This window comes from Shewanella sp. Actino-trap-3 (genome assembly GCF_002836275.1).
Taxonomy (GTDB): Bacteria; Pseudomonadota; Gammaproteobacteria; order Enterobacterales; family Shewanellaceae; genus Shewanella; species Shewanella psychromarinicola.
Genome location: NZ_PJCE01000001.1, coordinates 865,073 through 922,743 on the forward strand (window position 1 = coordinate 865,073; position 57,671 = coordinate 922,743).

50 protein-coding genes and 3 tRNA genes (1 of these 53 cut by a window edge) are annotated in these 57,671 nt (G+C 41.1%); 23 read left to right on the forward strand and 30 right to left on the reverse strand.

Going from position 1 to position 57,671, the window contains the following annotated elements:
* The 10 genes from CXF80_RS03680 to CXF80_RS03725 form a co-directional block, all read left to right on the forward strand.
* On the forward strand, nucleotides 1–438 hold the 3' portion of the coding sequence (locus CXF80_RS03680) for an acetyl-CoA C-acyltransferase (protein WP_101031343.1). The gene continues 744 nt to the left of window position 1, outside the view; only the last 438 of its 1,182 coding nucleotides appear in the window; its start codon lies off the left edge, out of view; the stop codon is at nucleotides 436–438.
* 145 nt (nucleotides 439–583) lie between these two features.
* A complete protein-coding gene (locus CXF80_RS03685) occupies nucleotides 584–2,248 on the forward strand; it encodes an AMP-binding protein (protein ID WP_101031345.1) in 1,665 nt (554 codons plus the stop codon).
* Nucleotides 2,249–2,430: 182 nt separating this feature from the next.
* Nucleotides 2,431–3,495 (forward strand): patatin-like phospholipase family protein, encoded by a 1,065-nt coding sequence (locus CXF80_RS03690; protein WP_101031347.1) that lies wholly within the window; start codon nucleotides 2,431–2,433, stop codon nucleotides 3,493–3,495.
* 137 nt (nucleotides 3,496–3,632) lie between these two features.
* A complete protein-coding gene (locus CXF80_RS03695; protein WP_101031349.1) occupies nucleotides 3,633–4,631 on the forward strand; it encodes an NADP-dependent oxidoreductase in 999 nt (332 codons plus the stop codon).
* A gap of 114 nt (nucleotides 4,632–4,745) precedes the next feature.
* Nucleotides 4,746–6,860: a molybdopterin-dependent oxidoreductase gene (locus CXF80_RS03700; protein ID WP_101031351.1), complete on the forward strand. Its 2,115-nt coding sequence runs from the start codon at nucleotides 4,746–4,748 to the stop codon at nucleotides 6,858–6,860.
* Between the two features lie 176 nt (nucleotides 6,861–7,036).
* On the forward strand, nucleotides 7,037–7,870 hold the full coding sequence (locus tag CXF80_RS03705; protein WP_101031353.1) for an AAA family ATPase: 834 nt from the start codon (nucleotides 7,037–7,039) through the stop codon (nucleotides 7,868–7,870).
* Nucleotides 7,871–7,876: 6 nt separating this feature from the next.
* Nucleotides 7,877–9,049 carry a vWA domain-containing protein gene (locus CXF80_RS03710; protein ID WP_101031355.1) on the forward strand — a complete coding sequence of 391 codons (1,173 nt, stop codon included), beginning with the start codon at nucleotides 7,877–7,879 and terminating at the stop codon, nucleotides 9,047–9,049.
* A 125-nt stretch (nucleotides 9,050–9,174) separates the two neighbouring features.
* Nucleotides 9,175–10,083, forward strand: a complete 909-nt coding sequence (locus tag CXF80_RS03715) for a haloalkane dehalogenase (RefSeq protein WP_101031357.1) — start codon at nucleotides 9,175–9,177, stop codon at nucleotides 10,081–10,083.
* A gap of 164 nt (nucleotides 10,084–10,247) precedes the next feature.
* Nucleotides 10,248–11,045, forward strand: a complete 798-nt coding sequence (locus tag CXF80_RS03720) for an SGNH/GDSL hydrolase family protein (protein ID WP_232772033.1) — start codon at nucleotides 10,248–10,250, stop codon at nucleotides 11,043–11,045.
* A 387-nt stretch (nucleotides 11,046–11,432) separates the two neighbouring features.
* Nucleotides 11,433–11,612: a hypothetical protein gene (locus tag CXF80_RS03725; RefSeq protein ID WP_101031361.1), complete on the forward strand. Its 180-nt coding sequence runs from the start codon at nucleotides 11,433–11,435 to the stop codon at nucleotides 11,610–11,612.
* 576 nt (nucleotides 11,613–12,188) lie between these two features.
* Here the strand turns inward: CXF80_RS03725 and CXF80_RS03730 are convergent.
* From CXF80_RS03730 to CXF80_RS03770, 9 genes are all read right to left on the reverse strand, one after another.
* Nucleotides 12,189–13,292 (reverse strand): PQQ-dependent sugar dehydrogenase, encoded by a 1,104-nt coding sequence (locus tag CXF80_RS03730; protein ID WP_101031363.1) that lies wholly within the window; start codon nucleotides 13,290–13,292, stop codon nucleotides 12,189–12,191.
* Nucleotides 13,293–13,720: 428 nt separating this feature from the next.
* The gene (locus CXF80_RS03735; protein WP_101031365.1) at nucleotides 13,721–14,506 is read right to left on the reverse strand and encodes an alpha/beta fold hydrolase; all 786 of its coding nucleotides are present in this window, start codon (nucleotides 14,504–14,506) and stop codon (nucleotides 13,721–13,723) included.
* Nucleotides 14,507–14,609: 103 nt separating this feature from the next.
* Complete coding sequence (locus tag CXF80_RS03740; RefSeq protein WP_101031367.1) at nucleotides 14,610–15,464, reverse strand: crotonase/enoyl-CoA hydratase family protein; 855 nt, start codon at nucleotides 15,462–15,464, stop codon at nucleotides 14,610–14,612.
* A 10-nt stretch (nucleotides 15,465–15,474) separates the two neighbouring features.
* Nucleotides 15,475–16,167 carry a crotonase/enoyl-CoA hydratase family protein gene (locus CXF80_RS03745; protein WP_101031369.1) on the reverse strand — a complete coding sequence of 231 codons (693 nt, stop codon included), beginning with the start codon at nucleotides 16,165–16,167 and terminating at the stop codon, nucleotides 15,475–15,477.
* Between the two features lie 7 nt (nucleotides 16,168–16,174).
* A complete protein-coding gene (locus CXF80_RS03750; protein WP_101031372.1) occupies nucleotides 16,175–17,098 on the reverse strand; it encodes a bile acid:sodium symporter family protein in 924 nt (307 codons plus the stop codon).
* Between the two features lie 118 nt (nucleotides 17,099–17,216).
* Nucleotides 17,217–18,347: a DUF2855 family protein gene (locus tag CXF80_RS03755; RefSeq protein WP_101031374.1), complete on the reverse strand. Its 1,131-nt coding sequence runs from the start codon at nucleotides 18,345–18,347 to the stop codon at nucleotides 17,217–17,219.
* A gap of 99 nt (nucleotides 18,348–18,446) precedes the next feature.
* Nucleotides 18,447–19,412, reverse strand: coding sequence for an alpha/beta fold hydrolase (locus CXF80_RS03760; RefSeq protein ID WP_101031376.1), 966 nt, complete (start codon nucleotides 19,410–19,412; stop codon nucleotides 18,447–18,449).
* A gap of 35 nt (nucleotides 19,413–19,447) precedes the next feature.
* Nucleotides 19,448–20,110, reverse strand: a complete 663-nt coding sequence (locus CXF80_RS03765; protein WP_101031378.1) for a nitroreductase — start codon at nucleotides 20,108–20,110, stop codon at nucleotides 19,448–19,450.
* A gap of 178 nt (nucleotides 20,111–20,288) precedes the next feature.
* Complete coding sequence (locus CXF80_RS03770; RefSeq protein ID WP_101031380.1) at nucleotides 20,289–22,739, reverse strand: TonB-dependent receptor; 2,451 nt, start codon at nucleotides 22,737–22,739, stop codon at nucleotides 20,289–20,291.
* Nucleotides 22,740–23,333: 594 nt separating this feature from the next.
* Between CXF80_RS03770 and CXF80_RS03775 the strand changes: the two genes are divergently transcribed.
* Nucleotides 23,334–25,130, forward strand: coding sequence for an acyl-CoA dehydrogenase C-terminal domain-containing protein (locus CXF80_RS03775; protein WP_101031382.1), 1,797 nt, complete (start codon nucleotides 23,334–23,336; stop codon nucleotides 25,128–25,130).
* A 336-nt stretch (nucleotides 25,131–25,466) separates the two neighbouring features.
* Nucleotides 25,467–27,203, forward strand: a complete 1,737-nt coding sequence (locus CXF80_RS03780; RefSeq protein WP_101031384.1) for a DUF885 domain-containing protein — start codon at nucleotides 25,467–25,469, stop codon at nucleotides 27,201–27,203.
* A gap of 341 nt (nucleotides 27,204–27,544) precedes the next feature.
* Here the strand turns inward: CXF80_RS03780 and CXF80_RS03785 are convergent, their stop codons facing one another.
* The 8 genes from CXF80_RS03785 to CXF80_RS03815 form a co-directional block, all read right to left on the reverse strand.
* Nucleotides 27,545–28,291, reverse strand: a complete 747-nt coding sequence (locus tag CXF80_RS03785; protein ID WP_101031386.1) for a phosphatase — start codon at nucleotides 28,289–28,291, stop codon at nucleotides 27,545–27,547.
* Between the two features lie 375 nt (nucleotides 28,292–28,666).
* Nucleotides 28,667–29,275: a flavin reductase family protein gene (locus CXF80_RS03790; RefSeq protein WP_101031388.1), complete on the reverse strand. Its 609-nt coding sequence runs from the start codon at nucleotides 29,273–29,275 to the stop codon at nucleotides 28,667–28,669.
* Nucleotides 29,276–29,748: 473 nt separating this feature from the next.
* On the reverse strand, nucleotides 29,749–30,510 hold the full coding sequence (locus CXF80_RS03795; RefSeq protein WP_101031390.1) for a DnaJ domain-containing protein: 762 nt from the start codon (nucleotides 30,508–30,510) through the stop codon (nucleotides 29,749–29,751).
* 165 nt (nucleotides 30,511–30,675) lie between these two features.
* The gene (locus tag CXF80_RS03800) at nucleotides 30,676–31,374 is read right to left on the reverse strand and encodes a hypothetical protein (protein WP_101031392.1); all 699 of its coding nucleotides are present in this window, start codon (nucleotides 31,372–31,374) and stop codon (nucleotides 30,676–30,678) included.
* A 675-nt stretch (nucleotides 31,375–32,049) separates the two neighbouring features.
* A tRNA-OTHER gene (locus tag CXF80_RS20025) sits at nucleotides 32,050–32,151 on the reverse strand.
* A 219-nt stretch (nucleotides 32,152–32,370) separates the two neighbouring features.
* Nucleotides 32,371–32,447: transfer RNA gene (locus CXF80_RS03805), tRNA-Val, on the reverse strand.
* A gap of 38 nt (nucleotides 32,448–32,485) precedes the next feature.
* Nucleotides 32,486–32,562, reverse strand: a tRNA-Val gene (locus CXF80_RS03810).
* 185 nt (nucleotides 32,563–32,747) lie between these two features.
* Complete coding sequence (locus tag CXF80_RS03815) at nucleotides 32,748–34,109, reverse strand: MATE family efflux transporter (protein WP_101031394.1); 1,362 nt, start codon at nucleotides 34,107–34,109, stop codon at nucleotides 32,748–32,750.
* Nucleotides 34,110–34,139: 30 nt separating this feature from the next.
* Here CXF80_RS03815 and CXF80_RS03820 point away from each other — a divergent pair, with 30 nt between their 5' ends.
* Entirely contained in the window at nucleotides 34,140–34,754 is a 615-nt protein-coding gene (locus tag CXF80_RS03820; RefSeq protein ID WP_101031396.1) for a riboflavin synthase subunit alpha, read from the forward strand.
* Between the two features lie 67 nt (nucleotides 34,755–34,821).
* On the opposite strand, the gene CXF80_RS03825 is transcribed toward CXF80_RS03820, so the two are convergent.
* On the reverse strand, nucleotides 34,822–35,022 hold the full coding sequence (locus CXF80_RS03825) for a CPXCG motif-containing cysteine-rich protein (protein WP_101031398.1): 201 nt from the start codon (nucleotides 35,020–35,022) through the stop codon (nucleotides 34,822–34,824).
* 507 nt (nucleotides 35,023–35,529) lie between these two features.
* Between CXF80_RS03825 and thrS the strand changes: the two genes are divergently transcribed.
* The 5 genes from thrS (at nucleotide 35,530) to CXF80_RS03850 (ending at nucleotide 40,352) form a co-directional block, all read left to right on the forward strand.
* A complete protein-coding gene (thrS, locus tag CXF80_RS03830) occupies nucleotides 35,530–37,458 on the forward strand; it encodes a threonine--tRNA ligase (RefSeq protein ID WP_101031400.1) in 1,929 nt (642 codons plus the stop codon).
* Between the two features lie 3 nt (nucleotides 37,459–37,461).
* Nucleotides 37,462–38,004: a translation initiation factor IF-3 gene (gene infC, locus CXF80_RS03835; protein WP_101031402.1), complete on the forward strand. Its 543-nt coding sequence runs from the start codon at nucleotides 37,462–37,464 to the stop codon at nucleotides 38,002–38,004.
* A gap of 82 nt (nucleotides 38,005–38,086) precedes the next feature.
* The gene (gene rpmI / locus CXF80_RS03840; RefSeq protein WP_011496149.1) at nucleotides 38,087–38,281 is read left to right on the forward strand and encodes a 50S ribosomal protein L35; all 195 of its coding nucleotides are present in this window, start codon (nucleotides 38,087–38,089) and stop codon (nucleotides 38,279–38,281) included.
* A 16-nt stretch (nucleotides 38,282–38,297) separates the two neighbouring features.
* On the forward strand, nucleotides 38,298–38,654 hold the full coding sequence (rplT, locus tag CXF80_RS03845) for a 50S ribosomal protein L20 (RefSeq protein ID WP_101031404.1): 357 nt from the start codon (nucleotides 38,298–38,300) through the stop codon (nucleotides 38,652–38,654).
* Between the two features lie 504 nt (nucleotides 38,655–39,158).
* Nucleotides 39,159–40,352 carry an amino acid aminotransferase gene (locus tag CXF80_RS03850; protein ID WP_101031406.1) on the forward strand — a complete coding sequence of 398 codons (1,194 nt, stop codon included), beginning with the start codon at nucleotides 39,159–39,161 and terminating at the stop codon, nucleotides 40,350–40,352.
* Nucleotides 40,353–40,555: 203 nt separating this feature from the next.
* Here the strand turns inward: CXF80_RS03850 and yvcK are convergent, their stop codons facing one another.
* Entirely contained in the window at nucleotides 40,556–41,518 is a 963-nt protein-coding gene (yvcK, locus tag CXF80_RS03855; RefSeq protein WP_232772034.1) for a uridine diphosphate-N-acetylglucosamine-binding protein YvcK, read from the reverse strand.
* 268 nt (nucleotides 41,519–41,786) lie between these two features.
* On the opposite strand from yvcK, the gene CXF80_RS03860 reads away from it, so the two are divergent.
* Nucleotides 41,787–42,605 carry a glucosaminidase domain-containing protein gene (locus CXF80_RS03860; RefSeq protein WP_101031408.1) on the forward strand — a complete coding sequence of 273 codons (819 nt, stop codon included), beginning with the start codon at nucleotides 41,787–41,789 and terminating at the stop codon, nucleotides 42,603–42,605.
* Nucleotides 42,598–43,251 carry a DUF2987 domain-containing protein gene (locus tag CXF80_RS03865; protein ID WP_101031410.1) on the forward strand — a complete coding sequence of 218 codons (654 nt, stop codon included), beginning with the start codon at nucleotides 42,598–42,600 and terminating at the stop codon, nucleotides 43,249–43,251. Before CXF80_RS03860 ends, CXF80_RS03865 begins: the two co-directional genes overlap by 8 nt.
* Nucleotides 43,252–43,387: 136 nt before the next feature.
* Here the strand turns inward: CXF80_RS03865 and ttcA are convergent, their stop codons facing one another.
* The 11 genes from ttcA to ccoN form a co-directional block, all read right to left on the reverse strand.
* A complete protein-coding gene (ttcA, locus tag CXF80_RS03870; RefSeq protein ID WP_101031412.1) occupies nucleotides 43,388–44,326 on the reverse strand; it encodes a tRNA 2-thiocytidine(32) synthetase TtcA in 939 nt (312 codons plus the stop codon).
* A gap of 91 nt (nucleotides 44,327–44,417) precedes the next feature.
* Nucleotides 44,418–45,347 (reverse strand): universal stress protein UspE, encoded by a 930-nt coding sequence (gene uspE / locus CXF80_RS03875; RefSeq protein ID WP_101031414.1) that lies wholly within the window; start codon nucleotides 45,345–45,347, stop codon nucleotides 44,418–44,420.
* 97 nt (nucleotides 45,348–45,444) lie between these two features.
* Nucleotides 45,445–46,194, reverse strand: a complete 750-nt coding sequence (etrA, locus tag CXF80_RS03880) for an electron transport transcriptional regulator EtrA (RefSeq protein WP_101031416.1) — start codon at nucleotides 46,192–46,194, stop codon at nucleotides 45,445–45,447.
* A gap of 335 nt (nucleotides 46,195–46,529) precedes the next feature.
* The gene (locus tag CXF80_RS03885) at nucleotides 46,530–47,219 is read right to left on the reverse strand and encodes a sulfite exporter TauE/SafE family protein (RefSeq protein ID WP_101031418.1); all 690 of its coding nucleotides are present in this window, start codon (nucleotides 47,217–47,219) and stop codon (nucleotides 46,530–46,532) included.
* A complete protein-coding gene (ccoS, locus tag CXF80_RS03890; protein WP_101031420.1) occupies nucleotides 47,216–47,470 on the reverse strand; it encodes a cbb3-type cytochrome oxidase assembly protein CcoS in 255 nt (84 codons plus the stop codon). The genes CXF80_RS03885 and ccoS overlap by 4 nt, the downstream gene beginning before the upstream one ends.
* Nucleotides 47,467–49,860, reverse strand: a complete 2,394-nt coding sequence (locus tag CXF80_RS03895) for a heavy metal translocating P-type ATPase (protein ID WP_101031422.1) — start codon at nucleotides 49,858–49,860, stop codon at nucleotides 47,467–47,469. The genes ccoS and CXF80_RS03895 overlap by 4 nt, the downstream gene beginning before the upstream one ends.
* A gap of 57 nt (nucleotides 49,861–49,917) precedes the next feature.
* Complete coding sequence (locus CXF80_RS03900; protein WP_101031424.1) at nucleotides 49,918–50,397, reverse strand: FixH family protein; 480 nt, start codon at nucleotides 50,395–50,397, stop codon at nucleotides 49,918–49,920.
* A 115-nt stretch (nucleotides 50,398–50,512) separates the two neighbouring features.
* On the reverse strand, nucleotides 50,513–51,481 hold the full coding sequence (gene ccoP, locus CXF80_RS03905; RefSeq protein ID WP_101034667.1) for a cytochrome-c oxidase, cbb3-type subunit III: 969 nt from the start codon (nucleotides 51,479–51,481) through the stop codon (nucleotides 50,513–50,515).
* 2 nt (nucleotides 51,482–51,483) lie between these two features.
* The gene (locus CXF80_RS03910; protein ID WP_101031426.1) at nucleotides 51,484–51,663 is read right to left on the reverse strand and encodes a cbb3-type cytochrome oxidase subunit 3; all 180 of its coding nucleotides are present in this window, start codon (nucleotides 51,661–51,663) and stop codon (nucleotides 51,484–51,486) included.
* A gap of 9 nt (nucleotides 51,664–51,672) precedes the next feature.
* Entirely contained in the window at nucleotides 51,673–52,299 is a 627-nt protein-coding gene (ccoO, locus tag CXF80_RS03915; protein ID WP_101031428.1) for a cytochrome-c oxidase, cbb3-type subunit II, read from the reverse strand.
* 12 nt (nucleotides 52,300–52,311) lie between these two features.
* Entirely contained in the window at nucleotides 52,312–53,739 is a 1,428-nt protein-coding gene (gene ccoN, locus CXF80_RS03920; protein WP_101031430.1) for a cytochrome-c oxidase, cbb3-type subunit I, read from the reverse strand.
* A 270-nt stretch (nucleotides 53,740–54,009) separates the two neighbouring features.
* On the opposite strand from ccoN, the gene CXF80_RS03925 reads away from it, so the two are divergent.
* From CXF80_RS03925 to CXF80_RS03935, 3 genes are all read left to right on the forward strand, one after another.
* Entirely contained in the window at nucleotides 54,010–54,459 is a 450-nt protein-coding gene (locus tag CXF80_RS03925) for a hypothetical protein (RefSeq protein ID WP_101031432.1), read from the forward strand.
* Nucleotides 54,460–54,905: 446 nt separating this feature from the next.
* Nucleotides 54,906–55,217: a hypothetical protein gene (locus CXF80_RS20250; protein WP_198554845.1), complete on the forward strand. Its 312-nt coding sequence runs from the start codon at nucleotides 54,906–54,908 to the stop codon at nucleotides 55,215–55,217.
* Nucleotides 55,218–55,283: 66 nt separating this feature from the next.
* Complete coding sequence (locus CXF80_RS03935) at nucleotides 55,284–56,591, forward strand: tyrosine-type recombinase/integrase (RefSeq protein WP_101031434.1); 1,308 nt, start codon at nucleotides 55,284–55,286, stop codon at nucleotides 56,589–56,591.
* The last annotated feature ends 1,080 nt before the right edge of the window (nucleotides 56,592–57,671 follow it).

Genomic DNA, 57,671 nt, shown 5'->3' on the forward strand with positions numbered 1-57,671 from the left:
CAACTCTCTGATGGTGCTGCGGCTGTGGTAGTCATGGAGCGTGAATTAGCAGAGCAACGTGGGTTGAGTCCTTTAGGGGCGTATCGGGGCATGGTAGTTGTGGGCTGTGAACCTGATGAAATGGGCATAGGCCCAATTTATGCGATTCCAAAATTACTTGAGCGCCATGGTCTCACAATTGACGATATTGGTTTATGGGAAATCAATGAAGCGTTTGCTGTTCAAGTGATTTATTGTGCTGAAAAGCTCGGTATTCCAGCCGATCGTTTAAATGTTGATGGCGGCGCAATCTCCATTGGCCATCCTTATGGCATGAGCGGCACTCGCATGGTAATGCATGCGCTAATTGAAGGTAAACGTCGTGGGGTTAAATACGTGGTGATCAGTATGTGTATTGGCGGTGGTCAGGGAGCCGCGGGCTTATTTGAAGTGTTATAAGTCTGGCTCAATGTTAGGTTGATAAAAAGTTAATGAAACGTTAATGTCTGGTTAAGTTAATTTTTGCATCATACAAAATAATAATAAACATAGCTGCTAGAGTATTTGCTAGCCGCTAATAACGTAACATTTGGGGAAAAATATTATGGAAAAGATTTGGCTTGAGAAGAGTTATCCGCCAGGGGTTGAGTTTGAAATAGATCCTGATAAATATAATTCTTTGGCAGATTTATTCTTAATTTATACCAAGTTGTATGCCAATAATACTGCGTTCATTAATATGGATGTCAGCATTACTTATCAGCAACTTGAACAACAAGCGACGGATTTTGCTGCTTACTTACAGCAAGATTTAGGCTTAGTTAAGGGTGATAAATTTGCCATCATGATCCCCAATACACTGCAATATCCCATTGCACTATTTGGCGCACTGATTGCGGGTCTGACGGTGGTTAACGTTAATCCACTGTATACCGCCCGCGAGTTAGAACATCAATTAAAAGACTCTGGCACTAAAGGGATCCTTATTCTTGAAAACTTTGCTCATGTATTACAGTCTGTTATTAATAAAACCGATGTAAAGCATGTGATCCTCACAGGCGTAGGTGACAGGTTAGGTATGATTAAAGGCGCACTCGTCAACGGCGCAATTAAGCATGTAAAAAAACTAGTTCCAGCGTTTGATTTGCCCAATGCCATTAAATTTAATGACGCAATGGCCAAAGGCAGTAAACTTAATTTGACGCCAGTTGAGGTTGTGGGTGCTGATTTGGCCTTTTTACAATATACCGGTGGTACCACAGGCCCATCAAAAGGCGCCATGCTGACTCATCGCAACATGGTGGCCAACATAGAACAGTCCAATGCGGTTACAAAAAATGTCTTCGAAATAAACAAAGAAATTATGATAACCGCTTTGCCGCTTTATCATATCTATGCGTTAACTTCTAATTGTTTGGCCTTTTTACCGTTTGGTGGCACTAATCTATTAATCACCAATCCAAGAGATATGGCAGGTTTTGTTAAAGAGCTGGCTAAATATCGCTTTACTGTTATTACTGGGGTAAATACCTTATTTAATGGGTTACTAAATACTCCTGGATTCGACAAACTTGATTTTAGTGCCTTAAAAATGGGGCTTGGTGGTGGAATGGCTGTGCAACGTCCGGTTGCAGAGCTTTGGGAAAAAGTCACTAACAGTCGACTTTTAGAAGGATATGGATTAACCGAATGTGCGCCCTTAGTGACATTAAGTCCTTATAACCAAAAAAGTTTCAATGGCTCTATTGGTTTGCCTGCATCATCAACGGATATTCGTTTAGTCGGGGCTGATGGTGAAGACGTGGCATTAGGCGAGCCGGGCGAAATGTGGGTTAAAGGTCCACAAGTGATGAAAGGCTATTACAATCGCCAAAAAGCCACCGATGAAGTCTTAATCGATGGTTGGTTAGCGACAGGTGATATCGCCACCATGGATGAAAATGGTTTTTTCAAAATTGTTGATCGAAAGAAAGATATGATCAATGTTTCAGGTTTTAATGTATTTCCAAACGAAATCGAAGAAGTACTGGTGATGCATGAAGGGGTTCTTGAAGCTGCCGCTGTGGGGGTGTCGTGCGATATCACTGGTGAGCGAGTCAAAGTGTACATTGTTCGAAAAGACCCTACGCTTACCGAGCAAGATATACTCGATCATTGTAATAAAATGCTCACCAATTATAAGCGACCTAAAGTAGTTGAATTTATGAATGAATTGCCCAAAAGTAATGTGGGTAAAGTGTTACGCAAAGATCTTCGTAATAAGGCGTAAGCTTCATCGATGGTACTTTTTAGAGACTAATGTTTTAATAACAACTGTCTAATCATTAACCTAGATGCTTTAGTGTCGAAGTTTAGTATTGAAGTTTTAGTCTCGAAACTTTAGTCTCGAAGCTTTAGTCTCGAAACTTAACTGTCGGCATTTATTGCCGACAGTTTAACAATAAGAGTCATATGTTAGAAATATATGCTGGTGAAACGGCCTTAAAAAAGATCCAGCAAGATGGATTTTCCCCTGAGTTATTTAGCGCTTTCCTTGGTGCAAGCGGTGGGCCCAAATGGTTTACCTTACTGGGATTAGATAAATATATCTTTGGGGAGTTTTTCAAAGGCAGACAACAGCCGTTAAATCTCATTGGCTCAAGTGCTGGTGCGTTTCGCGCCGCGTGCTTTGCGCAAAAAGACCCCGTAGCGGCAATAGAGCGTTTAGCTAAACACTACAGTGAAACCGTGTACTCGGATAATACTAAACCCAAAGCGGCAGAAATTACCGCTAAAGCCATTGAATTGCTTGATGAGCTCTTTGGTGACAACGGCGCAGCTGAAATTATTAATAATAACGTCTTTAAAGCCCATTTTATTGTGGCTAAATGCAATGGTTTCGTAGCATCAGAAAACAAGTTCACACTAGGGGCTGGGTTGGTTAACAGCGTAATTAGAAATACCTTGAGTCGCTCGTTACTAAATAGTCAATATGAACGATATATATTTCAGCATAATCAAAGTGATTTAGTTCTCCACGATCCGGATAACATCCCAACTACCGCGGTGGCTTTTAGTCAACACAATATCAAAGCTGCGCTACTGGCGTCAGGTTCTATTCCTATGGTGATGCAAGGCATAAAAGATATTGTTGATTGTCCACCCGGCATGTATCGAGATGGCGGCATTATCGATTATCATTTTGATTTCAATATTCAAAATCAAGGCTTAATCCTTTACCCTCATTTTAGCTCGACATTAAAAGCGGGCTGGTTCGATAAAAAGCTGTCCCGCAACGTCAGGCTAGAACACTATGATAAAACCGTATTGCTTTGTCCTTCTGCTGAATTTGTTGAATCTTTGCCCTATAAAAAAATTCCTGACCGTAGCGATTTTATCGACATGAAACCCGCACAGCGCATCGAGTATTGGCAACAGGTTTTCATTGAAAGCGAAAAGCTTGCACAGCACTTTAAACACTTTTATCACACCCAAAATATCAGCAGCATAAAAAGTATTAAGCAACTGATTAGGTAGTAACAGCAGAATGACACAAGAATCTCACCAGGATGACAATATCCATTAACCACGGTCTCAATAAACCACGGCCTCAATAAACCAAAGTATCGCGCAGTCACATGCAGCATCAATATACCAACAAAGAGAGCAAAAATATGAGCACATATAAAGCCATTAACTTAATCGCCCGTCCTCAAGGTGGCCCCATCGGCCCTGAATTATTTGAAGTGGTTGAAAAGCCAATGCCTAAAGTGGCTGACGGACAATTTTTGGTCAAACAAAACTGCATGTCACTTGATCCTGCGATGTTTGGTTGGATGAGCGCTGATACCGAAAGTTACATTCCGCCAGTTGCGTTAGGTGAGGTGATGCGCAGTTCTGGCATTGGTGAAATTGTAGAGAGTAACCATCCTGGCTTTAAGGTCGGCGACCGAGTGATGGGCATGATGGGTTGGCAACAATATTTTTTAAGTAACGGCGCGGGGTTAAATAAAGTGACCGCGCCATTAACAGATGAAGCTATTTTATCGGTTTTTGCTTTGCCGGGGTTAACGGCGACGCAAGGGCTCTTTAACGTAGGTAAACCACAAAAAGGCGAAACCATCGTAGTTTCTGGCGCAGCAGGATCGGTTGGTTCTATTGTGGGACAGTTGGCTAAAGCGGATGGCCTCAGGGTTATCGGTGTTGTCGGTAGTGATGAAAAAGCCGATTGGATTGTTAACGAATTAGGTTTTGATGGTGCGATTAATTACAAGACCGATGATTTAGCCGCAAAATTGGCCGAATTAACCCCCGACGGCGTTGATGTGTATTTTGAAAATACCGGCGGCCCGATCCAGCACCATGTGTTTGCCAAAATGAATGCCCATGGCCGCATTGTGGTGTGTGGCATGATTGCCGATTACCCGAAAGCCGTGCCAGATTTAGCACCAAGCTGGATCCAAGTGATTAAAAAACGCCTCATTATACAAGGCTTCACTATGCCTGATCATTTTGGTGACGTGCCAGCGCTATTAGAAAAATTGACGCCTTATGTGATGAAAGGACAAATTAAACATCGCGCCCATGTGTTAAATGGTCTTGAGTCGGCAATCACCGGCTTAAACTTGTTTTTTACCGGTGATAATAAAGGCAAGTTAATCGTTAAATTATAATTTTTATAACAATATTGTTTATCAATAATTTATAACGGCCACAACCCAATTAATCAATGTTGTTAATTGGGTTGTGTTTATGACAGGTTTACTATTCCAAGTCAGGCGATAAATATGAGCGAAATTAACACCCATTATCGAAATTGCAATATTTGTGAAGCCATGTGTGGCTTGGAAATTACCTATCAAGATAAGCAAATCTTATCAATTAAAGGCGATCAACTAGACCCCTTTAGTCAAGGTTATAACTGCCCAAAAGCCTTAGCCTTAGAAGATTTTTATACTGACAAAGATCGCTTAAAAACGCCTATTAGGCGAACCGCAACAGGTTGGGAAGATATTAGCTGGGATGAAGCCTTTATCGAAATAACTGAAAAGTTTAAAGGCATTCAACAGCAGCATGGCAAAAATGCGTTGGCGGTTTATTTGGGTAATCCCAATGCCCATAGTCTTGGTAATGCGCTGTTCCTTAGACCATTTATGAAGTCACTTGGCACCATAAACCGTTTCAGCTCTGCCTCTGCCGATCAATTACCTCATCATGTTGCTGCAAACTTTATGTTTGGCGCGGGCATGTTAATTCCGGTGCCCGATATTGATAGAACTGATTTTATGCTGATCATTGGTGGTAATCCTGTGGTATCAAACGGTAGCATGATGACGGCACCTAACGTTATAGGTCGGATGAAAGCCATCCAAAAACGTGGTGGAAAAATTGTCGTTGTTGACCCCCGCAGAACCCGCACAGCCAAAATTGCTGATCAACATCTGTTTATTCGCCCAGAAAAAGATGCGTTATTACTGCTGGCGTTGATCCACTGCGTTTTTGATTCAAATATGGTTAATTTACGTCATTTAGAAACCCAAGTTGATGGGCTAGATGATGTTGAAAGCCTAGCAAAACACTATTCGCCCGAGCTTGTGGCTGAATTTGTCGGCATTAATGCGACGAGTATTCGCACCTTAGCCGCAGACATGCTCGCAGCAGATTCTGCTGTTTGTTATAGCCGCATGGGGGCGTCGACGCAAACATTTGGTGGCTTATGTCTATGGCTAACCAATGTACTCAATATTATTACCGGCAACTTTGACCGTGCCGGTGGCGCTATGTTTCCACAGCCTGCTTTTGATTTATTGCGCAATCATCAACCCGGTCATAAAAGTTCATTTGGGCAACATCAAACGCGAGTACGTAAGCTGCCATTTTTCAATGGTGAATTTCCGGTTGCGACCTTGGCGGAAGAAATACAGACGCCAGGAGAAGGGCAAATAAGAAGCGTGATCACGGTTGCTGGCAATCCGGTACTTTCAGCCCCCAGTGGGCATAAATTAGCCCAAGCTTTTGCAGGCTTAGATTACATGGTCTCGGTTGACATTTATTTAAATGAAACCACCCAATACGCCAACATTATTTTGCCGGGGACTACGGGCGTTGAAAATTCTCATTTCGATATTTTCTTTAATTCATTTTCGGTTAGAAACACAGTTAAATACTCACCGCCATTATTTGATCAACAACCGGATCAACGCAGTGACTGGCAAATACTTAAACAGATTTCTGCCCGGATGCTCAATATTGCGACTGACGACCCGATGCAAAAAATCACTCCAGAAATGCTGTTAGATATGGAACTGAAAAAAGGGCCCTATGGCGAAGAGGGTATGAGCTTACAAAAGCTGATTGATAATCCCCATGGTATTGATATTGGCCCGTTAATGCCGTGTCTTGCTGAGCGGATAAAAACCGCAGACGGCAAGGTCAATTTATTTCCGCAAATCTATAGAGATGATTTACCTCGTTTGGATGCCGTTATGGCACAACCCGCGCGTGATCAAGCTTATCCGTTTGAGTTAATTGGTCGACGATTAGTTAAAAGTCACAATACCTGGACACAAAATTCACAACGACTCATTAAAGGAAAAAATTTATGTACTTTAGAAGTGCATTCACAAGATGCACAAGCGCTTGGGATCAAACAAGGGCAGCTAGTTAATGTCAGTTCAGCGGTAGGTGAAATCGTCATTGAAGTGGCAATTACTGATGATATCCAACAAGGTGTGGTCAGTATGCCTCAAGGCTGGGGACACAATCAAAAAGGTACTAACATGTCGGTTGCAGCAACTCAGCCAGGGGTGAGCATTAATGATTTAACAGATGCCAATCGAGTTGATATGCTGACAGGTAATGCGGCATTTAATGGTACGCCTGTTGCCATCAAAGCAGCCTAAAAGGAAGTTGCCTAAATAAAGTTGTTTAATAATAGTGCTTATGTTGATTAAATGGGGTAGTCCATTTTTAGTTTGAATCTATTCATTTTCAATTACCGACGATTAACACAAACAAATAGCTTTGAGGCTGGTGCTAATTAATAGCGACAAAGCGACATGAATAAAAAGGTAAGACCATGTTTAAAAGTACACAAAATTATATTGCATCAAACGAACTTAGCTTGGCGGTAAATGCGGCGATCTCATTAGAAAAACCGTTATTAATTAAGGGCGAGCCCGGTACCGGTAAAACCCAGTTAGCCGAAGAACTAGCCAGTTCACTCAATTGTAAATTGTATCAATGGCATATTAAATCGACCACTAAAGCGCAACAAGGCCTCTATGAATATGATGCAGTATCTCGGTTACGCGACAGTCAGTTAGGTGATGCACGGGTTCATGATATTGGCAACTATATCGTTAAAGGCAAGTTATGGCAGGCGTTTGAAGAAGAGCAAAGACCCATATTGTTGATTGATGAAATCGATAAAGCAGACATCGAATTTCCGAATGATTTGTTGCAAGAGCTTGATAAGATGGAGTTTTATGTTTATGAAACCCAACAAGTGATTAAAGCAAAACAGCGACCAATTATCATCATCACCTCAAATAATGAAAAAGAATTACCCGATGCTTTCTTAAGGCGCTGTTTTTTCCATTACATCAAGTTTCCGACTAAAGCTGAAATGGAAAAAATTATCGATGTGCATCATCCTGATGTTAAACAAGCATTGTTAAAACAAGCATTAGAGGTGTTTTTTGATTTACGCGAAGTCAGTGGCATCAAGAAAAAACCGTCAACATCAGAGTTAATTGATTGGTTAAAACTATTGATATCCGATGACATATCGCAAGATACATTACTCGATAAAAAGTCAGATATCATTCCTTTGTTTGGCGCACTGTTAAAAAATGAACAAGACGTTTCATTGATTGAAAAATTGGCCTTTATGAGCCGCAGAAACAGGTGATTCACAGTGTTTATTGATTTTTTTCTCACCCTAAAAAAGCATAAAGTCCCTTGTAGCTTACGAGAGCTATTAGATCTTATCGCGGTATTAAAAAAAGGGGTGATTTTTGCCAATGTAGAAGACTTTTATAACCTTGCCAAAATTGTCATGGTTAAAGATGAAATTCACTATGACAAATACGACAACGCATTTGCTGAGTACTTTAAAGGGATAGAAAATATTGATGTGTTCGATCACATTGTGCCGGAAGATTGGCTTAGAAAAGAATTCGAAAAACACCTCTCTCAAGAAGAAAAAGACCAACTAACGTCATTAGGCGGACTTGATCAATTGATGAAAGCGTTAAAAGAGCGTTTAGAAGAACAGAAGAAACGACATGCCGGCGGCAATAAATGGGTCGGTACTGGCGGCACATCACCGTTTGGTGCCTATGGCTATAATCCTGAAGGGATCCGAGTCGGCCAAGACAAAAACCGTAATAACAGTGCGGTGAAAGTGTGGGATAAGCGAGAATTTAAAAATTTCGACCAAGACCGTGAGTTAGGCACTCGCAATATCAAATTAGCCCTTAAAAAACTCAGAAAATTTGCCCGTACCGGTGCCAGTGAACAGCTTGATATTAATACCACTATTAACTCAACCGCCAAGAATGGTGGCATGTTAGATGTGCATATGGAGCCAGAACGTCATAACGCCGTTAAAGTACTGATGTTTTTCGATATTGGCGGCTCAATGGATGATTATATTCATACCTGTGAAGAGTTATTCTCCGCTGCACATAGTGAGTTTAAGCATTTAAAGTTTTTCTATTTTCATAATTGTGTATACGACCAGGTTTGGCAGGATAATAGCAGACGGTTTGATAAAACCATTGCTCTTGAAGAGATCATCAGGACCTTTTCTGCCGATTATAAAGTCATTTTTGTTGGCGATGCGACCATGGGGCCGTACGAAATTATCGCCAAAGGCGGCTGTGTTGAGCATTGGAATGAAAAACCCGGTGTCGAGTATATGAATCAGTTGTTAAGTCATTTTAGTAAGGTTGCTTGGTTAAATCCGCAACCTGAAAACCACTGGCCAATTCATCATTCAATCTCCATTATTCAACAGCTAGTTGACCATAAAATGTACCCATTAACGGTTGATGGTATCGGGCGTGCGATTAAAGATATTAGTTAGCCTCAGCTCGGGATAATAACGAGGTCAAATATTCTAATTTTGGCTTATTGATCTCACCGCTCAACCCGAGTTGGTTAATTAAGTCGATGAGTGGTTATTTATAGACGAACTGGAAGGGAATCAATATGGAATGTTTACGCACCGATGATGGTTGTTTTGCCAATCTACCGGACTACAACTTTGCCGCTCATTACTTAATGGTTGACGATAGTGAAGGCGGCCAATTACGGGTTCATTATCTGGATGAAGGCCCCAGAGATGCAGAACCGATATTATTACTACACGGTGAGCCAACATGGAGCTTTTTGTACCGTAAGATGATCCCCATTCTTGTGCAAGCCGGTCATCGCGTTATTGCGCCCGATCTGGTTGGCTTCGGACGTTCAGATAAACCCAGCAAACGAAGCGACTATACTTATCAACGCCATGTTGATTGGATGACGTCATTGGTGTTACAACTCAAACTAACCAACATAATGCTGGTGTGCCAAGACTGGGGTGGGTTAATTGGTTTACGTTTAGCCGCAGAAGATACCCAGCGTTATAGAGGCATTGTTGCAGCCAATACCATGTTACCAACAGGTGACCATGAGCCAGGTGAAGCTTTTAAACAATGGCAAACGTTCTCACAAGATGTTGAACTTTTTCCAACTGGCAACTTGATTAATAGTGCTTGTGTGTCGACCTTGTCAGCTGATGTCATTGCCGCTTACGATGCACCATTTCCACAAGAAAAATATAAAGAGGGCGCGCGTCAGTTTCCGTTGTTAGTGCCAACCACACCGGATGATCCTGCCGCCGAAAAAAATCGTTCAGCATGGAAGGTCTTGTCGCAATGGCAAAAGCCCTTTTTGACTGCGTTCAGTGATTCAGATCCGATCACTGCAGGCGGAGACAAACTAATGCAAAAACTGATACCAGGCACAAAAGGGCAAAAACACACCACTATTGTCAGTGCCGGTCACTTTTTACAAGAAGACAAAGGCGAAGCGCTAGCTGAAGTCGTGGTTCAATTTATTGCAGATAATCGTTAAGTTTCCGCGGTTTCAGTTGCTCCATACTAAAACTAAAAATATCATTATTAATGGGTATTGGTTTGCTTTATGGCTTTGGTATTAACTTTTTTAGGTTAACTAGGCTATTAGTCGCGGACCCAGAGTCACAGGGAGTTCACATGCTACATCAGGGAATATCTATCATGCTGGCCCCCGTTTTACTGCTGCAAGGGCTAAACGTTCGTCGCACCACCCCAAAACTTGCTGAGCCTGAGGGCGAACGCTTAGGGCAAACAGGCACCAATCCTGAGTTGAGTGTGCTTATATTAGGAGATTCAGCCGCAGCAGGTGTGGGGGTCGCTAATCAGGATCAGGCGTTGCTGGGGCAGGTGGTCCATTATTTACGTCCACATGGTCATCTAAAATACGGTCTTTTTGCCAAAACGGGCGCGACCACTTCGACTACGCTTGAGTCGTTAAATGATCACATCAATTGTTCACATCCCATACTAGGTCAAGGGCATTTTGATATCATCATTACCTCACTTGGGGTCAACGATATCACTTCATCCCTGAGCTGCGATAAGTGGCTGCAGCAACAAGCCCAGTTATTGACACTTATCACTGAGCGATATACCCCGAAACTCATCTTGGTGACTGCCATACCGCCACTCGGGTCATTTCCGGCTTTGCCAAATCCACTGCGCTGGAGCCTAGGCCAACGAGCCAAGCACTTTAATCATAAATTGCAGCAACTGTTGCTTATGCTTGATCAACAAGCACTTGATCAGCAACAAATTGATCAGCAACAAATCGATAAGCAATCCAAAGCACAAACTCGTTTTACATTGATTAATTTACCATTAGAAAACCCACAGCAAGACAGCAGTATGGTCGATTTTATGCGTCAAGTGATGGCCACAGATGGTTTCCACCCAGGCCCACAGATTTATACTGCATGGGCCAAGCTTATTGCTGAGCAAATTCAGTTAAGAAAGTAGTACCGTTAAGCGGGGAAGTTATAAAGCATACAGCAGGATTGATGTGAGGCCCTGTCGTTCTCTATAAATCGTTTCAAACCTCATCGCCATTTACTCATTGACACGCAGTAAACTCGTCCATGAGGGCTCGAGCATCACTCTAATATAAAAGAATTCACTCATTCGGTGGAGGTAAAGACATTCCCCAAATCCCTATGGGGCAGACAACAGCAAGCGGCGATGGAACCAGTGAATTTAACGATAAATATAAAAAATTAACAATGGACGTCGTTATAGCGTTATATAGTCCAATATGCTGTTAGGTTTTTATCCAAACGTTAGTTAAATATATTTAGCCTTTTGTGTTGTAAAGAGTCATTGTAAATAACCACAATATAAGGTGTATGTGTGAAATTAGTTATATCACTAGTCATTGTTATGGGATTAATTTCTCTGTCTGGGTGTAAGCTACTCCAGGTTAGAGGAGAAGTTGGTGGCGTTGAAGTCGATGCGCAAACCAATGAAAATAATAAAGATAATGGAGAAGATTTTTGTCCGCCAGGCCAAGCCAAGAAAGGTAATTGTTAGCTTTCTACTTACCATGTGCAAGTTCGTCCATAAGAAGCATGGCTTGGACTTGCACTGCGCTAAAGCTCATTGTGCTGGCGGCTGCGTACACATCGATATGATTGAATTCATTTTAAGTCTATTTATTGCTCTGTTAAGTATTAATCTTATGTGTACAGTCAGATCTAACAAGAGAGCATTGTTCTTTTTAGATACGATTTTATTGCCGTTTGTGTTCTAAGCTTGACCAAATATCCAATCAATATAGCAATGTCATTATCGACTTCGAACTTTCCCTATCGAAATTGAAACTCATAGTTAAGGTATTGTTTGTTAATTATGAAGGTATAAAAAATACCCTTTGTTGAGGCTTGTTTTAATCATCTCTACTGTCTTCTCCGGTTGTTCTAGCTGTAATGTCTATCCGTTTTTTTTAACCATTAATCAGTATGGCGAGTATAATAAGTTTGCTTTTATACTGAGCGAGATTAGTAGGTAAGAGCCTAAATTAGCATATTAATCGGTCATGTTAGATGAACAATAGGTATCGATAATTCATAGCTATTGTTAATGGAATAGCTATTTTAATAAATAATATTACGGTTTTGTGTAACTGATACGATATATAGCGTTAGCAAAATCGTCAGAGACCAGTATTGAGCCATCGGCTAATGTCATGACATCTACTGGACGTCCCCAGCTTTGTTCGCCATCAAGCCACCCTGTTGCAAAAGGCTTATAGCCGATAACCGTGTTATCTTGAAGTTCAACTTGCATGATACGGTAGCCCACTTTACTGCTTCGATTCCAAGACCCATGCTGAGCAATTAAGATGGAATGGTGAAACGCTGCTGGAAATTGATTCCCTTGATAGAACTCCATCCCTAGTGCAGCAACATGAGCGCCAAGGGTTAATACTGGTGGGGTATTGAGTTTAGCTATTTGTGGATCAGTAAAATCAGGGTCTGCAATCTTGCTATTGTGTATATAAGGAAAACCAAAGTGTTGGCCCGTTTGGCTCACACGATTAAGCTCATCATCAGGTAAGTCATCACCCATCATGTCGCGGCCATTATCGGTAAACCACAATTCACCGGTTTGCGGATGAAAATCAAATCCAACGCTATTACGTACGCCTTTAGCAACTATGGTGGTTTGTTTAGTGTCTAGGTCTAATTTGAGAATGCTGGCAAAAGGCAGTTCACTTTCACAGACATTGCAAGGGGCTCCTACTGGGATATACAGTTTTCCATCAGGCCCAAAGGCGATGAATTTCCAACCATGATGGGCTTTATTGGGAAGCTTGTTGTACACCAATTCTGGTTTGGGGATAGTAGGCAAAGACTTTTCAATATTAGGGTAACGCCAGATTTTATCAACATCAGCGACATATAAACTGCCTTGATGGTATGCCAGTCCTGATGGCATAAATAGATCGGTCGCAACAATGATTTTTTTGTCCGCTTTAAAATCATTATTGCTGTCAATAAGGGCATAAACATTACCCGCTTTACGACTGCCGACAAATACAGTTCCATTGTCACCAAGGGCCATCTGGCGGGCATTCTCAATGTTTTCGGCATATACATCAATAGTAAAACCTTGCGGTAATTCAATTTTATCTAAAGTTAATGCCAATGACGGATAAGAGACACCGAACCCCAAGGTTAGGAGAGATAACAAAGCAATTGGCTTAATCATGAATAGGGCCTCTTTTGATTAGCATTGTTTACGTAGTAGCGTATATATTAGTACTTTTTATCATAGTCTCAACAACCATCGCCATGTATACCCAAACGCTCTTGACATGCAGGATCTCGCATGTCGAGAAGTAGAGTCCAAGAGTCTAACAATCGGGCGCCTATGGACTGCTTCAGAAACGATAACAAGCGAACGCTGGGCTCACGGATAGAGCTGTCTAGTCGCTTCGCTGCTAAAGCTCCTGCTAGGGTCTAGGAACAAGCGCCTGCGGCTGCTGGGACGACCTGCGGTCTTCGAGGACGCTACGCTTCTAGATCCTAGGACTAAAACCTAGATCCTAAAACCTTGCACCAAGAAGGACCGAAGCCCGCCCTCTGGCGAGCTTGCGAGTTCCTAGCATCTAGTCGCGCAGCGTCCTAAATGTTAGCTTACCAATCTTTAATTAGCTCCTTCACCATAGCAGCGGTATTTTCTGGCTGTTCTAGTGGGAACATGTGACCGCCTTTTGGCATCATCATTATGTCGATGTCGTTTAATTTGGCAAAGCGGATAAAATGTTTAATGGGGAAGATGTTAGTATTTTGACCATAAATCAGTTTAGCGGGCACCTTAAGCTTGTTTTTATATTGAGCTAAATTGGTAGGTAAGTGCCTAAAAATATCGGCTTCAACCGTAGGAGAGAAGGTTAACTCGACACGTTGGTTGCGATGAATAAACCCAGAGTGAGCATAATCTTGCAAGCAGCGCGGATCGAAATTTTTGAACAAAGTCTTCTGTGAAAAATAATCAACCAAGTTGGTTTTTTCTGGCCATTGTTGCTGGCGAGCTTTGGCTTTACCCGCGGGTGATAGTTTATCTATGTAGGGTGTGCGTTTAATAAAACTGAGTAGATGTGAGAACGCACCTGTGACCACTGGCGGATCTAGCATCACTAAGCCCCGAAAGAGTTCTGGATGTTGGCAAGCAGCAATAAATGAAATAACCCCCCCAAAAGAATGGCCAACACATATTACTTTATCATCTTGTTTCTTAATGAATTCCACTAACTCAGTGACTAAGTGCTGCCAGTTGCTGTGTATCGGGTACATGTCATTATGACCGAACTGATCAAGTGCGATAGTGTTGTAGTGTGGAGCAAATTCAGCTAAAAATGTCCGATAGCTTCCGGCGGGGAAACCGTTGGCATGGACGAGGTTAATCAAAGGTTTTGTCATAATGTCTCTAAATAGTTTTAGGGCTATTTGTTAACAGAATTCGATTCAAATAAATTCAATCAAATAAGCATTAATAACAAATAACCCTATAAATCCAGAATGATTAGAATATTTTTGTGGTATCTATTTGGGTTAATTCTTCAAATTCTGGTGCACGATTTTGCGCTTTAGCTTTGAATATTTCCATCATATCGTTTTGTGGCTGGAACATGCCGCTTTGCCAGACTGACATATAATTTAAGCTATCAGATACGCTATGATCGCGTGCATAGTTGATCATCTCTTTGCAGCCAGTAACGGCTAATGGTGAGCGCGCAGCAATTTCTGCCGCAATGGCTAATACTGCGGTGATCATAGATGGTTTATCGTCATACACCTGATTAACTAAACCCGCTTGTTTAGCTTCTGCTGCGGGCATTCTTCGGCCTGTGTAGGCTAACTCTTTGACTAACCCCATAGAAATTAATTTTGGTAAACGCTGTAACGTACCCACGTCTGCGGTCATACCGAGTTTAGTTTCTTCAATACTAAAAAAAGCATCGCTAGTGCAATATCGACAATCGGCAGCGCTGACCATATCCACCGCGCCACCAATACAGCCACCTTGAATCGCCATTAATACTGGCATTCGAGCGGTTTCTAGTACGGTAAAGCAGTCTTGTAACTTCAATACTAAGCGACGTAGCTGGTCTTGTTTACGGCCTAACTCAATATTCGTATCAGACTTGTTTTCACTGAACACGGCTAAGTCCATCCCCGAGCAAAAATGTTTACCCCGTGATGAGATAACAATGGCACGCGCAGCCGATTGATTATTAATATCGTGAATTACACTTGGAAACTCATGCCAAAAATCGACATTCATTGAATTCAATGCATCGGGTCGGTTAAAAATAATATGGGCTACTTTATTGGTAATCTCGACGGTAAATGTTTTATAGCTTTTTTGCGATGTCATGGTTATATCCTTATAAATTCAGCGTAATTTGTGTATCACGTTTTATGGCGGCATCGAGTAATGTCAGTATTGAATCGCGCTCTTTTAGCTTGGTGCCATGATGAGCTTTCATATTGAGAGTTTGCATGTGTTCAGCCACGGCTTGTGCTGTACTCATCAGTTGTTCTGGTTCAACGACCTGATCAAGAAAACCGCCAAGGACTGCTGATTCAGGGCTGAATAGTTCGGCATTAATTACTGCCCGTGTTAAGTAATGTTGCGGGATACGATTACGGGCAATCTCAATCCCAGCTTGGTGCATTGTCATGCCAATAGCGACTTCATTTAAGCCGATTTTAAAGTCACCTGCACAACCAATACGATAATCACAACTCAGTAATAAAAACGCGCCTTTTGCAATGGCATGGCCTGTACACGCGCCAATAATGGGCGTTGGGAATGCCAGCATTCTGCGGGCTAATGTTGAGCCTGCGGTAACAAGTGCAATAGCCGCTTCTGAGCTTTTCTTCATGGTTTTTAGATCAAAACCACCAGAGAATATTCCAGCTTGACCGGTTAATATCACCACAGCGCCTTGTTGCTCAGCGAGGTCTAGGGCTGTATTGATTTGCACAATGACCTCAGGCGATATCGCGTTTACCTTGCCATTATTTAAGCTAATAACATGGATGTTATTTTCAATTTCTACCTTGATTAATTGCATTTTTCACCTAAGAATTCGTTATTGTTTCGTTGTTATTATTCGCTTTTGAGCGTCTCGTTTTTACATATTTTGAGTTCAACATAGCAACTAAAATACCTGCGGTAAACAACATGGTTAAGGTGTAAATAGCCGGCGTAAAAGACATCTTATAATTAGCGAGTAGCGTTAATGCCATAAACATCGATAAGGTACTATTTTGCAGCCCTACCTCAATGGTAATTGATGTTCTTTGAGCGAAGTTTAATCCAAACCATTTACTTGAGTAATAGCCAAGTAACATGGTCGAAATATTTAATATTACTGAAACAGGCCCGGCGGCAATAAGGGCTGGAATAACAATATCTTGTTGAATATAAGTCAAAAATATTATTAATAAGGTTAGAAATAATATCCCAAATCGTGACACATGAACTTGGGTGCTTTTCGCTATTTTAGGCGCAAATCGTCTAATTAACATACCAATAGCGATAGGAACTATGGTTAACTTCATTAGGCTTATCATGGTTGGAATTATCGGCAACTGAAATTCACTGCCTTGTCCCATAAAGTGAACCAAGGAGTAATTAAGCACAATCGGTATGCTAAATACTGTGATTAAACTGGCCACAGCGGTCATGGTGACCGAAAGCGCAACATCCGCTTTTGCCAAATGAGAAAACATGTTGGACGTCGTGCCGCCAGGGCACAGTACCAACAACATCACCCCGACAGCATATTCAGGTTCTAATGGCATTATATTGGCCAATACAAACCCAATAATGGGCAATAGCAATAATTGATTGGTTAAGCCAATCGCAACGGCTTTTGGGTATTTTACAATGCGCTTAAAATCATCAACGACTAGCGATAACCCCATGCCCATCATAATTAAAAAGATGCACACCGGGATGACTTGTGTATTTACAAATGTCACTAATTCAATATTATCCATAATAACCTCATGTAGAGAAGACCGTTTATTGGGTCAATAAAGTCCATTTTTAGTCCATTGCGGATCAAGTGGCTGTTTATCTTTTGGAGGAAAATTCATCTCCAAGGGTCAGTAGAGCCTACTTATTCAACGAGATGATTTGGCCCACTGACGCGTCAGCAGTCCCCGCCAATACATCTTGGTAAATCTCTTTAAGGTGGTCAATATCATGGGTATGGGCAATAGTGATGCTTGAACGACAAAACTCGATATAGTGGAGTAATGACACGCTCATTTGCTTCATTGTTTCGCCTGCGCCCCAATCTAGACTGCGTTTTTTCAATTGTGTCGGGGCAAAAAAGAACGTCGGGGTTGCACCGGGTAAGTTGTTGATACTCATGGTGTCATTAACATCAATATCGCCATGTTGCGTCGCGCCAATTCGGCAGGAGTAACACAGTTGCTTGGCAAAATGATGATGAATACTTGATAAGGTTGTTTTACCTCCAGCCATATCAACCAAAATCGAACTAACATTGGGGTCTAGGGTGGTTATTTCCTCGTAACTAATCACCTTGGTATAACAGCCTAAGGACTCGACGAAGTGTCGGTTAGCGGTTGACGTAATACCAATGGCAGGACGCTCACCTCGTTGCTTAATCGTAAAGGCTAGGGCGATACTGGTTTTACTTGAGGCGCTGGTGATCAGGTATTGCTGAGTCCCAAAGTATTGATTATCAAACATGAAGTCGTCAACCAGCCAAGAGGTAGTGAATAACCCCCGCAACAAGATGTCATAGTCTTCATTTTTTTGTTGGTAAAAGGGATTTTCACTAACGCGATCAAATCTGCAATAAACAGGTGATAAACCTTCACGGCAAGGGCTGACATCTGAAAACCCTGCTTTAGAGATGTTACCGGCCGTTATTTTTAGGTGGGTAGCCATAGGCATAAAGCCCCACACTCTTTCTCCTACTTTTATATGCTCGTTATTTGACGATACTACATCGGCATATCCCATAACCGGTAGTCGTCCCCATTGATGTGGATCATTGTCAGAAGGGAAGAATAGCCAATAGCCAAGTGACTCTCCGGTGATGCCATAGCTGATATTATTTGCCGTTAGGGCAAACTTATCGACGCGAAGTAATACTTCATTTTCTGCCAGTGGATGCTCTATGTTGAGTGCCACAACCCGAGTTTTGTGTAAATCATTTTTAGCGACTTCAAATACAAGTGCTTGGTTGAGCGGAGCCTGAGATGTCGTCATAAAGAACCTTTTTAGTTATTGTTTTTGATTGATTACTGATTAATGTTTCTTTATTGGATACAGAACATTGTTTGTTGTTTGTTGTTTGTTGTTTGTTGTTTATTGATTACTGAGCAGTGGTCGATTAATAAATGCGTCGATGGCGCTATTCACTTCATCGGGTCGTTCATGTTGTAGCCAGTGGCTAGTGTTTGGGAAACGGATCAGGCTGCAATTGGGCACGTAATGGGTAATGTTATCGAGGTTCTCATTGACGAACGCTAGGTCTTGTTCGCCCCATAACACCAGTGTGGGGTGAATAATTCGAATGTTGGGTATTTTTATGTCGGAGGTATTCTTTACCTGATTCGATTTGACTAAGTATTTATCATCGAACGCTTGTGGGCTGCCATTGTCTGAATGACTAGACGCTAATTGCGGCATGGCACGATAGTATTGCAACATGCCATTTATGGCACCTTGTTGACGCCACACTTGACGATATTGTGCTCGTCGTTCTTCGGTAAATACATCGGCTTGTGAACTGACCATGATCTTCTCAATCAGGTAGCGATAGTCATTGTTTGATAACAGTGATTCTCCAGAAACACTAATTAACTGATGAATATAAGCACTTTTTTGACGTTGAATAGGGTTATTAATCATCTCCCGTGTAAAGGTACTTGGATGCGCCGCATTGAGAATAATCAGTTTGCTGATTAACTGCGGATGAAAAGCCGCTAATGGCCAAGCGATAGCGCCGCCCCAATCATGGGCAACGAGGATGACGGATTGGCAAGGGCTAATAGCAGCAATAAATTTAGCCATAAACGCAATCAAATTGGGCACAGCATAAAAGCTAAGCTCAGTCGGTTTATCACTTAAGTTATATCCGGGTAAGTCAGGCGCAACAACACGATAATGGGTTGAGAAATAGTCTAATTGCTTATGCCATGCGCCCCAATACTCAGGGAAACCATGTAGGAAAACGATGGTCGATAGTGATTTTTCATCTGATTTATAAGCAGATTCAACATAATGAATTTTGACGTCATCCACTAAGGTATATTTATGCGCTAGTGCCATATTCAATCTTATTATTTTATGTTTCTAGTGATCGATTAATCAAAAAATGCTACGGCATTATCTATCGGTTCACGATCGGTTTTGGTGCTATTTACTGCCTCGTTTTCATCGGCATAACCAAACGACATACCAAATAAAATTCCGCGATCATCTGGCAGGTTTAATATTTGTCTTACTGGATCGGGGAATTGCCCAAGTGCGCCTTGCATGCAATTTGAAAGTCCATGTTCTGCCATGAGTAGTGACAGTGTTTGGGCATAAATGCCTAAATCGACTGCGCCCATAATGTCTAGGTATTTATCCATAGTGAAAAATACCGCATGTGGCGCATCAAAAAATTGCCAGTTACGTATCATCGCCATTTGTCGGGCTTTTTTGTCTTCTCGTGCCACGCCTATTGCGCTGTATAACGCATTAGCTGAGCCAAATTGGCGCTCACGATGAACGCCTTGATATTGAGGTAACCAATTGAAATCTGGATTTGGTGATGCGCCACTCATGAGGGTTTCCATGAACTGTAGTTTCAATTTATCTTTGGTTGCCCCAGACACCACACAAGTTTGCCAAGGTTGTACATTGCAATTTGAAGGGGAGAGTTGTGCACTGGAGAAAATGTGCTTTAAGGTTTCGTTTGGTACGGGTTTATCAAGAAATGCTCGCACTGAAGCACGGTTTTGTAATATTGATTCTATAGTCATATTGGAAACTCTTATTATGTGAATTCGGCTCTGAGATTAAATTTATATCTTCAATCGCAATATAAATCAGTTATTGCTTGTAAACGCTGCTAAAAATAACGTTTGTAGCGACAACCTTTAGCGACAGTCTGTAGTGAAAATAAGGGTTAGTTACCGTCACTACAAACTCTTTAGTTAGTTAAAACTGGTACGAAATGTTTGCACCAAATGTACGCGGTTGGTTCGGATAACCATTGAAACTACCTGCTTGGATCGGTGGTGGGAAAGCCGACAGTAGGTACTCATCATTGGTTAAGTTACGTACCCAAAGCTGTAGATTGACCCCATTATCAAATGCTAATCCTGCACTCGCATTGAAGCTATTCACTTCACGCGTTAATGACTCTGGGGTGTTTTCGGCTAATTTGACATCACTTTCGTAAATATAATCGGTACGAACATAGCCATCGGCACTGGTAAACACTTCAAAGTTATAAACAATACCGGCAGTGATACTCACTTCATGAATACCTGCCGGTTTCTCACCCGATAAATCGACAGGACCATCAAGGCCAGATGCCCCTTCAAATGAATCATAAACAGGATCAAGGAAGGTACCGGCTAAGGTAAACGACCAATCTTGAGTTAAATTGTAGATAGAGTCGAACTCAAGACCTTGGGTACTTTGTTGACCGGCATTGGCCAGTACATAACCGGTGCCAATGAAGATAGATGATTGAAACCCTTCAATAGTTTGATCAAACAAGGTGGCGCTAAATGATCCATTTTCAAATTGGGTTTTAATACCAATTTCATACACCATCGCTTCTTCGGGTGATGCATAGCGTCCACCATAAACCTGATTTGGCAATGCTAAGCCCGCACTTTCTAATGCCTCTTTATCCGAGGCAAAAGGGCTTGAATAACGCGATAAATTCCAAGATGTTGCTTTAAACCCCGTTGCGGCTGTGGCAAATACATTGATATTGTCATTAATTTCATAGGCTAAGCGCAGTGACCAGGTTGTTTTGCTATCATCTGATTCATGGTTCTCTACCGCATTAGGCAACCCCAGCATTGGCGGTAAAAACTGCAAGCTCTTGATAACAGGTACTGCGGGGGCAAGCTGTGGAATGCTACCAATAGGCACGCCAAATAATGTGGGTACCGTGTCTAAATCAAGGGCAGAAAGCACATCGGTATGGTTTTGTGAAATGGTAACGTCTTTCTTATCGTTAGTATAACTGACGCCAAAAATCGCAGTGAAGTCGTCAGTAATATGATAATCAAAGCTAGCAAAAAGCGAGTAAGCATCATTTTGTTGATCAAATTCAGAACTTACTGCTGCATCATTGGAGAAAAAGGTACCTGGTTCAAGACCATAAACACCTTCTACACCCCCTAATAACCCGGGGGCGCCGCCCGCGGCCATAAGTACATCGAAGTAATTTCTAATATCATTTCCATAATACAAAGTATCACCCGTGATGACTTCTTCATTGAAAACATAGGCGCCAAACATCCATTCTAAATCACGTTCACCGGTAGACGTTAAGCGAAACTCTTGGGTTATGGTTTTAATATCTGTATAACCACCTTCATTTAAAATATCTAAAGAGGTGTAATCTACGTCATTGATAAAATCAGAATCATTTTTACGCAGCGCACTGATAGAAGTGAATGAGTATCCATCAAAATCAATGTCTATTTGCAAGGATACGCCGCCATCTTTAACATTATTATCTGGATCAGAGTTGAGTGCCGATTGATAAGAAAATGAATCATTTTCATCAATAACAATCCCACCTAAAGCACGAACCGCGGCAGTTGTAGGCCCGTTTATGGCGTCTTCTACAGAACAACACGCTTCTTGAATTTTGCTATAGTCGGCAATAAAGCGAAATTTAATGTCTTCGGTTGGTTGATACAGTGCTTGGCCTCGAACATTCCAACGGTCACGATCATTGACGTCATTTAATCCAACCACACTTTCGGTATAGCCATCTCGGGTGTTAACTCCGCCAGAAAAACTGAACGCTAAATTATCGGTTATGCCATTGGTGTAATAACCTTTTATCTCTTGTTGATTATAATTTCCAACACCGACTTCAATCTTACCTTCTTGCTCATATGAAGGCTCTCTCGTCGTGACACTGATAACCCCTGCGGAAGCATTTTTACCGAACAAGGTACTTTGTGGACCACTTAATACTTCAATTTGTTGCAGTCTTGGTAAATCACCTATCTGAGATGCCGCGCGGGAGCGATAAACTCCGTCGATAAATACGCCAACGGAAGGTTCAATACCGGTATTGTTGGTGCCATTACCAAAACCACGGATAGCAAAGTTAGTGTTAGTAGAACGTTGTAGCGGTGTCACACGTAAAGTAGGTACAAGAGTTTGTAAATCAGTGATATCCATTACTTTGGCTTGTTCTATCGCTTTACTACTCACCACAGTAATGGCCACAGGAGATTCCTGTAATCCTTTTGCGCGTTTAGACGCGGTTACAACGATTCTTTCAATACTGCCTTCATCTTTTTCGTTAGTTGATTTTTCTTCTTCAGCGTAGGCAGTTGAACCCAGCACGCCCATAACGGCAAATGCGAGTAAAGAATGTTTAAATATTTTTGAGTTATTATTATTCATTTATTTCCCCAGATAAATACTAATTGTTATCAAATAAGCTAGCCAATGCATTGATTTACATGAAATATGTATGATGCTTAAGCATTGTTATTGTTAACCTGTAAATTGACAGTTTTGTAAAATCAGCGTGATTCAATAACAGCAAGGGGGATCATCAGTATTTAATTTTCAATCTTGAAAATCTTTCCTGAAAATAAAAACGACCACTTATAGTGAACAATTAACCGCCAAATCATGCTAGGGGGTGTTTTAAAATTAAACCAATCAATTGTTTTAATAAGCAACTATTCATATAAAGAATAATGCAGTGATAATTACTGTTTTAGCGTCATAACCACATTCTCTTATTTATCTTTTTCGCATTAGGCTTGGCTAATGTAAAAGGTAAGCATCGACATCGGGTTAATAATGCTTTATAAATAACCATTCAAACGAGTGTATGATTCAAACGAATGTATACATATAATTATTATGCATTTGGATAATACTTTCAGTTCACATAACATTGTAGCTAGTAAATATTGTGTGTTTGAACAAATACAACAAATAGACTGTTAACCTTTTTTACTCTTAGAAATTTTTTGGAGAGCCACAATGCCTGATTACAAAGCCCCTATTCGTGATGTTAAATTTGTTATGCAAGAGCTACTAGAATGTGAGACCCACTATCAACATTTGGGTTACCAAGATGCCAGCCTTGATATGGTTGATGCGATAATCGCTGAAGCTGCAAAATTGACAGAACAGGTCGTTGCTCCTTTAAATCAAATCGGCGATCAACAAGGGTGTACGTGGAATGATGGTGTAGTGACGACCCCCGACGGATTTAAAGAAGCGTACGCTAAGTATGTTGAAGGTGGCTGGCCGACGTTATCTCAGTCTGAAGAATTTGGTGGTCAAGGCTTACCTCATTCATTAAATATTAGTATTGCTGAGCTATTTTCCAGTGCCAACCATAGTTTTGCCATGTACCCAGGACTAAGTCATGGCGCATTAGCGACAATTGAAGCTCACGGCACAGAATCGCAAAAACAACAATTTATGCCAAAGCTTGTTGAAGGCAAATGGACTGGAACAATGTGCTTAACTGAACCACATTGTGGTACAGATTTAGGCATGTTACGCACAAAAGCAGAACCCAATGACGATGGCAGCTATTCGTTAACGGGGACTAAAATCTTTATTTCAGCCGGTGAGCATGATCTGTCTGATAATATCGTTCATATCGTAATTGCCCGTGTACCAGGTGCGCCTGAAGGCAATAAAGGCATATCGTTATTTATCGTACCTAAATTCAATGTCAATGATGACGGCACTATTTCAGATAGAAATGGGGTAAGTTGTGGTTCAATTGAACACAAAATGGGTATCAATGGTAATGCCACCTGTGTGATTAATTTTGATGGCGCTAAAGGACATTTGATTGGTGAACCCAATCGTGGCCTTAAATGCATGTTCACCTTTATGAATGCCGCTCGGATCGGTGTTGCCAGTGAAGGCGTTGCCGCTGCTGAAGCATCATTTCAAGGTGCATTAGCTTACGCAAAAGACCGCCTACAGATGCGTTCTATCAGTGGCGTTAAAAACCCTAATGGTCCTGCTGATCCGATTATTGTTCACCCAGATGTGCGCAGAATGTTATTAACTCAGAAGTCTATCGCTGAAGGTGGACGTGCGTTAATTTCATATTTGGCCCAGCTGGTTGATATCGGTCATGCTGAAAAAGATGAAGCAGTAAAAGCCGATGCCGAAACAAAGCTCGCGCTATTAACACCGATTGCAAAAGCTTTTCTTTCAGAATTAGGCTTTGAGTGTACCAGCCACGGAGTGCAGATCCTTGGTGGCCATGGCTTTATCAAAGAGTGGGGCATGGAACAGTTAATGCGCGATACCAAAATTAGCTGTTTATATGAAGGCACAACCGGTATTCAAGCATTAGATTTACTGGCGCGTAAAATTATTGGTACCCAGGGCGAAGTGTTAAAGCCATTCTCTAAAGATGTCACTGTATTCTGCCAACAAAATATGGATAACCCTGCGATGGCAGAGTTTATTCAACCTATTATGGCTTATGCAAAAGAGTGGCATGAACTTACCGTCACCATTGGTGCTAAAGCGATGAAGAACCCTGATGAAATCGGTGGCGCTTCAGTTGATTATTTAATGTATGCGGGCTACGTTACGTTAGCGTTTTTCTGGGCCAAAATGGCAAAGGTTGCTCAAGATAAGCTTGCCGCCGGCACAACAGAAACGGCGTTTTATGAAGCGAAAATAAAAACTGCCCAGTTTTATATCCAACGTATGTTACCAAGAGCAAAAGGCCACGCAGCCTGTATTCAAAACGGTGTCGATTCAATGATGGCATTAAGCAGCGATGATTTTGCTTTTTAAATTAGTGCTAGATTTTAGGATTGAGTTTACATTAGCTTAGCCGTTGATAGCTTGCAAAAGCGACTAAGCCTTTTAAGTCGATGGGCTATAATCAGAGTCTAAAAGCCGTAACCTTATGCGTTGCGGCTTTTTTATTTGTAACGAGACAATAATACGATGCACATTAATGTGACAATTATCGCCGCAAACTACTGTTTAATATTCATTTATATCCTAATTCGAGGTTAGCAAACTGCTTGGTTGAGGGCGTGTCGCTTGGTCGTTAAATTCGGGTATACTGATTACTTCATCGTCATTTTATAGCCATTCTATAAAAATAAAAAAGGGATTAAGCCGATGCCAGGCAAAATATTCACTTCAGTGATTCCACTACTTGTTTTACTTCCGTTCACTTCATCAGCAAGTTCGTGGGTTGATATCAGTAATCAATACACTAATAAACAAATAAAAATTGTCAGTCAGTTTCAACCTGAATTAGCGAGCTCAATTGGAATAACTGCAGTCGATAGTCAATGCAGCAATATTACTAAGGCACAAAACGATAAGTTTATTCGTACCCTTGAAAGCAGCAAAAAAAGCTTGCAACAGGCACTTGAAACTGAAAAATTATTGCCAGTTCGTCAAGACCTTAACATTATTATTGGCAATATCGATCAGACCATAGCGACGGGTAAGTTAGACGACAAATACATGTTACCTTGGGTTGATGTCCCCTTGATTATATTTCGTGGCGTATCGGCATTATTAGATGAGCAAATGCCTGATATTCGAAAACAGGCCGCCATGTCGCGCCTTGCTTGTTATGTCGGTAAAAGCGGACAACCAGCACTCACAGAACAAGCCAAAACGTTATTTGAAACAGCCTTAACCAATAAAAGCTTAATGGGCCCCACTAAAGTGGAGGTTAACCAAGCGCTCGCAAGATTCGATACCTTAATAACAGGTTTACAGCAGTTATTTGATAAAAATAACTTCACCACAGCCAATGACAATATGGTGCTGTTAACACAACAAATTGAAGATTATCGTCAATGGGCTGAACAAACCGTTATTCCACATTCACGGGCCGACTTTCGATTACCCGCTGAAATTTATGCTTTAAAACTCAAAACCGTGGGCATAGACATCGAACCGCAGTTATTAATTGAGCAAGCAAAAACAAGTTACATGATAACCAAAGCCAATATGCAAGCACTTGCACCTTTGGTAGCTAAAAAGTTCGATTTGCCATCAGATGATTATCGCGATGTTATTAAAGCCCTTAAAAACCAGTCTTTGGCCAACGATAAAATTGAAGATTATTATCGTGACATTAATCAAAAACTCGAGCAGATGATCACTGAGCATCATGTGGTTGATTTACCTAAACGCGATATGCTTATGCGACTTGCCACCGAAGCAGAAGCCGCGGGTAGTCCAGCGCCTCATATGGTTCCACCACCATTCATTGGCAATACCGGTGAACAGGGTCAATTTATTCTTACCACGGGTAACCCTGCATTAAGCGGTGATGCGGCTTATGATGATTTTAATTTTAACGCGGTTGCTTATACATTAAGTGCCCATGAAGGCCGACCTGGTCATGAATTACAATTCTCGGTCATGTTAGAACAAGGCGTTTCACTAGCAAGAGTGTATTATGCATTTAACAGCGTTAATGTAGAGGGGTGGGCCCTTTATGCTGAAGCAGAAATGTTGCCGTATCTTCCCATTGAAGCACAGCTGATTGCACTTCAGCACCGATTACTACGTAACGCTCGCGCTATGTTAGATCCAATGCTGAACTTAGGCCTGACGACAAAAGAGCACGCCTATACACTATTGCGTAATGACGTTGTTTTTTCAGAAGCTGCGGTGAAACAAGAAGTTGATCGATACACCATGAGAATGCCTGGTCAGGCTGGTAGCTACTTTTATGGTTTATCAAGACTACTAGAGATTAGGGCCGGAGTAGAAATTGCCTTAGGAGATAAATTTGATCGTTTAGCGTTTAATAATTTCGTATTAAAACAAGGTTTGATCCCACCACAATTAATGGCAGAAGCCGTTAACAAACACTTTTTGGCGCAGTAAAAATTAACACTACAGCCTAACGGATCCCATTTAAATCTTCACAGGTTTGAATGGGATTGTTAATTTACCCTAGCATTCAGATAATATTCACTTTGTACGGTCCTGTATGTCATTGGTGCCTAAGAATAGCTTATGACTCAGGCATATATTTATTGGCCTACAAAATGCTAAAGCATATGAATTTGTAGAGCTTAATCAATTGGTGCCAAGGTTAACTTATTTGGTTTTGGAATAAATCAATTGTGACGATAGGGTCAATCCCCATTTAAACACCGCCAACGATAACGATCCCTATTGTGCTAAATAGCAGGTTGTTACAGCATAGAGAAAACACTTTTAATTCATTCGATTAAAACAGAGTATTCATCAAGTGTTGTATGACCTCTAGCGGACAGAAAGCACAACAAAGCTTCAGGGCTACGATTAAGTAAGCGCTCAATGGGGAAATCTACCGCTTCAATGACCGCTATCGCTTTTTCAAACTCGCCTAAGCTAAAAGCGACATGAGAATCAGATCCCATAACGAGAAGTCCTCCCGCTTTTTTTACAGCATTAGCAATATCAGTGCAGTTGCGTAAACTGCCTTTTCTAGAGGTTAAAAAAGAGGAATTATTTATCTCAAGCGCGACGTTATGTTCGGCTGCAGCAGCGGCGACGCTATTAATGTCGATTGGATAAGCGGGATTGCCTGGATGAGTAATAATATCGACATGACCACTTTCAATACTGTTGATGAGTGCTCTAGTGTGAGCGTCTTTAGTCGATGGGGGGAAAACCGGTTCATGTAAACCTGCCAGCACGATATCAAGCTCCTGCAAATAATGACCAAAAAAGTCAATTTCGCCATGCTCATTCTTTATATTCGCTTCAATGCCACGGAGCATGCCAATACCGTCAACAATTCTCGGTAACACTCGCATATTCACAAAGTGCCAAAAATGGGGTGCATCAGCCATATCTGGACCATGATCGGTAATGGCGAATAATTTGAGACCTTTCGCTTTTGCAACTGAAAAGTAATCATGCACTGAACTATAGGCGTGAGTTGAAGCTATGGTATGAGCGTGAACATCGACAAGGAATTTCATGACCAGTCTCGTTGTCTGAGTTAAAAACAGTAGACATCAAGTCTACTCTGTTAACAGGCCTTACTCTATGATCTCTCGAGTTTTGTTGTAACAAACTTCATGGCGTTAATTCGCTCTCTAGCTTTTCTGTGCGTTTTGTTTACGTTAAATGGTTGAAGCATGATTATCAAAATAAGTTCAAATAAAAGAACTACTTAGATTATGCTAATTTTAAGGCAGGGTAGCGGTGTTTTTCAAACTAGTGTTCAAACTTATCGCTTCATAAAGCATAAGGATGGTTGCCTAGTGTGCGCCAAGAAGTCGATCTTTTTAAAATTCAAAGTCATTTATTGGTAAGTTAACGTGCAAGTAATGCTTTACACGTTAGCTTATATACTACTTTTTAGCGTAAGGTAAACGCATCAGTTTATTGCTAGTGTGGTAACTATCAAGCCCTGTAATGGCAACAGTTTCTATGGCTTGCAAGTCTAAAAAGCCATCACTTTGCAGCGCGGCCTCATCTACATACACATCGATAATTTCACCAATTACCAGCTCTGTGCCATTAATGGCTAAGTGTTGATGTTCAATAAATTTAACCGAATATTTTAAGCGACTTTCTTTTACAAATGGGGCTGTAAAATTATTTAAGTACTCGGGTGTTAACCCTGTTGCATCAAACTCTGATTCGTCTTTATCGTAACGGGCGGATGTTTGATGAGCTTGCTTATAAATTGATTTATTGACTTGATTAATAGTATACATACCGGTTTGTATAATGTTTTCAAAGGTATGGCGAGGGACACTGTGAGGGCGTACGATCATACCGACCAGTGGCGGGTTTGCACCTAAGTGGATAACCGAGCTGACAATAGATAAATTGGTATGGCCTTGTAAGTCTCGTGTACCAATTAAATTAGCGCTTTTAAAACCCGAGAGGGAATTGATTAAATGTGTACGTGTATGTTTTTCAAGTGCGTCTATACGCTCTTTAGTAAAATGCATTAAAACTCCCTCCAACGAAACCGTTTATCCTTGCCAACCTAAATAGGCTATTTCACCTTTTTAGTGTTAAATAATGATAGATGTAAGCTTGCGCTACTGGCACCGAATAAAACCCTTTTGTCATTTTTGACCTTTCAGCGCTTGACGAAATTTGCAATTAAACTTCGCGAGTTTGATATTAGGGAGTCTCTACTTCGCAAATAGGACCTGTCCGCAGTCAGCTAAAAACCGATATGTGTTTTACGAGGAAGGATTGCAAATAGATCTATTAAATATTCAAAAGGTTAAGCGACTTTAGATTGAGCACAAGCAATTCGTTGCCCCCGAATATAACGATAAAATTTAAGCACCATAATCAGCTTCACGAACGGCGTTGCCTTACTAGGGCCTTTATTCGAAGCAGGGACAGCCTTCAGAAAAGGTCCAAATAGGCAATAGATAATAGGGAATAGGAAAACATGAGCGTCCTTGGTTTACTTGCCTTTGCGGCTCACTAGCAAATCCTTCGCCTGATTTATTTTTGCGGCCAGATAGTTGCTGCCACCGCGATCAGGATGGAGTTTTTGCATTAGTTTACGATACGCAGCGATAACGTCTTGCTCTGTTGCCGTTTGATCAAGACCCAGCACGGCATAAGCTTCACTTGCCGTCATCTCAGGGCTATCGCTTGGGCGAGCGTGTTGTTCACTCTCTTCAGAATAATGTCCGGCATTGGCAGCTTCGCGCCAGTCAGAACCATGCTGGCGATCAAGATAGGCAGCCAATACTTCGATCGAATCTGGATATTGTTTATCTGCTAGGCCATACAGAGAAATTAATTCTGACAGACTCAATTCAGACAGGTATTTTCCCTTACCATCAGTCGCCAGTAATTCACCGTCCAAATTGCCACTTTGGTGATCAAGGGTCATTTTGAGCAAGCTGGTTTCAACCGTAGAACGCTGCGATGTATCCGAGCTCTGTGTTGCTTTCACCTTCTGGTAAAGACCTTTCAAAAATGGGAAATAACGTAGCAGTGGAAACAAGCGTTTGGCAAATATCAGTAAACCTGTTCCCAATGCGGCCAAAATATAAAGCTTTCCCGTGACCGTTAGCAAGAGCAGTATCGTAATCAATGCGACCGCAGCCGCTTTCGCCGCGAATATCTTTCTTTGTTGCGGTTTCAGGGCTTGAATATATTGTACTGTGATATAGCCGATGATAATAACCGCTACTAAAACGGCAAGTCTGAACATAAAGTATTCACTTATTTGAGGTATCAGTTAAGTCGTAAAGCCTACACCATTTGTTTTACGGTGTTGCTTTGTCGCCGTGCTTATGTAATCCGAGAGCCTACACGATATTTACGGTGTTTATTTTTTGTTGCAACGGTTGGATTATTTACCGCTCACTATTCACGACTACTTTAATTGCTGTAATAACCGTCTCACGCTGGCATCCTTACTCAACAAATTATTTTTCAAAGCAGATTTTCCGCCCGCAGCATATACCGCAACCGCGGCTAACAACTGACCTAACTGTCTAGCACTACCTTGATCAAACTGGCAATGTGCACCGCCACTCAATGTCGCTAGCTGTGAGAAAATACTGCCAACCTTTGCATTATTTCCTTCTTGAAAAACAAATAAAGGCAGATTGAGTATTCCCAACTGGCCTGCTAAGGCTCCAAGTGAATCTGGGTTTTCTTCAACACTATCACCGACAAATACCAGTGCGTTTACTTTGTTTGCGCGAGTTTCACTCAATGCATGGGATAACACTTTGGCAATCTGGGTTTTCCCGGCCAGGCAGCGAACTGAAAGTAAGGCTTGTTTGATTTCATCGGCGCCGCGTGTCCAGGGAAGTGCTTTAAACTCTCCAAAACCCCGATAATAACAAAGCTGCACACTTAGAGTACTCACCTTATCGGCTTCGGTAAACATAGCCGCATGTTGTTGACTCGCCATATCCCAGCAGTGCTCACGACTTGCTGTGGCATCCATTGCAAATATCAATCTACCCTTGTCTTCGCCAGTGACCCGCGGAGTATTTTTGACTTGGCTAATGAATGCCTGAATATCTTGAGTACGCGACTTTTTATCAGGGAGCTTTGAGACCATGTGTTATTCCAGTTTCTGCTATATCTAAAGTAAATAATAAACACAAAAATAGAGTAACCTAAATAATGTAAAGTAACAAAATCAGCGCCGCTCAAGATTGCCGCTACTATAAGAACATGTGGCAATAGTAGGGCAAAGAGTCCGTCGTCAAGAAGTCCGACCCCTACCGCCGCCGTGATAACGAGAGGGTAGTGTGCTAAGCCGCTGAGTTATAGAGGACTGAAGTACATTATCGACTTTAAATTTTAGACACAAAAAAACCAGCTTTCGCTGGCCGTATTCTCATTTATAACAGAGTTGGTACACCCGAATGGACCGCTATCCACTACAGTGTTTTACTTCAAGAAGTCCGACTCCTACCTCCGCAGTTAACTAAAAGAGGCTAGTGTGTTAACCCGCTGAGTTATAGAGGGCTTAAGTATATTATCGACTTTAAAATTTAGACACAAAAAAACCAGCTTTCGCTGGCCGTATTCTCATTTATAAGAGAATTGGTACACCCGAGTGGACTTCGCTTTACCACATGAATACCGACCCCTATCGCCGCAGTTAACTAAGAGAGGGTAGTGCTCTAAACAGCTGAGCTATGGATTTATTAGCTTGTGAATATTAACTATTAATTTTAGACACAAAAAAACCAGCTTTCGCTGGCCGTATTCTCTTTTAAAAGAGAATTGGTACACCCGAGTGGACTTCGCTTTACCACATGAATACCGACCCCTACCGCCCCAGTTAACTAAGAGAGGGTAGTGCTCTAACCAGCTGAGCTACGGGTGTATAGATTGTTTCAATGTTTAGACTCTTTGAGAAGAGTGGTACACCCGAGTGGACTTCTTTTTACTACAAGAATACCGACCCTTTATCGCCGCAGTTAACTAAAAGAGGCTAGTGTGTTAACCCGCTGAGTTATAAAGGGCTTAAGTACATTTTCAGCTTTAAATTATAGATATAAAAAAACCAGCTTTCGCTGGCCGCATTCTCATTATAAATGAGAATTGGTACACCCGAGTGGACTCGAACCACCGACCCCTACCATGTCAAGGTAGTGCTCTAACCAGCTGAGCTACGGGTGTATATAGATTGTTTCAATGTTTAGACTCTTTGAGAAGAGTGGTACACCCGAGTGGACTCGAACCACCGACCCCTACCATGTCAAGGTAGTGCTCTAACCAGCTGAGCTACGGGTGTATTACTTATTTTTAATAAAATCAAAAACTTTAAAACATCTCGCTTCAAAGTGGATGCTATAGTAAGTGGGATAGCCTATAGCTTGCAAGCAAAAAAACCATTTTTATATCTAAATGGTGATTTGCTGTGCAACTTGCTTCAAGGTTAAGCAATGTTAAATGGTTAACCTTGGTAATTTGCATAAATTAGCCTATCTGGCTAAATACCAAACCTTTCTTCTGAATGTACTTTAATCTTATTGCAAATAAAATTGCCGCAGATGTTAATCCTGCAATTAACCCAATCCAAAATCCATGAGCGCCCATGGCAGGTCGAACAATGTCAGTATATCCCAACACATAACCTATGGTCATGCCAATACACCAATACGAAAACAAGGTAATGTAAAACGCACTTCGAGTGTCTTTATAGCCTCTTAGCGCTCCTGCGGCGACAACTTGGATGGAGTCGGATATTTGATAAAATGCAGCAAGCATCATCAAGCTACCCGCTAAGGTAACCACTTCAGGATTATCATTATAGAGTAATGCGATCTCATGCCTAAAGGTCACCGTCAGTAGGGCGGTAAACACGGCCAAGACTAAAGACAAACCTAATCCAACTTTAGCGACAAGCGCTGATATCTCAGGTTGACCGCGACCAAGGTAATAACCAATACGAATAGACACCGCAATACCAATAGATAATGGCAGCATAAATATGATTGAAGAGAAGTTAAGGGCTATTTGATGACTCGCCACTACATTGGCGCCAAGAGGTGCTAAAAATAACGCGATGACGGCAAATAGGCTGACTTCAAAAAATAATGCCATTGCAATTGGCATCCCCAGCTTTGTCATCGCCCACATGTTAGCTAAGTGCGGACGATAAAACTGTTTAAACGGTTCCAGCTCTTTAAAGGTTTTATCGACTAACATGTAAATGATCATGGCGGCTAACATAGCCCAAAACACAAGCGCTGTAGCTACACCACAACCCGCACCGCCCATTGCTGGAATACCAAAACCACCATAAATAAACACGTAATTGGCGGGTATATTGACGGCTAATCCAATAAAGCCAATCACCATCGTTGGCATAGTATAAGAAATACCCTCACTGCAACCGCGCAGTACTTGATACAACACGAAGGCAGGAGCGCCCCACAAAATAGCATCAATATAACCAACCGTTAACGCATGCAGCTTGGGTTCTAAATTCATTAGTTCGAGTAAATAAGTAGAAGATGTGAGAAAGAACATCACACCAATACCACCAATTATGGCAATATATCCAGCCTGAAACAGTATCGCGGGAATGGCTTGCTGATTATTTGCACCATGATATTGTGCAAATACCGGCGTAAAAGACATGAGTAAACCTTGAACAAATAAGATTGCAGGTAACCAAAGACTGGTGCCCACTGCAACTGCAGCCATGTCTACTGCGCTGACGCGGCCAGCCATAACGGTGTCAATAAAGCCCATCATGGTCTGAGTCACTTGTGCAATCAGTACCGGCAGCGCTAATTTTATCAAGCGTGAAATTTGAAACCCTGTATTATTCATTAAAAAACCTATAACGGAACGAGATAAAATATGTTTACTGGTATAGTTCAAGCCACTTGTGAGGTGGTCTCAATTAACAATGCTACAGGTCTTAAAACCTTTGAAATCGCTATGACGCCAGAGTTAACACAAGGATTAGTAACAGGTGCTAGCGTAGCCAATAATGGTGTTTGCCTTACTGCTACCAAGATACTAAATGATAAGGTTTTTTTCGATGTAATGGAAGAGACATTAGCCGTAACTAACCTAGGTAATACCAATGTCGGTGATAGGATAAACATTGAACGTTCGTTAACGTTTGGGTCCGAAATCGGTGGGCATATTTTATCAGGTCATGTGCATACTCTGGCCACAGTAAAAGCCGTGAGTCACACCGACGAGCACTATAATATAGAACTGCAAGTTGATCCGCAGTGGATGAACTACATTTTTTATAAAGGCTTTGTTGGAATTAACGGCTGTAGCTTAACGGTTGGTAAGCTCACTGACAATGGATTTATGCTGCATTTAATTCCTGAAACGTTAAAGCTGACCAATTTGGACGATTGCACCGTTGGCAGTAGGATTAATATCGAAATTGACAGTCAAACGCAGGTTATCGTTGATACCGTTGAGCGCATTTTGGCTAATAAGCAACTTGCGTAAATAAGCCACTCGTCATAAAGTGCCATAACTTGCTTGCTTCGCAGATTAAGCAGGCAAGTGCTATGGATTAATAAATTTGTTCATCGTCTGAATCGATATGAAGTTCTATTTTTCTACGATTATCATCTAGATGCATCCGAATGTGGATTGGATTACAACAAATACGACAGTCGTCATAATATTCTTGATCTCCTGAACTGGCATCTAAAGTGACATATTGATTATGCCCGCAATGGGGGCAACAAATGGCGCGCGAAAGCAGTCTCATAACTAATACTCCTCACTGACTCGTTATTAATAAGTATAGTGAGCATTTAGCATTTTGGATCATTCCTATGAATGATTCTATCAAATCAAAATATTATTCACTCAAAATAAAAACTAATGACATTTTATTTAATAATATTGTTTATAATTAGATAGTAATGATATCAATATAATTCACTGGTAATTAAATCGGTAATTAAATCGCCACATTGTATAAACAGTGACTGCGGCGCAGCGACTCGATCGAGATTGCACTAGTTAAATAATCGCTAATAACATTAGCCAGCTTCTTTTCATTTAATTTAGCAAAAAACACCATTTATACCTGTTATTCATCCCGTCATGGTTGCGCCATAATCCGCTTATCACATAGAATAGAGACCTGCGTTTTTGGGTAACTAAGACTCCTGTACTGTCTTGATTTCATTAGCGTGTCACTCGTTCAAAAAGAACATACTTAATTACCATGTGGCCCTACGTGTGGGTCACCACTGGACAAGGAATTTTCATGCCTATTATTACATTGCCTGATGGCAGCAAACGTGAGTTTGCCAATCCTGTATCGACTCTTGATGTTGCATTAGACATCGGCCCTGGTTTAGCTAAAGCGTGTATTGCTGGCCGAGTAAATGGTGAGCTAAAAGATGCAACAGACTTAATCACTGCAGATTCAGAGTTAGCTATCATTACTGCTAAAAACGAAGAGGGTGTTGAAATTCTCCGCCATTCTTGTGCCCATTTATTAGGTCACGCGATCAAACAAATGTGGCCTGAAACCAAAATGGCGATTGGCCCTGTGATCGATAACGGATTTTATTACGACATCGATTTAGATCATAAGCTGACGCATGAGGATATCGAAGCCTTAGAAAAGCGCATGCTTGATTTAGCAAAAACTAACTACGATGTGGTTAAAGAAGTTGTGTCTTGGCAACAGGCTCACGATGCATTTAGTGCTCGTGGCGAAGAATATAAAGTTGCCATTCTTGATGAAAACATCAGTAAAGACGCAACACCTGCGCTGTATAACCACGAAGAATACATTGATATGTGTCGTGGACCGCATGTACCTAACATGCGTTTTTGTCAGCATTTTAAATTGATGAGTGTTGCTGGTGCATACTGGCGTGGTAACTCAGATAACAAAATGCTACAACGTATTTATGGTACTGCTTGGGCAGATAAAAAAGCGTTGAAAACCCATTTAGTGCGCTTAGAAGAAGCCGCTAAGCGTGACCATCGTAAAATAGGTAAGCAATTAGATTTGTACCACATGCAAGAAGAAGCACCTGGAATGGTGTTTTGGCATAACGATGGTTGGAGCATATTTTTGGAGCTTGAGAAGTTCATTCGCCAAAAGCTAGGTCAATACACTTATCAAGAAGTGAAAGGCCCACTGATGATGGATCGTGCATTGTGGGAACGTTCTGGCCACTGGGATAAATACGCAGATGCCATGTTCACGACTAACAGCGAAAACCGTGAATACGCTATTAAGCCAATGAACTGCCCAGGACATGTACAGATTTTCAACCAAGGGTTAAAATCTTATCGAGACTTGCCATTACGTATGGCTGAATTTGGTTGTTGTCATCGTAACGAACCATCAGGTTCACTTCACGGTTTAATGCGCGTACGTGGTTTTACCCAAGACGACGCTCATGTTTTTTGTACTGATGATCAAGTTCAACAAGAAGTGAGTGCATGTATCCAAATGGTATATGACACATACGCGACATTTGGTTTCGACAACATCGAGGTTAAACTGTCAACGCGCCCTGAAAAACGTATTGGCGACGATGACATGTGGGACCGCGCTGAAGAGGCATTAAAGCAAGCACTTGCCAATAATAATATTGAATTTGAAATATTACCCGGTGAAGGTGCGTTTTATGGCCCAAAAATCGAATTTACTTTGCATGACTGTTTAGATCGTGCATGGCAATGTGGTACAGTACAACTCGATTATGCATTACCGAATCGTTTAGGCGCGACTTATGTCGCAGAAGACAACAGTCGCCAGACGCCAGTAATGATCCATCGTGCTATTTTAGGTTCTTTAGAACGTTTCATAGGTATCTTGATAGAAGAATACGCGGGTAAATTTCCAACATGGCTTGCTCCAACGCAAGTGGTTGTAATGAATATTACCGATAAACAAGCTGTTTATGTTGAAGAAATCGTTAAATTCTTCAAAGAACAGGGTATTCGAACATCTTTTGACTTGAGGAATGAGAAAATAGGCTTTAAGATACGCGAACACACTCTAAGACGTGTGCCTTATTTATTGGTCGTTGGTGATCAAGAAATGGAAAATAAGGAAGTAGCGGTGCGTACACGTGACGGTATCGATTTAGGCAAGTTAAAACTAGAAGATTTCGCCGCGATGATACGTCAACAGATTTCGCTCCGTAGTCTCAAATTGTTGGAGGAATAGGTCATAAAGATCAAAAGAACAGCAGGGCGACAGCCGGCCCCTAATAGAATCAATGATGAAATCACTGGTGTACCTGAAGTCCGTTTATCAGGTTTAGATGGTGAACCAATTGGTATATTAAGTATAAAAGAAGCTCAGAACGTTGCAGATGAAGCCGGAGTTGATCTTGTCGAGATCAGTCCCAATGCTGAGCCTCCTGTCTGTCGCATCATGGACTACGGTAAGTTCCTTTTTGATAAAGCGAAAGCTCAAAAGGAACAAAAGAAGAAGCAGAAACAGGTCCAGGTTAAGGAAATTAAATTCCGACCTGGAACTGATGATAACGACTATCAGGTAAAACTACGCAACCTGATTCGTTTTCTAGAAGATGGGGACAAAGCGAAAATTACGCTGCGTTTCCGTGGTCGCGAAATGGCACACCAAAACCTAGGTATGGATCTTTTGAACCGTATCAAGGCTGATTTGGAACCGTATGCGGTTGTCGAATCTTTCCCTAAAATGGAAGGTCGTCAAGCAATTATGGTGCTAGCACCTAAAAAGAAATAGTAGGGCAACCTAAAGTAGTAAAAGTCTCTTGAGGCTTTTGCTCGCCTTACGTTTATTAACGTCCCAATGCGGAGTTTTAGAAATGCCTAAAATGAAAACAGACAAGGGTGTAGCGAAGCGTTTTAAGAAAACCGCTAATGGTTTCAAGCGCAAGCAAGCACACTTACGTCACATTTTGACCAAGAAAAGCACTAAGCGTAAGCGTCACTTACGTGCTAAATGTTTAGTTGCTAAGTCTGACGTTCCAGCAATCGCGCGTCAATTACCATACGCTTAATTTAGGAGTTTAGAAAATGCCAAGAGTTAAGCGTGGTGTAACCGCACGTGCTCGTCACAAGAAAGTTTTAAAATTAGCTAAAGGTTATTATGGCGCTCGTAGCCGTACTTACCGTGTTGCTGTTCAGGCAGTAACAAAAGCTGGTCAATATGCTTACCGTGATCGTCGTCAGAAAAAACGTCAATTCCGTCAGTTATGGATTGCGCGTATTAATGCAGCGTCTCGTCAAAATGGTCTGTCTTACAGCCGTTTCATTAACGGCTTGAAAAAGGCGTCTATTGAAATCGATCGTAAGATTTTGGCTGACATCGCTGTTTTCGACAAAGTTGTTTTTGCAATTTTAGTTGAAAAAGCAAAAGAAGCGTTAAACTAAGTAATTAGTTGGTCGCTTTAAAAAGAGGAGCCTTCGGGTTCCTTTTTTTATATCTATTACAAAGTAAGAAGCCTCTTGCCATACAAAACGCTTACCATTTCATGCCTGCCACTTTCAGAGGTAATCTCAACTACAGACAAGAGAGTTGATAGAACAATAGCATTGAGCCTACTTCGATCAATTTATATCCCAAACTTGTCATTTATTAATCAGGCACCTCTACTCGTCAAACACTGCAATATTGTCAATGGATCCAATGTGGTTAGCCCGACAAAGGGCTATTTTATGTTTATTTACTATCGCAAGTTAAAGTTCGTTAGCAGTATAAAAAGTGAAAATGACCACATATTTAATGAAATTAGCATTATAATGTACCTAAAATTGAGGAATGTTTAACTTTTAATGAACTTTGTATCAACTATTAAAAGTCTCACTACTCACCGCTGGCATACAGTGGTATAACTAAATATATGTTCTCCATTCACTTCACTTAGGATAGTTGTAATGATCTTCTCTCAAGTCACGCTTGCTCCAGCAGACCCCATTTTAGGCTTAACGGATGCATTTAAAGCAGATGCTCGCCCTCACAAAGTCAACTTAGGGGTAGGTATTTATAAAGATGAAGCAGGGCAAACGCCTATATTATCTTCTGTAAAAAAAGCTGAAGCCATTTTACTTGAAACCGAAAAGACCAAGAATTATCTCGGTATTGAAGGTGTACAAGCTTACAATCAAGTTGTTCAAGATTTATTGTTTGGTCCTCAGAGTAATATTATTGCAAATAAACGTGCCGTTACAGCACAAGCACCCGGTGGTACAGGTTCATTACGCGTGGCTTCAGAATTTCTGGTCCGTAATACACGCTCAACAACAATTTGGGTCAGTAATCCTACTTGGGCTAATCATAAGAATATTTTTGAAACCGCAGGATTAACGGTTAAAGAATACCGTTACTACAAGGCTGAAACTCATGACATGGATTTCGACGCCATGTTGGCTGATTTAGCGAATGCCAATGCGGGAGATGTGATATTACTTCATGGTTGCTGTCATAACCCAACCGGTATCGACTTATCGATTGAACAATGGAAGCAAGTCGCGAACATTTGTGTAGAAAAATCTTTGCTACCGTTATTTGATTTTGCTTACCAAGGGTTTGGTGCTGGTATTGAAGAAGACGCCCAAGGTCTGCGCGCTGTTGCTTCCGTGGTGCCAGAGCTATTAATTGCTAACTCATTTTCTAAAAACTTTGGTTTGTATAACGAACGTATTGGTGCTGTCACTATCGTTGCAGAAAATCAAGATGATGCTGTTAGAAGCTTTAGCCAAATCAAAAAAAATATTCGTGCCAATTACTCTAATCCTCCGGCACACGGTGGGTTGATTGTTAGCACTATTTTATCTGATAAGGCACTGCGCCAAGAATGGGAAGCCGAGCTGACTCTAATGCGTGAACGTATTGCAGACATGCGCAGCTTATTTGTTGAAAGTCTCAAAGCTGAAGGCGTAAAACAGGATTTTAGTTTTATCTCGCGTCAAAATGGCATGTTCAGTTTTTCAGGTTTAAATAAAAGCCAAGTTGCCCGTTTAAAAGATGAATTCGCTATTTATATTGTCGGTTCTGGTCGTATTAGCGTTGCAGGTTTAACGAAAAACAATATGCCCGCTGTGTGTAAAGCTATTGCACAAGTGATTTAACATTAGCGACAGATTAAAAAAGGCTGCACTATGCAGCCTTTTCTATTATCTGTGCACCATAATCTTGTTGTCATTGTTGAATGCGAGTTCGAGTCGGTTCTTCGAATTAGATATCGATTCAAATCCAGTTTGACCCCATAGCAATACTTAGCAGGATCATTCTCTAGTTAATACTCTATTTTGGCAGCACTAACAGATACATTCTATACAGTAGCTGAAAGTATTTTAGTCAAATCAATGGCTTTACTATTTGATTGGTATGATCCACACACTTGGCTAATGGCCTCAGCTAACGCTAGTTTATCGTGTAAACCAGGATGATGCTGGCTTACTAACGGAAAATGATTAAAACGAACCCCATTCACTTCGGAGCACGCGAGCTCAATCTTATTGCCATGCTGAATAACATCGGCGATGACTTCCTTGCCTATAAGCTGGTTGAACCAAGCAATTTTATCTTCGATGCTAAAGGTGCTTGCTGGTGAATATTCGGGCGTTAAATTATCCACTAAAATAACATGCGCTTGAGAGTCTCGAATACTCTTGGTTAGCTGAGGGATCAATAACGGTGGCAGTATACTGGTTAAAAAACTACCAGGGCCGATGATAATTAAATCGGCTTCAGCGAGTGCACAGCACGCCTCTGATGTTGCTTCGACTTCAGGCTCTAATGATAATGCAATCGGCGCTTCTTTCATGCCGTCAACATTAAGTTCGCCAAAGACTTTGCTGCCACAATGCGTAAGTGCAACAAGATGAGTTGAAGCTTCAGACATCGGAATAATTTGCGTCTCAATTTTAAGTAAGCCACGAATTAAATTTACCGCTTCAAGCGGTCTTACACAAAGTTGATCGAGTGCGTGTAAAACCAGATTACCTAAATTATGCCCAGAAAGTTCATTATCACCCGTGAAACGATGATCGAATAACATCGAACCTAACGATGGCCTAAGGGCCAGATGGGAAAGACAATTACGTAAATCTCCCCACGCTATAGTTTGTTGATCCTGCCTCAGCCGGCCGGTAGATCCACCATTATCAGTGGTTGCAACAATCCCTGTTAATCTTGGGCCTAAAAAAGATAAAGCGGCAAGAATACGGCCTAATCCATGCCCGCCACCTATGGCTACCACATGATGATAATTATTGAGTTTTTGATCCAACATAATCTGTTCTCAAGTCCTTGAGTTGTTGAATAAGACGATATGCAGTCGATAAAGACTGCCCAGTTATCACGTTCAATCAATGTTAACTGTATATGGTCATTAAAGTGTAATTATTTTTCCGTTTTGCTGCCTATATTGGTCACAATCGGGACCCAAAGCCGATAAGCACCCCATCCACAAAAGCGCTTTACTGTATCCTATCGGTCATTAAGGTTATAATTAACGAGATTAGTAAGTTGAAAATGAATTTTTGATAAGGCAGGTACTGTTGAAGATAGGCAATATAGGTAAAGTAACATTTGCATTAGGCTTAGCCGTTGTTGCATTGTTGGCGATAAGACTCTTTATCATTCCTAATACGACTCAAGAATCAGTCACATCTGGAACTCATCAACTTAATGAAGTTGATCTAGGTGAAGTACCGTTGTTTGCTGAAATAGATGATGTAGTCACTAAAAAGCAAACGTTCTTTGATTACTTGCGGCCTTCGGTTGAAGCTCAAAATCAAATTATTATTCACGACCGTCAATTCATATTGGCCGTTATTGATAAAATCGATAATGATTTAGGCTTAAGTGGATCTGATAATGAGAGGTTGAATTCAATTCTTGAATATTATCAATATGATGTTAAATCATTTACGCGCAATACCTTAACGCCCTTATTAAAGCGCGTCGATATCATTCCAGTTGATATGGTGTTGGTACAAGCTGCCAACGAAAGCGGTTGGGGCAGTTCACGTTTTGCAATCGACGGGTTTAATTTTTTTGGCCAATGGTGTTTTACCGAGGGCTGTGGTTTAGTGCCATTAGCGAGGGCGGACGGCAAAAGCCATGAGGTGGCCGTATTTGATTCACCCAAAGAGTCAATTATTGCCTACATGATTAATTTAAACACGAATTCTGCGTATCGTTTATTTCGTTCTATTCGCGCTGATTTGCGGGCGCAAAAAATTAAGCTGACCGCCGAGAAATTGGTTTATGGCTTAATTAATTATTCAGAACGAAAGGACGAGTACATTGATGATCTACTCGACATGCTTAAACACAATAAGCCATATTTACAAGGGAACAAAGCTAATGCTTAATCGCACGCTAGTGATCGGATTTATTTTTATATCGTCTATTTTTATGGTTAGTAGCAGTGTTGCTGAAACTGTTTCATTAGAGTACAAAGGCTTTTACGATCGATTAAAGCAAGTGAATAAGCAAAACTATCCATTGGTTGAGGTAGCCTTTAGTGTACCGATCACATCAGATTGCACCATAGTGTCAGGTAGTATCACTACCGAAAAAGAGCAGTTCCCACTACCGTATAATGAGCAACAGCGCTTATTTATTCCCTACGATCCGCAGTTGAAATCTGACCGAGGTTTGGTCAATATCAATGTGACCGGTGATGCAGAACAATGTGCCATTGCCATGCAGGTTCGCGCTAAAGAAACCAAGCTAAATTTCACTCAAACGGAACTGTTAGCACTAACCGGCGATATGAATAAGCTGCTTGATGGATTACAAGGTTTTCCGATGAAGTATTTTCGTAAACCGATTAGTGGACTGACATTTGAGTTTGCCAACCAACACAATAACGGCACTATCATTATGGCAACCATTGACGGTGTAGAATCGACAGTGGATCAGAAATACACACTGACACAGGCCAAAATTAATCAACTGCAACATCTTTCATTTAATCAGCAACCAACTGTTGTCAGTCCATTCGTCATGAAATAATGTCGGACTGTTATTCGAGCTAGATAAGCTCTACTCGAATAATTAGGCTAAACGTTTTTGTAAAACCAATTGATGTAATAATAAAGGCGTTGATATCAACTCCTTTATTTTATCTGTTAACGGGTGAATGCCATTATTATGGCGTAAACGTTGCGACTACATCGATTCGATTACTGATATCTAAATCGATATGACCATTATTACTGATATCAACAAAATCAAAAGCAGGTAAATCTGCATCAGCAATATCACCCGTGTTTACAACATCTGAATTTCGTTGCAATGAAACAAAATCAAACTGCTCGCGGTCAACACCTTGCGATGGTGCGGTATTTTGCATTGCGGTAAAAATAGTTTCAATGCGACCAGGATATTGTTTATCCCAAAGCTGTAACATATCTTTAATCGCACCTCGTTTTAAATTTTCTTGCGAGCCACATAAGTTGCAAGGAATGATAGGAAACGATTTCAATGTCGAATATTCTTCAATGTCTTTTTCACGGCAATAGGCCAACGGACGAATAACCATATTGGCACCGTCATCAGATAACAGTTTAGGTGGCATAGATTTTTGTTTGCCGGCATAAAACATATTTAAAAATAAGGTTTCAATAATGTCGTCACGGTGATGACCTAGTGCAATTTTTGTTGCCCCTATGTGTTGGGCGAAACCATAAAGCGTACCACGACGCAAACGAGAACACAGTGAACATGTCGTTTTGCCTTCGGGTATCTTTTCTTTGACAATAGAATAGGTATCTTTTTCAAGAATATGGTAAGCGACACCTAACTCATCTAAGTATGCTGGCAACACATGTTCAGGAAAACCAGGTTGTTTTTGATCTAAGTTAACCGCGACAATTTCAAATTTAATTGGCGCGCGTCGTTGAAGATTTAATAAAATATCCAGCATAGTGTAGCTGTCTTTGCCACCGGATAGGCAACACATAACGCGATCACCATCTTCGATCATATTATAATCCGCAATCGCTGAACCGACTTCATGTCGTAAACGTTTTTGCAGCTTATTTATACGAGTTATATTATTTTCAGAGATTGTATCAACTTCAGACATAAAAAATGCGCCCAGTAACTAAGTGTTTCAGGGCGCGTATTATTCCAGCATTCGAGGTCAGGGTAAAGAAGTTAACCTCTTCTAATGGAGACTAATCTTCTAAAGGTGATTTATATCCATCAGGTTTAATCGCCAACAAATCACAATTAATACTGTCGATGACATGTTCAGCCGTATTACCAATTAATGTAGCAGAAAAACCTGTGCGGCCAACTGTACCAAGTACAACTAATTCTGCATCTAATTTGGTCGAGATTTCAGGAATAACATCTTCAGGTAATCCTTCTTCAACATGGCAGTTTTCTAATGGAATATTATAAGCTTGAGCTAAATACTGTACTCGTTGCTCATGCTGCATGCGCACAGTATTGTTATACACACTGGCATCAAAGTCGGGGAGTTCGATAGCGAGATTTACTGGCGTACCAGGATACCCATTAACTAAGTGCACACTTGCAGAGAATTTTTTGGCTAAATCGAGAGCGTGATTAATGATTTTACCGTTAAGAGTTTGATGATCTTCATCTTCGGTAGCAACGTTGACCGCACAGACAATCTTGCCTGCAACTGGCCAATCATGTTCTTTGACTAACAACACCGGGACAGGAGACTTACGCATTAAATGCCAATCTGTAGGGGTAAAAATGACCGCTTTTAATTTATGATGTTCATGTGTGCTTTTAACAATCAAATCATAATGACCTTTTATCGCATGATTTATCACACTTTCGAAAGGGCGGTTATGCCAAACAACTTCAGTATTAATGTTAATATTAAGCTTATCAAAACCACTTATGGCGTTTTCTAACCAGGCAACACGCTGATCGATGACACCTTGTCGCATAGCTTCACGTTCTTGGCTAGATAAAATAGAGGTCATTTCATATGAGAAATCAAAAATAGATAAAAATGCGGTTATCTCTGCCTGACTTTTTGACGCTAACTCAACAGCACGTGCCAATGCGGGTTGATGATCCGTTGTAGGATTAATCACCACTAATATCTTTTTATAATCCTTCATATAACCTCCAAGCTGTTAAGTTTTTATTGATATTATCTATTGATAGTATTACCGTTTACTAATACTTAAACATTGAGATAGATCATACTAATTTAATTTAAGTGGCGATGCGAGCATTTCCAGCAAGGCTACTTAACGCGGAATGATCAATAATAGAAATGTACTTACCTTTGACTTCAATTAAGCCTGACTTTTGGAACCGGCCCAATAAACGGCTAATCGTTTCAACCGTTAGCCCCAAATAATTACCGATATCACCGCGAGTCATCGAAAGTCTAAATTCATGGGGCGAGAACCCCCGTTTACCGAAGCGATTAGCAAGATTATTGATAAATGCGGCCAAACGTTCTTCGGCATTTTTCTTGGAAAGCAGGAGGATCATTTCTTGATCACTCATAATTTCATTACTCATCAATCGCATAATTTGCTGGCGCAGTTTAGGCATAGATCCAGATAAATCATCTAAGGTATCGTAGGGGATTTCACAGACCATTGAGGTTTCTAAGGCTTGGGCAAAACTCTGATGACGTTGGGCATGGATACCATCAAAACCAATGACGTCACCCGCAAGATGAAAACCAGTAATTTGTTCATCACCTTGTTCTGTAATGGTATAGCTTTTAATCGTACCGGAACGGATCGCATACAATGACTTAAGTACGTCTCCGGATTTGAAGATAAGATCACCTTTTTGAATGGGTTTTTTACGCTCAATAATATTATCGAGTTTATCTAGCTCTTCATTATTTAACGTAAAGGGTATACACAGGGCTTCCATACTGCAATCGTGGCAATGAATGGCGCAACCGCTAGTAGATGGACGAGTTTTAATGAAATCTGAAGGCATACCCATTCTCAATTTATGAAGACATCACCATGTTATACCATTCCGCATTAATAAGGTACTCCTCAACATGAGAGTTGCACTTGCTAAATGAAGTGAATGGACGGTGTAATAGTTACACGTTTGCGGTTAAGCAAAAGTCCAATAATAACTTACCTCGTTCGAACGCTCCGTAGACACAAGAGTATCTTGTAACGACTGAGTGAATAAACGCTTTAAATACTTAAAATTTCGGTAATACCTATTGATTATAAGGGTATTTATACCGAATCGCACATTGAATAACGAAAGGTTATCTATAGCTTAACGACAATATGTTACTCAGTTATCGTTACCAACTAGTTTAGTTGATTAAAAGCAATATAAAGAGTCTGCAATCCAAATAATACTAATAAGCCGCCGCTGAATAATCTCACTGCACGTTTTTGTACCCATTGGGCCAAGGTTTTTGCCGCCAATCCTGCAGCAAATAACGCGGGTAGCGTACCCAAACCAAAAGCCAACATAATCAAGCCACCTTGTAATGCGCTACCTGACGCGACGGACCAAGTTAACGTACTGTACACTAGACCGCAAGGTAACCAGCCCCAAACCATGCCGGCTAGCACTGCTTGCATTGGATGAGTAATCGGCATTATTTTACGTGTAAGCGGCTGTATATAACGCCAAAGGAGTTTACCTACTTTTTCAATGTGCACAATACCAAACCATATCTGAGCGATATACAGCCCAGTGAGTATCATCATGGTCCCAGCGATAATGCGCAGAACAATTAAATAGTTATCGGCATCGAATAAATGGCCTAAAGCAGACACGCTACCACCGACAATGGCTCCTGCAACGGTATAGCTAAAAATTCGGCCCAGATTATAACTAAATAGAAACGTTAATTGTGTCGCTAAGCGGTTCTGGCCATGGGTGGGTATATTTGCAGAAAAAGCCCCAATCAACCCGCCACACATTCCAAAGCAATGGGCTGCGCCCATTAAACCAACAATAAACGCGCCACCGAGGTTATATTCAATCACGGTTTTGACTCTGGTTTATCATCGAGAGTATCCGAACCAACGAGTTCAGCACTGGTAGAATTGGAAGGATGACTATTAGTGCTGTCGTTAACGTTAGTATTGGCTTTTATATCGTCTTCATCAAATAAAATGGATACACTTTGTCTATCTAAATCATCAAATTGCTCAGACTTTACCGCCCAAAAGAAGAGAGACACTGCAATTAATACAAATAGCATCGCAATGGGGATTAAGACGTAAATGATACTCATAATTTTATCCTAAGAAGCCGTAAACTGTTGCTCACCACGATCAGTGAACTCACAGACATGCCAATAGCTGCAATATATGGGGCAACATGCCCAGTCACTGCTAATGGCAAAATTACCATGTTATAAGCAAAAGCCCATAACAAATTTTGATGAATAATTCGCTGTGCTTGCTTAGCAACATAAATGGCATCATTAAAGCGTGATAAGTGATCGCCCAGTAAAATTAAGTCGGCACTGTTTTTGGCTATAGCGCTACCGCTGCCCATAGCTACCGACAAATTTGCTCCGGCTAATACTGGCGCGTCATTAATACCGTCGCCAAACATGGCCACATTGGCTTTTTGTTGTAATCGATTAACTAATGCTAACTTACCTTGAGGCGATAAACCTGAATGCACATCTGAAATACCTATTTTGTTTGCTAAAAACTCAACATGACCCGAACTATCACCACTGGCTATACTCAGTTTTATATTGGCCGCTTTTAACGCATTGACAGTTGCTAAACTGTCGACACGTAACTGGTCTAGCATCTCAATTTTTGCAACCAATTTATTATCGATAGACAAAAAAATCCACTGACTTTCTAATGCTTGTGGCGACACTCGATTGCAGTCTGGGGTAACAAATTGTGCCGTTCCAATACAGACTTGTTGTTGATTAATACAGGCTCGAATACCTAATCCAATATGATGGTCAACATGTTCAACAATGTGCTTGTTATCATAAAAGGGTTTAAATGCTAACGCGATAGGATGTAAAGAACCTTGTTCGGTGGCTGCCGCTAATGATAACACTTGCTCTGATGAATATTGTCCAAAGGTTTGCACTTCACCAATGGATAAATAACCGCATGTTAAGGTTCCGGTCTTATCAAACACCACATGATCGATTTTAGTGAGCTTTTCAAAAATCCCAGTCTTTCTCGGAATAACACCCAACTTAGTAAAAATAGCCGTGGCGCAAGTCACTGCTGTCGGCGTAGCAAGGGCGAGGGCGCAGGGACACGTCGCCACTAATACCGACAAGGTAATCCAAAAGGCATCATCGGGAGAAATAGATAACCAAACCAAATAGGTTATTGCTGCTATCGATAATATTGATGCGGAAAAGTAACGCGCTAAACGGTCGGCCACTAAAGCAATGGCGGGTTTGTTGTTGGACGCAAGCTCTTGCAGGCGAATAATTTCAGCTACCAGTTGATCTTGTCCTAGCGCAGTGACGCGAACTTGAAGAGGTTGTTCGATATTAATCGTTCCCGCATAAACTTTATCAGCAAGGTGTTTGCTTATTGGCATTTGTTCACCGGTAAGCATGGCCTCATTGACACTTGATTGCCCTAAAACCACCTCGGCGTCTGCCGCAATGACTTCACCCGGTTTTACCAAGATAATATCGCCAATGGTTAATTGTTTAGCGGCAATTTCAGTGGCATCACCATTACGCAGTAAATGCGCAGTGAGCGGCACAAGCTTATGAAGATTACTTGAACTGACCGATGCTTTTTGCCGAGCGGATTGTTCAAAATAACGGCCCAGCAATAAGAAAAAGGTAAACATAGACACAGATTCAAAATACACTTCGCCATTGCCCTGAATCGTCGCCACACAACTGGCAACATAAGCGCCTAAAATAGCGATAGAGACCGATACATCCATATTAAGCTTGCCACTTAATAGGCTGCGAAGTGCACTGAAATAAAACGGTTGCGCAGAATACAGCACCACAGGTGCGGCAAACATTAAACTGACCCAACGAAAATAATCACGGAACTCAACATCTAAGCCGGTGAAATATCCCGTGTATAAGGCGAGGGCAAACATCATCACCTGCATGGTGGCAAACCCTGCGAGGCCTAGACGGAGTAAGAATTTACGGCTGTCCACTTTTGATTGTTTTTCTTGTTCATCAACCTGATAAGGTGCAGCTTGATAGCCAACTTTACTGATTATCTGCAGAATTTCGCTGAGTTGAATAATGTGACTGTCCCAACTGACTAACGCCCGTTGAGTCGTAGAATTGACTAACACATTAGTAATACCGGCAACGGGCTTAAGTTTGTGTTCAATTAACCACGCACAAGCTGCGCAAGTAATACCGTCAATTGACAGGGATGTTGAATCAATTGCGCCTTGCTTATGGACAAAATCTTGCTGTACTTCAGGTAAATCATAGGCACTATATTGGGATAATTGTTCAGGCACCAGTGCCGTTTGACGCTGACCTGGTTCACTTCTAAAATGATAATAGCTGCTTAAGCCTGCATCCATAATGGCTTGCGAAACCGCTTGGCAACCAGGGCAACACATAGGTTGTTGTTGCCCTTGAATTAATGTGGTGTATTGTTCACCTGTGGTGACAGGCTCATTACAATGAAAACAAGGTGTCATCTCTTTATATCAACTTCATTAAACATATAATCATTCAAATACGTGGTGGGTGTGGTATTAATTTAGCCAATATTCAACATCATCTTTAATATCGATGCGTTGTTGTATACGCCATTTACCATCAAATCCTTCTATACGCACTTCCCATGGGCCTGTGATCGCATCTGATAACGGTATGTGATAAACGTAATTAGCATCGGCTGTGGCGTTTAAATTGAAATCATTTTCTTCTATCGTAGGATGATAAAACCGCACTTTGAGCGCGGCGCGGTATTGCGGACCGCCGTGTTGAGTGATTTGTAATTCTTTATCCGCGACCGTAACCAAAAACTTCATCCCAATTTGTTGGGCGTATTTTATCTTACGCAAATCCATGTTTATGGCTTTGCCTTTTTTATAATAATCTTCGGCAACCAGAGAGTCAGAATTATCCAAAGCAATCTTTAAGGTCGTTAAACTAGCAATAACCGCACACATAGGTAACACGATTAAAAACCAAGGCCAAAATTGCTTATACCAAGGGAGTTCTGTAGACATGATACATCCTAAAATGGTGGAAATGATTCTGGGGTATTTTACCCCGTAATGGCTTAATTATCACTTAAAAAAAAGGCCTCGATTATGTCGAGGCCTTGTTGTTACTTATATGTAACTATTTGTTTGATAAACTATAAACATAAGCAGTAATGACATGGACTTTCTCTTCACCAAGAATGTCTTTCCATGCTGGCATAACACCTGCACGGCCATTAATGATAGATTCAGCAATCACACCACGGCTGCCGCCGTATAACCAAATATTATCAGTCAGATTAGGTGAACCCATGAACTTGTTGCCTTTTGCATCCATGCCATGGCATGCAAAACAACCTTTCATAAATGAACCTTGGCCTTGAGCTGCTAGCGCTTCATCATGTTCACGCCCAGACAGTTTTACCACGTATTCAGCTAGACCTTTAATCTCGCTGTCTTCGATAGGTAAACCACCTTTAGGCGGCATCATACCGTTACGACCGTTCATCAGAGTGGTTTTTATCGTGGCAAGTTCACCACCATATAACCAATCACCGTCGGTAAGGTTAGGGAAGCCCTTAGAACCACGAGCGTCAGAACCATGGCACTGTGCACAGTTTTGTAAAAACAAACGACCGCCCACTTTTAATGCTTCAGGATCTTTAACTAACTCTTCTAACGGTGTAGCTAAATAAGCATCAAAAATCGGACCGTATTTTTCATCAGCATGAGCGACTTCGCGGTCATACTGAGATAAACGGTTTTCATCTTTTGCTGCTTCAAGGGCCGCAGCTGAGTCTGCTTTAAGTCCTTTATCAGTACCAATGCTTTGATTAGAACTTGTCCAACCAAACAGACCTTTATAGTTACCTAGGCCTGGATACAGAGCTAAATAGATCACACCGAATACGATGGTTAAATAGAACATATACGCCCACCACTTAGGTAGTGGGTTGTTCAGTTCTTCAATACCATCAAAACTGTGGCCCATTGATTCGCCTTCTTCTACACCGGTGTAATTTTTATTAACCACCTTAAGAAGAATAAAACAACCAGCAATGACCACAATCGTCAGTACAGTAATCCAAATGCTCCAGAAGTTACTCATAATCATGACTTCTGATCTCCCGAATCTTTTGACATCTTCGCAAGTTCATCTTCTGTGAATACTAAGTTAGCGGCTTCATCAAACTTTGACTTGCTGTGCTTACTGTATGCCCACAAAAAAATACCCACAAAGGTCACCATAACAACTATGGTCAAAATGCCTTGAAAAGTACCGTAATCCATAATTGCCTCCTATTTGAGTGCGTGACCCAAAGATTGCAAATAAGCGATTAGCGCCTGCATTTCAGTCTTACCTTCAACTGCTTTTTGAGCGCCAGCAACTTCTTCGTCAGTGTAAAGATCATTACCTTTATAACCGCCTTTATGCAGGTTACGTAGAATAGTCATCTTGTCACCAGTCAATACGCCGTCGAGCTTGTTTTCGGCTAACCAAGGAAAACCAGGCATATTCGACTGTGGCACAACGTCACGAGGGTTAAGTAAATGTACTTCATGCCACATATCGCTGTAACGTCCACCTACACGTGCTAAATCGGGGCCAGTACGCTTAGATCCCCATTGGAATGGGTGATCCCAGACAGACTCGCCAGCAACAGAATAGTGACCATAACGTTCTGTTTCAGCACGTAAAGGGCGGATCATTTGGCTGTGGCAGTTGTAACAACCTTCACGAACATAAATGTCACGACCTTCAATCTGTAACGCAGTATACGGAATTAGACCCTCAACTGGTTCAGTGGTGTCTTTTTGAAATATCAGCGGGGTAATCTGCACTAATCCACCAAAACTAATGGCGATGACCGTGAAGATAGCAAGCAGACCGACATTCTTTTCAATTAATTCATGATTAAATTTCATCGAATCTGCTCCTTAAGCTTCTGCAATAGCAGGTAATGAATCTTTAGACGCTCTAACGGTACGAATAACGTTATAGGCCATAATGAACATACCGGTTAAGAAGAAACAACCACCAATAAAGCGTACAAAATAGAATGGGTACGAGGCTTCTAAACTCTCAACGAAACTGTAAGTCAGTGTTCCATCAGAGTTGACTGCGCGCCACATCAGACCTTGCATAACGCCTGAAATCCACATACTAACGATATACAAGACAGTACCGATAGTGGCTAACCAGAAATGTACGTTAATGAGCTTCATGCTGTACATACGGCCGTGGCCAAATAATACTGGAATTAAGTGGTATAAAGAACCAATAGACACCATTGCCACCCAGCCTAGCGCGCCAGAGTGAACGTGACCAATAGTCCAGTCGGTATAATGAGATAGCGCATTGACCGTTTTAATTGCCATCATTGGGCCTTCGAAGGTAGACATACCGTAGAAAGACAATGAAACCACTAAGAAACGTAATACTGGGTCTGTACGAAGCTTATGCCACGCACCAGACAAGGTCATAATACCGTTAATCATACCGCCCCAAGATGGCGCGAATAAAATTAATGACATTACCATGCCTAATGACTGAGTCCAGTCGGGAAGGGCAGTGTAATGTAAGTGGTGAGGACCGGCCCAAATATATAACGCGATCAATGCCCAAAAATGAACAATTGATAAACGGTATGAATAAACTGGGCGACCAGCTTGCTTAGGCACGAAGTAATACATCATCCCCAAGAAACCAGCAGTAAGTAAGAAGCCTACCGCATTATGACCATACCACCACTGAACCATCGCATCGACTGCACCAGAGTACAGAGAGTAAGACTTAAATAAGCTTACGGGTACCGCCATTGAGTTGACAATGTGAAGTACTGCAACAGTAATGATAAAGGCACCAAAGAACCAGTTCGCCACATAAATGTGGGATGTCGTTCGTTTAGCGATTGTGCCGAAGAAAACAATTGCATAGCTAACCCAGATAATCGTAATTGCGATATCAATAGGCCATTCTAATTCTGCATACTCTTTACCTTGGGTAAACCCCATTGGTAGAGTAATTGCAGCTGCAATAATAACGGCTTGCCAACCCCAGAAGGTAAATGCGGCTAATTTAGGCGCAAATAGACGGACTTGACAAGTGCGTTGCACAACATAGTAGGATGTAGCGAAAAGAGCTGATGTTCCGAATGCGAAAATCACCGCATTGGTATGTAATGGTCGTAAACGACTATACGTTAACCAAGGTGTTTCGAAGTTCAGTTGTGGCCAGATTAACTGAGCCGCAATCAATACACCTACTGACATACCAACGATTCCCCACAAAACTGTGGTTAGTGCGAATTGGCGGACAATGGTGTAGTTGTAATCAGCGCCTGTAGACTGGGAATGGTTCATCATAATGCTTCCACGGCTTATTACTTATACTTTTAATATTAGTAAAGCGAGCTTTACCTGTTAGATTAACAACTGGTCATAAATTGAGCCATTTAAGACTGTTTTTAATGCCATTTGTCAAGGTGTTACCTCATGACGTCTCTTTCTATCACGAAGCGGAGTAATGATACTTGAGCTACGTCAAAAAAGATACTTCACAACCGGAATCAAAATTGATCTAGATCAATCTATGAAAGATAATGTTACTAACTCAACCATGAAGGTTAAAAAAACATGCATAAATTTATCCAAATTATCATTTTCAATTTTTTCTTAATGTTTTTAACAGCCTGTGACAGACCACAAACGCAAGAACAACAAGATTTACCAATTGATGAAACGTTATGTGAATTTACAGAGGGAGAATGTTACCAAGAGGTAGCAGGCTTGCAAGTCGGTTTACTGATCGACCCCGTCGATACTCCCAGTGAAAAACCATTAATAGTTACGTTAAAGAGTAGTCAAGCGATCACTAATGTTTCTATGAGAATAGAAGGGCGCGATATGTTCATGGGTGTCATACCTGTTACATTGTCCGAAATACAGAACAATTCCTATCAAGGTTCATTGATTTTTGGTTCCTGTAGCAGTAATTATATGGTCTGGACAGTAATTGTATCCTTTAACTACCAACAACAACCACGCACATTAATGTATGACTTTTTAGCGGATAACGATAAATAATTATTGCTTAGTCAAGGTTATCAAATACCAACAATGATGCATTACAGGCTAGGGCACAGGTTATAGGGAATCAATATTTGCATACCTATAGCCTTAAATATCCAAGCCGGTCCACCATATGCTGAGTGTTTTCTATCAAATCATCATAAACCGAAGCTAAATAGCACTCCCAGTGTAAACAATGTCTTACTGCACAAACTCATGTAGGGCATCAAACAGCCGGTTCATTTCCTTATAAATCATGATCCATAACACAGAAATGGTGTTCTTCACTAATAACTAATTGATAATCATTCTCATTAATGTATTATCAAGTAACACCACTTAATTGAATGAAATGAATAGGGCATAGCTAAAAGAGAAGAGGGTTGGGTATCAATGCAAGTCATCCATCCGCAGCGAGTATAGCGATAAATGTCAATCTACATGGGGAAAAAGGAGCACACATGAACAGAGTCAATGTGTCTATCGATACAGACAAAGTTGCCCAGTTAATCAAAGCAGGTCATTTATGCGCTGCAGAATTACAGTGCTTAGACCGAACCAGTAAACAAACTATTTGGCAATTATGCCTGTGGAGCTGTCAAAAACGGTTTACTTGTCATAATAAGCAATGCCAACAACCGTCGTGTAAGCCATCAAACGCAATTGAGCATTGTATGCAGCAGTTAATAACAGACGAAGATATTGCAGAGTCCACATATTCGTATATTGAAAACTCGTATCCAAAAATGACCACGATTGATGCCGATAAATAACATTATCGGCATCAGCCAAAAAATAGTACAATAAGGCAATATAATCAATAACCTATATTTGTTCATATGGCCAATAAACTACTTGAAGAACTGCCACCGGTATTGCCACTATTTGACGCTGCAGAATTTGTATTACAAGGTAATGCCTACATAAACCAATACATTACCAAAATATCTATTAATAAAGTGGCTGATGCTGGGCTCATTATTGAGCACTGTGCGGATTGGTTGTTTGAACAAAAGCACTCTGAAAACAACTACAAAGCCTACCGCAGCGAATTAACCACGTATCTGCATTGGTGTTTTGACGTCGTCGCATTATCGCCAATCGCGGTGACGCGCAAAGACATTGCTAAGTACATCGATTACTGCCAATCGCCACCACAGGCACTTATAGGTTACTTCAATGTGGCACAATTCAAACTCGACAAAGCCACTGGTGAGCGAGCTCCAAACTCACAATGGCGGCCATTTGTTGGTAAAAAACAACTCGGGAAATGTCTGCCATATCAACTAAGTGATAATGCACTCAAGACTAAAATTGCTATATTATCATCATTTTATGGGTACTTAATTAGTGAAGAATACACCGAGCGTAACCCAGCGCAATTATGGTTAAAGCACAGTCGATTTGCCATAACGCGTAAGTTCACCATCAATGAAGACAACAACCATCATGCATTCACCGAGTTGCAATGGTCCTATGTCATCAGTACTGTCAGCCAACTAGCCAAGGCCCAGCCAGAGCAACATCAGCGCAGTTTGTTGCTAATAACACTAATATATAGCTGCTATTTACGCATATCAGAAATCAGTGCTCGTGCAGGTTATGCACCTATAATGAGCCAATTCAGACAAGATCCACATTCTGGCATCTGGTATTTTCACGTACCATTTTCTAAAAGCGGTAAAGCCCGAAATATTGCCATTTCAAAAGTATTACTCGCTGGATTAGTGGATTATCGACGTTTTCTGCACCTCAGTGATTTACCCAGCATCAACGATCAACATCCTATATTCGTGCGCCACAAAGCCGCAGCTCATGGACGAGAATCAGGCGTCATCAACGCCAATCTTGGTATTAGACAAATACGCGACGAAATAGACAAGCTGATTACCTTAGCCGCAGATAATGCAGCCAAAGATGGTTTCGAACATGACAGTCAACTGATGCGAACACTCAGTGCTCATAATATTCGCCATACCGGGATCACGCACGATATCAATATCAACCGTCGACCATTATCACATGTCCAGGCCGACGCCGGCCATGAGAGCATCGACACCACATCACAGTATTTGCACACCACACAAACTGAACGACACCAAAGTGCATTCAACAAACCATTAAGTCATCTTGCTGAGATTGAATAATCGGTTGGCATTACTAAGCAAAACCAAAAGCATGCAATCTCAGCACGATGTTAAATAGCCGATTTGGTTAAAATAAACGCTTAAGGCCGTATATAAACATTTTACGGTTTAATGCAATGATGATGACCAAGCCTCAAATGGGCAGTCTTGAACAGTGTATTTAACAAAGGCACATGTATGCGTACAATGTATATTATGTTAAATAGGGTGTTTGTGTATAGTGACTTGATACCTGTGATTGTGACCTTTGCCACTCAGATCGAGATTTACCGGCACGTTGAGATTTTTTATAAGCTACTGACATAACTACCTATGCTCTATTTGGGATAACTGATTGCGGATTATCTTAAGAATTCTTCAATGGAAACGTTTTAAGGTATTGATTTAGTTGCCATAGTTAATTATTGATTGGCCATTAGCTAAGTGCAATCCAAGAGTTGTTCATGAACTAGATATATTCAAGGGGTTTAAAGGCGCTAGATAATTTTTGAATTGCAGTCACCATCTTAAAGGCGTGCACACAACATATTAAAATGTGTAATTCTCTATATTGCTCAAGTGGCATATGTCAGAGTGTCAACATTAACGTTGAGCAAGTCAGCGAACTTTGAGTTTTTTAGGCGACACTATGTGAAATCGGAACGACTTAACAAGGTCAATGGACTCAGAATGTAAACTGAAGCACTTACATTCAAACTATTTCATTCAACATTATATGTTTTCGAGGTTTCGTGCATTTGATTTTGTATAGGCAAAGCGGATTTTGATAATTGTTGGATGAGACGAAATTTTCGTAAGCATCAATAAAATCTCTTACTTTTCCTTCATAGCTTCAGTTTCCAATACAGATAATGCCGATGACTCTGATATGTGACGATCCTTAGTTAAGTTTTATAGAAGTGGCTAAGCCATATTTTCCTGCTGTTAGGAATTAATTTCAGTCAGAAAGTATGGCAACTCTAAATGAATATACTGTACTTGATCCGTCTATCGAACCTGCTTGGGGCACAAATAAATGTCATATGCGCCCTATCCCACTTCTGGACAAAAATGGGTCACGAAGTTTTGATATTCGAATAA

Excerpts from the sequence above, each read along its gene's own strand:
- etrA (WP_101031416.1), bottom strand. The coding sequence starts at position 46,194 with ATGCCTTCAGATTTCATTAAAACTCGTCCATCTACTAGCGGTTGCGCC.
- CXF80_RS03755 (WP_101031374.1), bottom strand. The coding sequence starts at position 18,347 with ATGACGACATCTCAGGCTCCGCTCAACCAAGCACTTGTATTTGAAGTC.
- CXF80_RS03775 (WP_101031382.1), top strand. The coding sequence starts at position 23,334 with ATGCCTGATTACAAAGCCCCTATTCGTGATGTTAAATTTGTTATGCAA.
- CXF80_RS20250 (WP_198554845.1), top strand. The coding sequence starts at position 54,906 with ATGAACAGAGTCAATGTGTCTATCGATACAGACAAAGTTGCCCAGTTA.
- ccoS (WP_101031420.1), bottom strand. The coding sequence starts at position 47,470 with ATGAGTATCATTTACGTCTTAATCCCCATTGCGATGCTATTTGTATTA.
- ccoO (WP_101031428.1), bottom strand. The coding sequence starts at position 52,299 with ATGAAATTTAATCATGAATTAATTGAAAAGAATGTCGGTCTGCTTGCT.
- CXF80_RS03705 (WP_101031353.1), top strand. The coding sequence starts at position 7,037 with ATGTTTAAAAGTACACAAAATTATATTGCATCAAACGAACTTAGCTTG.
- CXF80_RS03900 (WP_101031424.1), bottom strand. The coding sequence starts at position 50,397 with ATGTCTACAGAACTCCCTTGGTATAAGCAATTTTGGCCTTGGTTTTTA.
- CXF80_RS03820 (WP_101031396.1), top strand. The coding sequence starts at position 34,140 with ATGTTTACTGGTATAGTTCAAGCCACTTGTGAGGTGGTCTCAATTAAC.
- CXF80_RS03700 (WP_101031351.1), top strand. The coding sequence starts at position 4,746 with ATGAGCGAAATTAACACCCATTATCGAAATTGCAATATTTGTGAAGCC.
- CXF80_RS03825 (WP_101031398.1), bottom strand. The coding sequence starts at position 35,022 with ATGAGACTGCTTTCGCGCGCCATTTGTTGCCCCCATTGCGGGCATAAT.
- CXF80_RS03720 (WP_232772033.1), top strand. The coding sequence starts at position 10,248 with ATGCTGGCCCCCGTTTTACTGCTGCAAGGGCTAAACGTTCGTCGCACC.
- CXF80_RS03795 (WP_101031390.1), bottom strand. The coding sequence starts at position 30,510 with ATGTTCAGACTTGCCGTTTTAGTAGCGGTTATTATCATCGGCTATATC.
- ttcA (WP_101031412.1), bottom strand. The coding sequence starts at position 44,326 with ATGTCTGAAGTTGATACAATCTCTGAAAATAATATAACTCGTATAAAT.
- rpmI (WP_011496149.1), top strand. The coding sequence starts at position 38,087 with ATGCCTAAAATGAAAACAGACAAGGGTGTAGCGAAGCGTTTTAAGAAA.
- CXF80_RS03740 (WP_101031367.1), bottom strand. The coding sequence starts at position 15,464 with ATGACATCGCAAAAAAGCTATAAAACATTTACCGTCGAGATTACCAAT.
- CXF80_RS03935 (WP_101031434.1), top strand. The coding sequence starts at position 55,284 with ATGGCCAATAAACTACTTGAAGAACTGCCACCGGTATTGCCACTATTT.
- CXF80_RS03790 (WP_101031388.1), bottom strand. The coding sequence starts at position 29,275 with ATGCATTTTACTAAAGAGCGTATAGACGCACTTGAAAAACATACACGT.
- CXF80_RS03765 (WP_101031378.1), bottom strand. The coding sequence starts at position 20,110 with ATGACTATAGAATCAATATTACAAAACCGTGCTTCAGTGCGAGCATTT.
- CXF80_RS03760 (WP_101031376.1), bottom strand. The coding sequence starts at position 19,412 with ATGGCACTAGCGCATAAATATACCTTAGTGGATGACGTCAAAATTCAT.
- CXF80_RS03745 (WP_101031369.1), bottom strand. The coding sequence starts at position 16,167 with ATGCAATTAATCAAGGTAGAAATTGAAAATAACATCCATGTTATTAGC.
- CXF80_RS03865 (WP_101031410.1), top strand. The coding sequence starts at position 42,598 with ATGCTTAATCGCACGCTAGTGATCGGATTTATTTTTATATCGTCTATT.
- rplT (WP_101031404.1), top strand. The coding sequence starts at position 38,298 with ATGCCAAGAGTTAAGCGTGGTGTAACCGCACGTGCTCGTCACAAGAAA.
- CXF80_RS03715 (WP_101031357.1), top strand. The coding sequence starts at position 9,175 with ATGGAATGTTTACGCACCGATGATGGTTGTTTTGCCAATCTACCGGAC.
- CXF80_RS03895 (WP_101031422.1), bottom strand. The coding sequence starts at position 49,860 with ATGACACCTTGTTTTCATTGTAATGAGCCTGTCACCACAGGTGAACAA.
- CXF80_RS03695 (WP_101031349.1), top strand. The coding sequence starts at position 3,633 with ATGAGCACATATAAAGCCATTAACTTAATCGCCCGTCCTCAAGGTGGC.
- ccoP (WP_101034667.1), bottom strand. The coding sequence starts at position 51,481 with ATGAGTAACTTCTGGAGCATTTGGATTACTGTACTGACGATTGTGGTC.
- CXF80_RS03800 (WP_101031392.1), bottom strand. The coding sequence starts at position 31,374 with ATGGTCTCAAAGCTCCCTGATAAAAAGTCGCGTACTCAAGATATTCAG.
- CXF80_RS03685 (WP_101031345.1), top strand. The coding sequence starts at position 584 with ATGGAAAAGATTTGGCTTGAGAAGAGTTATCCGCCAGGGGTTGAGTTT.
- uspE (WP_101031414.1), bottom strand. The coding sequence starts at position 45,347 with ATGAAGGATTATAAAAAGATATTAGTGGTGATTAATCCTACAACGGAT.
- CXF80_RS03730 (WP_101031363.1), bottom strand. The coding sequence starts at position 13,292 with ATGATTAAGCCAATTGCTTTGTTATCTCTCCTAACCTTGGGGTTCGGT.
- thrS (WP_101031400.1), top strand. The coding sequence starts at position 35,530 with ATGCCTATTATTACATTGCCTGATGGCAGCAAACGTGAGTTTGCCAAT.
- CXF80_RS03780 (WP_101031384.1), top strand. The coding sequence starts at position 25,467 with ATGCCAGGCAAAATATTCACTTCAGTGATTCCACTACTTGTTTTACTT.
- CXF80_RS03735 (WP_101031365.1), bottom strand. The coding sequence starts at position 14,506 with ATGACAAAACCTTTGATTAACCTCGTCCATGCCAACGGTTTCCCCGCC.
- CXF80_RS03850 (WP_101031406.1), top strand. The coding sequence starts at position 39,159 with ATGATCTTCTCTCAAGTCACGCTTGCTCCAGCAGACCCCATTTTAGGC.
- CXF80_RS03815 (WP_101031394.1), bottom strand. The coding sequence starts at position 34,109 with ATGAATAATACAGGGTTTCAAATTTCACGCTTGATAAAATTAGCGCTG.
- CXF80_RS03690 (WP_101031347.1), top strand. The coding sequence starts at position 2,431 with ATGTTAGAAATATATGCTGGTGAAACGGCCTTAAAAAAGATCCAGCAA.
- CXF80_RS03910 (WP_101031426.1), bottom strand. The coding sequence starts at position 51,663 with ATGGATTACGGTACTTTTCAAGGCATTTTGACCATAGTTGTTATGGTG.
- CXF80_RS03785 (WP_101031386.1), bottom strand. The coding sequence starts at position 28,291 with ATGAAATTCCTTGTCGATGTTCACGCTCATACCATAGCTTCAACTCAC.
- ccoN (WP_101031430.1), bottom strand. The coding sequence starts at position 53,739 with ATGATGAACCATTCCCAGTCTACAGGCGCTGATTACAACTACACCATT.
- CXF80_RS03770 (WP_101031380.1), bottom strand. The coding sequence starts at position 22,739 with ATGAATAATAATAACTCAAAAATATTTAAACATTCTTTACTCGCATTT.
- CXF80_RS03750 (WP_101031372.1), bottom strand. The coding sequence starts at position 17,098 with ATGGATAATATTGAATTAGTGACATTTGTAAATACACAAGTCATCCCG.
- CXF80_RS03925 (WP_101031432.1), top strand. The coding sequence starts at position 54,010 with ATGCATAAATTTATCCAAATTATCATTTTCAATTTTTTCTTAATGTTT.
- yvcK (WP_232772034.1), bottom strand. The coding sequence starts at position 41,518 with ATGTTGGATCAAAAACTCAATAATTATCATCATGTGGTAGCCATAGGT.